Genomic DNA, 56160 nt, shown 5'->3' with positions numbered 1-56160 from the left:
CTTGATTTTGGGCTTTAAAGAAAAATATGCAAAGCATCGTAAATGGGGAAGAGTCACGTCAATTATTTGGTTCTTCACGGCAATTACGGGCGTAGCTGTGTATGTGCTGTTGTACGTACTCTATCCAGGTGGACATACGAAGCCGGTATGGGATATCCTGCTTGGCACATAAAGTAGTTGCAAGGATCTCTATCCATGAGCGAAGCCGCTCTGATAGAGGTCTTTTTTTTTGCCTAAAAAGGGATTGACGTATTGAAAGCTTCCGTGCATACTGTGTATAATGATATATACAGTAAGCACACATAACGATGAATGATTTACTACAGCGCAGAAAGGTTGAGCGGATTGAACAACACCTGGAAAGACGGATGGTTTATTTTCAAAAAGGATTTCATGCTGGATCGATGGTACTTCATTTGGAACGTCCTATTTATGCTTTATATCGCATTGATGATCAGCGCGATGGTTAATCCGCATGGCGAGGGAACGTCAATTCTAAATTCTATGGCGGATTTTATGTTCCTGACGTTAATTCCTACTATGGGTTTCTACTTTTCCAGAAGATCATTTAATTATATTAAGGAAGATTCGTACACACGCATGCTTCATTACTATCGGACATTCCCGATTCCTAACATAGCGATTATGAAGGGGCGGGTTATCCAACTGATCATCGCAATGATATTTAATGCCATCATATTCTATCCGGTTTTTTATCTTTTTTCGAGAAATGCAGGTGGAGCGCTGCATAATGCTGGACAGCTTGGTGCTTTTGCACTTACTTGGACTGGGTATGGACTATTAATTAATGGAGCATATATTTACTTGGAGTTTTTAAATAAAGGCCGGAAATATCTTTGGATTAGCTTTGTTTTATTGTTCTCCACCGGGTTTCTGGCATTCGTGGTTCGTTGGTTTGGCGGGAATTTGCTCTTATTCACCTTAGAGCAGTCTGTACGGTATTCACTGTTATCACCACTGATGTGGGGGGCGTTGATCGTGGGTGGTACGTGCCTCGCTTTATTCTGCAAAATAACTTTAAGCAAGCTGGGAAAGAGAGACTTGATATGATCATTGAAATGGTTTGGATATGGATTACCCGGAGGTGAGATGGAAAGGTGTGGATTCCCATTCAAATCAACGAGAATAGTGCTGAGCCTTTATATTTTCAAATTGAGACGCAGCTGCGCTCTTTAATTGTCAGTGGGCAAATTGAAGAGGGGACACTGCTTCCTTCTATCCGGGAATTTGCAAGCAGCTTAAAGTGCAGCGTAATTACAGTCCGCAGGGTGTATCAGGATTTAGAGAATGAGGGGCTACTGCTTACGAAACAAGGGACAGGCACCTTCGTAGCCCGGGTCGGACACAGCGAGAGGAGTGAATACCGCAAGATGGTCGTGCAAGAAGCCTTAGAAGCTGCAGTCGATGCGGGCTTATCCGTTCAATATAGCGAGGAAGAACTGAGGGCTCTTTTTCTGCAAATCATAAGAGACAAATACCGCTCAGAGGCTGGGGAGGAAACGTAGATATGACGGAAGCATTGGCGCTGGAGATGAATCATGTCGTAAAGAAACGTCGGCGAAGAACCATCGGGCCGATCAATCTCCAAATCCCGCAGGGGTACATCGTTGCGCTAGTCGGCTCTAACGGCTCAGGCAAAAGTACAATCCTTCATTTGCTGACGCAGAGCCTGATACCGGATGAAGGGGAAATCAAGTGGTTCGGGGAAAAGGGATCTGGCGGTTTACCGATAGAGATCAAAAGTAAAATAGCCTATGTGTCGGAGAATCCGGTCAATGAGGAAAACTATCAAACGGCGGAGCAGGCTGCTAGCTTTCGGGCTCACTGGTATCCGGCTTGGGATCAAAAGCGGTTTGACCGATTAATGACGCGCTTTGATGTGCCGAGGAAAGAACGATTAAATCGTATGTCCAAAGGCGAGCGCCGCAAATTCGAGGTTGCTGCCGCACTTGCTGCGAGCCCGAAGCTGCTTATTCTCGATGAACTTTCGTCCGGGCTCGATCCTTTTGCCTGGAAGGACATGATCGAGGAGCTCCAGGAATGCATGATCGGGGAGGATGTAACGATCATCATGGCAACTCATATTGTGGAGGAAGTAAAACGGCTTGCCGATTACATCGTACTGGTGCATCAGGGCGAAGTGCTGGGAATGGTGGAGAAAGACTTGCTCTATGGGAGCTGCTATGAGGTTTGGGTACGCGGCGATATTGCTGAGCTAAAAGCAAGCCCTGGCATTATTCAGTATGAAGAAGATGAACCAGCGATTCATAAATTGATCGTGCGGGACGAAGCTTTCATTGCCGATTTGCAGCAGTCTGCAGAGCTGCAAGTACTGCGAAGCCGGGCTCTTGAATTGGAAGAGGTTCTTGAATTATGGATTAAAGGGAATCGCCCCGAATATTAACGAGGATCGTGTTGATGTATTAGGTTAGGAGAATGGAAAAGGAAAAAGAAAAAGGAGGCTGGAAAGATGGCAAAACCACTAGTACTGGAACAGGTAACGAAGCAGTTTGGGGATAAAACGGCCGTGAATAGAATTTCTCTCCAAGTAGAGGAGGGAGAAATATACGGTCTGCTGGGGGGCAATGGAGCCGGCAAAACTACGACGATGCGGATGGTTCTTGGTTTGATCTATCCCGACGATGGACAAATTCTATATCACGGACAAGAGTACAACACCGAATTGCAGCATAAGATGGGCTATTTGCCTGAAGAGCGCGGCTTATATCCCAAAGTGAAGGTCAGCGACCAAATTATATATTTGGCTCGGCTAAAGGGAATGTCCGCTCAGGAGGCGGATAAGAGTCTGCGCTACTGGCTTGAACGCTTTGAGGTGCCGGATTATTACAATAAAAAAATTGAAGAGCTGTCCAAAGGGAATCAGCAAAAAATGGGTTTTATTGCGGCTGTCGTGCACAAACCTAAAATACTGATCCTGGATGAGGCCTTCAGCGGCCTTGATCCTGTCAACGTCGAGCTGCTCAAAGCGACGGTAAAGGAGCTGCGGAATGAAGGAACGAGCATCCTGTTCTCTACCCACCGTATGGAGCATGTAGAGGAGCTTTGCAATAATATCACGATTCTTCAGCGTTCCAATACGGTACTGCAAGGCAATATCCAGGAGATTAAGAAGCGGTATCCGCGGGAAGAGGTTCTGCTTCATACGACCGGGGCGGTCTCCGGCCTGGAGGCTATCCCTGGAGTAGAGCGTGCCGAACGCCGCGAGCGCGGATATTCCATCCGAATTTCCGATGTAGCGGCTGCTCAGGACATTTTACGTAGAGCGATGAGCGAAAGCATGGTAGAGCATTTTGAAATCAAGGAACCGACATTGAATCAAATCTTCATTAAAGAGGTAGGTGAGTCCCATGAATAAGATGCTGCCGATCATTAATTTCACGTTTTCCAATAAAGTCAGAACGAAATCATTCTTAGTCACTACGATTATATTTGCTGTATTGATATCTATCGGTATTCATGTGCCGTACCTGATTCAGCTGTTCTCCGGAAACGATAGCACGGGATCGCAAATCGGTCTCGTTTATGGCAGCCAGGCTGAGATTGCGGAGTCATTAGAAGCATATATCGACAAGCAGCCGGACGCCAAAATCACCTTCGTAAAATACGAGCAAGTCAATGAACAGGCACTCGTAAACGATTTTGAGAACGGAAGGATTAAAGGTTATCTGGAGTTCGGCGAGGCGGAAGGCTTACAATTTCCGAAGGTCATCTACACCTCCAAGAAAGAGAGCATGGCTTGGTCGCTTCAATCGGCGCTTCAGCCTGCCCTTGAAAATGTAAAAATGCAATATGTGACGCAAGGAAGCTCTTTAACGGATGAGCAAATTGCAGCGATTAGCACGCCTGTCGTCATTGAAGAACAGAAGGCGGGAAAGGCTGCCGAAGCTGATAACGCCGCTAGTTCTGAGGAAATTGCGGAGACTGCTGCCATCAATTATGTAATTGTATACGGGCTTATCGTTCTGTTCTTCATGACGAATATGATGACGGGCAACATGATCGCCGCAGAGGTAACTTCCGAGAAAAGCTCGCGGATCATGGAAATTCTAGTTACGAGCGTCTCGCCGCTGATTCAAATGTTCGGCAAAATCCTGGGCATGTTCCTGATCGGTCTGCTGCAAATCGTGATTTTTATCGCCGTGGTTGCCGTTAACCTTGCATTGCCGTATAATCAGGCATCCTTGGGGGAATTCGATTTGAATTTATCGCAAATTAACCTGGAAATTCTGATTGTCGGTCTAATCTTCTACATTTTAGGTTACTTCCTGTACGCTACTTTATATGCGGCAATAGGCTCCATCGTCAGCCGTACGGAGGATCTGGGCCAAGCGGTCATGCCGATTACGATGCTTTCCCTGGCGGCGTTCTATGTTGCCATGTTCAGCTTGTCGTCGCCGAACTCTCTGCTGCTCAAAGTGTGCTCCTATATTCCGTTTGTCTCTCCGGTGACGATCCTGCTTCGTTTTGGAGTGGGTGACGCTTCATTCCTGGAGGTCGGCTTATCCCTAGTCATTCTTCTCGCAGCTATTTTCTTCTTCAGCTGGCTGGCCGCGAAAATCTATCGTACCGGCGTCCTGCTGTATGGCAAGCGTCCGACGTTGAAGGAGCTGCGCAAAGCAATGAAGGCATACAAGATTTAGACTAAACTATAGTTAATACTTCATAACCATATACAAAGGAGAACATAGAACATGAAAAATTGGAAACGATCGCTCTTATCGCTCTTAATTTCTGCAGGTCTGCTCGCAACAGCAGTCCCGGCTATGGCTGCTCCACAGCAGCCGGCTGTGAAGATCAATAACCAAAACGTTGAATTTGCAATGAATGCACCTATTGTGGATCAGGGAACAACGATGGTTCCATTAAGAACGACGCTTCAGGCGATGAATGTTCAACTGAAAGATGTGCAGAATGGCAGTATTTATGTGGTGATTGACGGCAAGGAGATTACGCTCGAGAGCAAGACCAAGTTGATTGACGGCGTGACGTATGCTCCAATAAGAGTCGTTGGGGAAGCCGCAGGCTACGAAGTGCATTGGGTTCAGCAATCCCGTACAGTGCTTTTGGTCTCTAAAGCAACGGGGGAAGGTGCCCGTGGTTTCATGTGGGAAGTCGAGAATAACGGAAATACGGTGTATCTGGTAGGGTCGATTCATATTGCAGACGACAGCTTCTATCCACTGCGTTCGGAGTTCGAGGAAGCTTTTGCCGAAGCCGATTATCTGGGGGTTGAGATTGATATCAGCAAAGCAGCAGATGAAGAACAGCAGAAGCTGATCATGAATATGGGAATGTATCAGGACGGTACGACTCTGAAGGATCACGTTTCCAAGGAAACATATGCGAAGGTTGAAGAAATTCTGAAGCAAAACGGAATGGAGCCGAATGCTCTTGATGCCTTTAAGCCTTGGGTTGTAGAGACCACCATCAGCACGCTTAAATCGATGAATGCAGGATATGAAGCTGCTGCCGGAATCGATCTGTATTTCATCCAAAAAGCGATGGAACGCAAACTGCCGATTCTGGAGCTGGAATCCTACGAGTCCCAGTTGGGCATGTTCAATGGTTTCTCCAAGGAACTGCAGGAAAAGAATCTAAATGCTGCATTAGACAATTTCGATGTTCTTGATGATTACGTGGATGAGCTGGCCGACACGTGGAAAACAGGGGATGACCAAAAATTGCTGGAGTTCACCAACAGCATGGCTGACGATCCGGAGTTTAACAAAGCGATGCTGATTGATCGAAATATCGTGATGGCCGATCAAATCGATGGTTACCTGAAAAGCGAGAAGAAAGCCGAGTATTTCATCGTGGTTGGCGCAGGACATTTCCTGGGTAAGGATGGAGTTGTTCAGCTGCTCAAGGATAAAGGCTATTCAGTCGTTCGCAAATAATAGTAACTTAATCTGTACAACAGCCCTTTCGCTTCGGAGAATGAAGTTGAAAGGGCTTATTTCATTTAGATAAAATACAGATATCTCCATTTCAGCGATAGAAGGTATTATATACTTGTAAAACGCAAATAAATAAAGTATAACTATTAGGGAAAGAATGGGAGGTGAATCGATTGGAAAATTTGCGTGATATGTTTCAGGTTATGACTCGAAGGTTCGGCTTGCTCAATAAAGTATGCTGCACTGCGGGCGGGCTGGATATCTCGCTTATTCAAAGCCATATTCTATATGAGATAGATAAACAGCATAAACCCAACATGCAGCAAATAGCTGATACACTTGGAACTGACATCACTACATTTAGTCGTCAGATCCAGAACTTAGTTAAAATGAAGCTTGTCCAAAAGACGCCAGATCCTAATGATCGGCGCATCTATATCCTATCCCTCACGGCTGAGGGCAAGTTCATTGCCGAAACGATCGATCAACAAATGAATTCATTTTTAACTGAGGTATTCTCCCATATGAATGAGTTTGAACGCCAAACGGTGGTTCGTTCCATTCAATTACTAAATGACTCCATGGCAAAATCAAAAGCGTGCTGCTCACCATAATGCAGTGATCAATGTCATATAGTTGCAATTTGCAAGTTTTAATTCCTGCCTGGAAGTAAACAAGGAGATGCAATATATGAAGGGGACATATAATTTAACTGAAGGCCCAATTACACCTACGCTCATGAAATTAACATTACCGATCATTGCTACAAATTTCATCTCTACGACTTATGGTCTTGTGGACATGATATGGGTAGGAAGGCTGGGAAGTGATTCAGTAGCAGCGATAGGGACAGCTAGTTTTTTTGTGAACTTGGCTGTCGCTTTGTCCACGCTAGTATCCATAGGTACGGGGGTCAAAGTTGCACACAGCATGGGCGAAGGCAATACAGAGAAAGCTATGACGTATATAAAGAATGGATTTGTGATGTCCGCACTACTTGGCATATTATATATGTTATTTATTTTCATCACGAAAGATAAGCTCATAGATTTCTTTGTACTTGCAAATGCGGAAGTCGAGCTAATGGCTAAGCAGTTTTTAGTCATTTCTATGATCGGCCTCATTTTTTCGTTTATAAATACATTATTCAGCACAATCTTAAACTCCATGGGCAATAGCAGAAAACCATTTCAGATTTTCACTATCGGTTTCCTTGTTAATATCATTCTGGATCCCTTACTAATATTCGGATTTGGATCTATCAGAGGGCTCGGTGTGGCTGGGGCAGCCATTGCAACAGTAACAGCAAATCTCATAGTCACTTCTTTATTTCTGGTTTATACAAGAAGCTTGCATCTATTCCCCAAAGGAGTCTCTTTTCAAACAACTCAGATGAAAGAAGTTATTATGATGGGCATCCCTATTACCGTCCAGCGGGTTACTTTCACCATCATCTCTATTCTGATTGCCAAGATTATCGTGCAATGGGGATCGGACGCAATTGCAGTGCAAAAGGTCGGCATTCAGATTGAATCGATTTCCTATATGACCATAGGTGGGCTTCAAGGAGCTATTGCAGCTTTTTTTGGTCAGAATTACGGGGCAAGGAATCTGGGTCGGATTAAGCAGGGATATTATCAGGCCTTACTAATAACAATGATCTTCGGTATTTTGATATCCATTATATTTGTTTTATTCCCGAAACAGTTATTTTCGGTATTCCTGTCCGATGAGGCCAGCCTTGAGTTAGGCGCTAGTTATATGAGAATCATTGGCTTCTCGCAGCTATTTATGTGTATCGAATTGATGACGGTCGGCGCATTTAATGGATTAGGAAAGACACATATTCCACCAATATTTAGCATTGTTTTGACAGCTCTTCGCATACCGATGGCGATTGTACTATCGGTACCTTTTGGATTGAATGGCGTATGGCTTTCCATTGCGATCAGCAGTGTGCTTAAAGGAATTGTTCTCGTATGCTGGTTTATTGGATATCTCCGTAAAATGGATAGAACCTTAACTTATAAAGCCTAAATAATCATCGAAGGAAGGTACTTAGTATGGTTTTAATAAATCAAAATTTATTACAGCTTATTGTGGATAACAATCTGCGTGAGGAGATTCTGCAAGGCAAATTTGGGCTCGAGAAAGAGAATGTCCGAGTCGACAAGGAGGGAAAGCTTGCGCTCACTCCTCATCCTAAAGTGTTCGGCAGCAAAATCGACAATCCTTATATCAAAACCGATTTCTCGGAAAGCCAAATTGAAATGATTACTCCTGTGTTTCACTCCATCAAGGAGACTTATCGGTTCATGGAGGCACTTCATGATATCGTAACCGAGGAATTAACCGATGAGTATTTGTGGCCAAGCAGCAATCCACCTGCATTACCGATTGAGGACGAAATCCCCATAGCTATCATGAATGATTCGGATGAAGATGAGTATCGAGTTGAGTTGGCTCATAAGTATGGTCGAAAAAGGCAATTGTTAAGTGGGGTTCATTATAATTTTTCATTTGATGAGGAGTTCCTCAGAAAGCTTTATGAAGCTTTGAATAGTAAAGAAGACTACAAGGATTTCAAGGACTCATTGTATTTGAAAGCAGCCCGAAATATATTGAAATACCGTTGGCTGCTCATCTATTTAACAGGAGCCAGCCCTGTTTTTAATAAAACTTATGTCGATAAATGCGTCAGCTTAAGCAGTCATCTAGATGAAGAAAGCTATTACTTTCCAAACATGAATTCACTGCGAAATAGTGTGTGCGGCTATCGTAATGATAAACCATATTATGTGTCATTCAACTCGATGGAGGAGTACGTCCGTGACTTACAGAGCTTAGTCCAATCTAAGGAATTGTTGAGTGTAAAGGAATTTTACAGTCCAATTCGCGTGAAGCCTGCCAATGGAGATCATATGCTTCAGGAACTTACGCAAAATGGCGCTGCCTATTTGGAGTTACGGATGATTGATTTAAATCCGCTTTATAAAATTGGAATTAGTCAGCAAACCATGCAATTCATACATTTATTTATAATTTATATGTTATTAATACAGGATGAACCTTTTAATAAAGCCGAGCAACAAATTGCAAACTCTCATGTAGATACGCTTATGGAACAAGGGATTTATGGAAAGATGCTGGTAGACGGAAATGACGGAAATAGGATAACGATGCAGGAGGCAGCTGTTTTATTTATGGATGAGATGGAGAAAATGCTGCAAATTCTAAACCCAGAAGATGAGGAGTTAATAAATGTTCTTCGCGAGGGGAAAAATTGTGTTTTACATCCCGAACTTAGCTATGCATCGATGGTTAAATCTGAAATTCAAAGCTCTTCCTATTTGACATATCATCTAAATCAAGCGAAAAAATTTGCCGATAGCAGCCTAGAAGCCAATTATAAGTTTCCAGGTTATGAGGACTTGGAATTGTCCACACAACTATTATTAAAAGCTGCTGTGAAACGCGGAATTACGTTCGAACTTATTGACCGTGAAGAAAACTTTGTGGTTTTGAGTAAGGGTGGTCAAAGGGAGTATGTCAAACAAGCAACGAAAACATCCCTGGATTCCTATAGCACTGTTTTAATCATGGAGAACAAAATCGTAACAAAGGAAGTACTAAAAAAGCACGGAATTCGAGTTCCTGGCGGGCAAGCCTATCGAAGTCTTCAAGACGCTCTGGCCGATTATGCAGCAAATCGCGGCAAGCAAATTGTTATTAAGCCAAAGTCGACGAATTTTGGGCTGGGTATTACGATTTTTACAAGTGACTACTCCATGGAGGATTATAAACATGCTTTTGAAATAGCCTTTGAGCATGATCGCACTGTGCTGCTTGAAGAATTCATGACCGGCAAGGAGTACCGTTTCCTTGTCATGGGGGATGAAGTCGTAGGTATTCTACATCGTGTTCCCGCCAATGTGGTTGGAGACGGCGTACACACCATTGAGCAGCTTATCCATGAGAAGAATAAAGATCCTTTAAGAGGTAAGGGTTACCGAACGCCCCTTGAAAAGATTCAATTAGGCGAAGCTGAAAGAATGTTTTTGAAGAATCAAGCTAAAAAACCAAATGATATCCCTAATGCAGGTGAAGTCGTCTTTTTACGCGAGAATTCAAATATTAGTACGGGTGGGGATAGCATTGATTTCACCGATGAAATACCGGATTCCTACAAGCAGATTGCTATCCGATCAGCTAAGGCGGCTGGAGCAACGTTTTGCGGTGTCGATATGATGATTGATGATATGGAATGTGAAGCATCGGAACAGAACTATAGCATTATTGAGATCAATTTTAATCCTGCGATTCATATTCATTGCTATCCATACCGCGGGAAGAATCGCAAGGCAGATGAGAAGATTCTTGATTTGTTGTTTGGGAAATCCCCGAATGCTTTTTAAGCTGATATAAAAATCTATGCGTTGGAGCAGTGAAGAGGCCTTCAGTTGAACTGTAGGGTCTCTTTTTGCTCAGCTGCGGGTATAAGACGCATGCAGTAGTGGATTCTGATAAGAAATTTGGGGGAAGGCTCTTGAAATGAAGCGCACTTTAAATTAGTATATAAGCATATGGTTATATGGCGTATCGTTCTTCGTTCTTATTTACGAAAGAAAGGGATGAATCTAATTGGAGGAATTGATTGATATTGCCGAGAAGCTTAAATTGCTTGGTGATAAAACAAGGCTTACCATGTTGACACTCCTTAAAGATAGAGAATGGTGCGTTTGCGAGTTTGTCGATATTTTTGATATGTCCCAGCCTGCAATCAGCCAGCATTTAAGAAAACTAAAATCCCAAGGGATTGTTAATGAAGATCGACGTGGACAATGGGTCTATTATTCTTTGAATGTGGAAGATAAGCCGTATATCAAAACGGTGTTGGATGAGATGCCAAGCTCTCAATCGATACTGTCAGCATTAAATAAAGAGATCAATTGTGTTTGTGAATAAGAATATTTAGCGTGGGATGGAGGATGCTAGTCAGCATCTTTGATCGAAATATAAGGATATAATTATATAACGATATATTGGATTGTTGCTTAATTGGGGGGTTAAACATTGTTTTCCGTTGTCCTAGCTAGCTTAATTTTTATTGTTACATTAATTCTTGTCATTTGGCAGCCTAAAAAACTATCCATAGGATGGTCGGCTTGCGGAGGTGCGGTATTAGCGCTTCTTGTTGGAGTCGTTGACTTTCAGGATGTGTGGGATGTTACCCGGATCGTATGGAATGCTACGTTGGCCTTTGTGGCGATTATCATCATTTCATTGATTTTGGACAAAATCGGGTTCTTTGAATGGGCTGCACTACATATGGCTAGTGCGGCACAAGGAAACGGTATACGTATGTTTGTCTATGTATCTGTTCTTGGTGCTGTAGTTGCTGCATTCTTTGCGAATGATGGCGCTGCACTGATCCTGACGCCGATTGTACTTGCGATGGTTCGGGCAATTCAATTCGATGAGAAGAAGGTATTCCCTTTCATCATCGCGAGTGGCTTTATTGCCGATACGACTTCGCTTCCGCTTGTTGTTAGCAACCTGGTGAATATTGTATCAGCAGATTTCTTTGGGATTACCTTTATCGAATATGCTAGCCGTATGATTGTTCCCAATATATTTTCTTTATTGTCTAGCATTCTTGTGCTGTACTTGTTTTTTCGCAAAAGTATACCGAGGAAATTTGATGGCACACAGCTTAAACAACCGTCCACGGCGATCCAAGACCCTCAAATGTTTCGTGTTTCCTGGATTGTGCTAGGGGCTCTGCTTATCGGTTACTTTGTGTGTGAATTTATCGGGATTCCGGTATCAATTGTGGCTGGAGTTATAGCGATAATATTCCTACTGCTGGCAAGAAAAAGTCCTGTCGTACGAACAAAGGAAGTACTGAAAGGTGCTCCATGGGCGATCGTATTTTTCTCAATAGGCATGTATGTCGTAGTATATGGCCTGCGTAATGCGGGTCTCACTGATCTTCTTGCAAATGTTATTCAGGGTATTGCTGACCAAGGGATGTTTGCGGCAACCATGGGAATGGGATTTATAGCGGCGATGATTTCATCTATTATGAACAACATGCCGACAGTTATGATCGATGCATTAGCCATCGATGCTACAAATACATCAGCGGCTATTAGAGAGGCGTTAATTTATGCGAACGTCATTGGTTCCGATTTAGGCCCTAAAATAACGCCTATTGGTTCGCTAGCCACCCTGCTATGGCTGCATGTTCTTTCAACAAAAGGCGTGAAGATCAGTTGGGGTACGTACTTCAAGACGGGGATTATATTGACAATCCCAACGTTATTTATAACCCTCCTGGGGTTATTTGTTTGGTTGACCATACTTTAGTATTTGCGAATAAGGAGAGAATGAAGCATGGCAAAAAAGACACTTTATTTCTTATGCACAGGCAATTCCTGTCGTAGTCAAATGGCTGAAGGATGGGCGAAAAAACACCTTGGAGATGAATGGAATGTCTTCAGTGCAGGTATTGAAGCTCACGGTCTAAATCCCAATGCTGTCAAAGCTATGAATGAGATTGGTATTGATATTTCGAATCAGACCTCAGATATTATCGACCCTGAATTGTTAAATAAGTCGGACTTGGTGGTAACCTTGTGCGGAGATGCGGCAGATCGTTGTCCGATGACTCCTTCGCATGTTCGCCGCGAGCACTGGGGGTTTGATGATCCTGCAAAGGCTCAGGGAACGGCGGAGGAGAAGTGGGCTGTATTTCAACGCGTCCGTGACCAAATTGGTGAGCGCATCCGCAAGTTTGCTGAAACTGGGGAATAATATACAACTCATATAATCTTGCGAAGATAACTATGGTAAGTTATAGTGGGAATAGCTGAATATGGAGTGCGGGTGCTGGATGAAGTCCGGCTGAGATTGGAACCTGATGTTCCTGACCGTTAATCTGATCCAGGTAATGCTGGCGTAGAGAACATATCGAATTAAAGCCATTCGTTTATTCTCGAATGGCTTTTTTGTATGAAACGGCCGGCTTATATCAAGCGGGAGGTAGAGTTGGATGAGAGATTTTCGTTTGTATGCCATTACGGATGAAAGAAGCCATCCCGGCAGAGAGCTTGCCGATGTGATGGAGGAAGCGATTCTTGGCGGCGCCGATATCGTGCAGCTTCGGGACAAGCATAGCAACCGGGAGGCCGTGCTGGAGAAGGCGAAGAAGCTTCGCGAACTGACCTATCGATATAATGTCCCTTTTATTGTTAACGATTATATTGATATTGCGCTTGAGGTGAACGCCGACGGAATTCATTTGGGCCAGGGAGACGCGACGCTTCCCGCAGCCAGAAAGCTGGTGGGCGACAAAATTATCGGCATTTCCACGCATGCGATTGAAGAGGCTCTGTTGGCGGAGCAGCAGGGAGCGGACTATATCGGTGTCGGCCCGGTATACCGGACAGCCACGAAGGCGGATGTCGTAGAACCCGTAACGTTATCTTATGTTCGCGAGGTGGCCCGTAAGATAAAAATCCCCTTCGTGGCGATCGGCGGCATTAAGCTGCACAATGTAGATGAGGTCATTGCTGCGGGAGCGAAGCGGATATGTGCGGTGACTGAAATCGTAGGAAGTAAGGACGTTAGAGGGACATGCGAAGCTTTTATCCGCAAACTGGAGCAAGGGGGATCTGTTCATGAAACCTATTGAGAGCGTTGATCTGAAGGTGAATGGCATAAGTCATACATTGAAGGCAGCCACCATCCAGGATGTGATCGCCCATTTTGGATTGACGGGCAAGCCGGTTATCGTTGAAGCCGATGGAGTGATTTTAACACCGGAGCAATGGACCCGGACACGCACCGCCTCGGGTATGGTCATTGAATTGGTACATTTTGTGGGAGGAGGTTAAACGAATGCAAAAGGATTATCTGCGTATCGGCAATCTTACGCTGTCTTCGCGCTTTTTTATAGGCACGGGGCTGTTTCCCAATCCTTTCGTTCAGCAGGAAGCCATCAAAGCGTCCGGAGCAGAAGTGCTTACGTTTGCGATTCGGCGAATCAACTTAGATGCGGTAGAGGATGACTCCATTCTGCAGCATTTACAGGATGAGTCCTATCAATATTTACCGAACACATCCGGCGCGAAAACGGCAGAAGAGGCCATTCGCATCGCTCGCCTCGCAAGAGCTTCGGGCCTTAGCGACTGGATTAAGGTTGAGATTAGCGTGAATGCCAGGACGCTTCTGCCTGATCCGATCGAGACATTGAAAGCCACAGAAGTACTTGTCAAAGAAGGGTTTACTGTACTTCCTTACATTTCCGACGATCCGGTCATTTGCCGGCATCTTGAAGAGGCGGGAGCAGCAGCGATTATGCCGGGGGCTGCTCCGATCGGCACGGGGCTCGGCATATTAAATCCTTACAATCTGGGCCTCATTGTAGAGGAGGCGGGAGTGCCCGTTATTGTCGATGCCGGCCTTGGAACGGCCAGTGATGTAGCTAAAGCGATGGAGCTAGGCGTAGACGGAGTTCTTATGAATACTCCGGTAGCCAAGGCGAAGGATCCAGTGATGATGGCTGCGGCGATGAAGCATGCGATTGAAGCGGGGCGTCTTGCTTATTTATCCGGGCGAATTTCCCGCAAGAAATACGCTTCCGCCAGCAGCGGCCTGGAAGAGTTTATTTTGAAATAAGCAGATCACGCAGAAATACGGGAGCGATAGCATGAAGCAAAATGTAGTCATTATGGGGGGCGGCATTATCGGGTTATCCTGCGCTTTTGAATTGCAAAAGCGCGGGCATCGTGTAACCTTGCTGGAAATCGGCCGCTGCGGGGGCCAAGCCTCGGGGGCGGCTGCAGGGATGCTCGCTCCTTACTCGGAAAATTTGGAGGAGCCGGATCCGTTCTTCCAGTTGTGTCTGGACAGCCTGAGGCTTTATCCAGCATGGCAAGCAGAAGTGAAGCAGGCTTCGGGGCAATCCTTTGAATATAGCAACTCCGGCAGTCTATATGCGGTTTATCATGAGGCAGATATTCTTGCCCTGGAAGGCAGGCTGCTATGGCAGCGGGAATTCGGTTCTACCGGCTGTATCGTGGAAGGAACCACGCTTAGGCAGATTGAGCCGGGCATATCGGACGAGGTAAGAGCGGCATTGTATACGCCGGAGGAAAGTCATATTTATGCACCTCATTATGTCCAAGCATTAGAGCAGGCATGCCGGAACGCAGGCGTACGCATCTTTGAACATTTGGAGAGCGTGGATATCGTTGATTGGCACCAAGGTCAGCCGCAGGAGCTCAAGGGCGAGATTGTCGTTAAGTCCAAGGATGGACGAAAGTTTACGGCAGAGCGTTTAGTAATATGCTCCGGTGCCTGGGCCCGGGAACTGTCGGGCACGCTGGATCTCGCTATACCGATCTATCCGATCCGCGGGCAGATATGCGCCTATCACAACAGCTTGCATACGGTCAGGGGTATGGTGTTCAATAACCAAGGCTATGTAGTAGCCAAGGAAAATAGTACCATCGTCTGCGGCGCTTCTGAGGATATTGCCGGATTTGACACTTCGGTAACGGTAAAGGGCATTGAGCGGCTGCGCAAGTGGAATAAACGGCTCTTTCCCTTTTTGGAAGGGGAAAATCCCTTTCATCAATGGGCAGGTTTACGACCCTCAACTCAGGATGGTCGTCCTTTGCTCGGTACGGTTGAAGGATCAAACCGAATCGTCTTTGCGGCAGGGCATTATCGTAATGGGATTTTGCTTAGCCCGGTGACCGCTAGAATCGTAGCGGATGTTATCGAAGGCCATGAATTGCCCGGCTATTATTCGGCATTTGCACCGGCAAGGTTTCGGTAACAGATTATGAGATAATTACCGAGTATGTAGTATGGACTAATCAACCTCTTCTTGTGGGCTGCAAAGCCTCTTCACGAGAAGAGGTTTTTTTAATAATACGTCATAACAATAATCTCCAGCAAAAAGAAAATGTATCTCAACTGTTGACAACAATAAACTTCTGCTTTATGATTTATACCCATAGGGGTATATGTATAATATAAATATTTAATTGCTGTGTTGGGTTAGAAAGATATGAATCATTACGAAAACGGAGGAATCGAAATGTCCGCACCCCAAGAGCTACGAGTCGATCAAACCATCGACTGCAAAGGACTTTCGTGTCCTTTGCCCATAGTAAGAACAAAAAAGGCAATAGATAAGCTGCTCCCCGGTCAAGTGATTGAGGTTCAAGCTACAGATCGGGGTTCACTGGCTGACATTCAAGGCTGGGCCAAAAATACGGGCCATCAATATTTGGGAACGATTGATATGGATGGTGTGCTGAAGCATTATCTTCGCAAATCGAGACCGGATGAAACAAAGGAAGTACAGAAGTACCCCTATACAGCTTCCAATGAAGATTTACAAGCCAGAATTGCAGCGAATGAGGCTATTACGATCCTTGATGTTCGCGAGCCTGCAGAGTATGCCTTTGGCCGTATTCCCGGAGCGAAGTCCATTCCTCTTGGCGAGCTGGAGCAGCGGGTTAGCGAATTGAATGCGCATAAGGAAATATACGTAATTTGCCGCACCGGCAGCCGCAGCGATCTCGCTTGTCAGCTGCTTGCCGACAAAGGATTCAAGCAGGTGAAGAATGTGACACCCGGCATGTCCGGTTGGAGCGGGCCTGTAGATCAATAAAAAACAATATTTTGGAGGGATTACAATGTCAACAAAAGTAGCAATTATCGCAAGTAACGGTGGTTTATTCGACGCATACAAAGTATTCAATATCGCAACCGCATCGGCAGCCACCGAGGCTGAAGTAGCTATCTTTTTCACGTTTGAAGGACTGAACCTGATCCACAAGCAAGGACACCAGCAATTGCCGCTCCCGGTCGGGAAAGAACATTTCGCCGAAGGCTTCAAGAACGCGAACGTTCCTTCAATTCCGGAGTTGGTAAGCATGGCTCAGGAGCTGGGCGTGAAACTAATCGCGTGCCAAATGACGATGGATGTCATGAACCTGAAAAGAGAGGATTTTGTAGATGGCATTGAAGTAGGGGGAGCCGTGACCTTCCTTGATTTCGCGAAGGACGCGAACGTATCCTTGTCATTCTAAAAACGAACGCATGAACTTTTTATAAAAATATGTACTTATCGAAAGGGGTAACTCGAATGTCTACGACAACTTCACGATTACAATCGATGACGGCCGGCGAGTTGACCCGGCGGGTTCTGAACAAGGTACCTTTATTCATTCTCGATGTGCGCAATGGCAGCGATGCAGCGGATTGGCAAATTGAAGGAGAGAGTGTTGAACTGCTCAACATCCCTTATTTTGATTTATTGGAAGGCGTGGATGCTGCGTTGGAGCAATTGCCAGAAGACAGGGACGTTCTCGTTGTATGTGCCAAGGAAGGCTCCTCCAAGTTCGTGGCTGAGCAGCTTGGCGAAGCAGGAAGGAGCCGTGTGTATTATTTGGAAGGCGGCATGAAGGCTTGGAGCGAGCATTTGGAGCCTGTTCTTATCGGCCAATTGCAGGATGGCGGCTCGCTGTACCAATTCGTACGTATCGGCAAAGGCTGCCTGTCCTATATGGTTATTTCCGACGGAGAAGCCGCGGTCATTGATGCGGTAAGAATGACGGATGTGTTCAAGAATTTTGCTGCAGAACAAGGAGCAGCAATCAAGCACGCGCTCGATACGCACCTTCACGCCGATCATATATCAGGCGGGCGCAAGCTGGCAGAGCAATCGGGGGGAACATATTGGCTTCCGCCAAAGGATGCGGGAGAAGTAACCTTTGATTATGCGAAGCTGGAAGAAGGAAATATCATTACCGTGGGAAATACTAAGATTGAAATTCAGCCGGTATACTCGCCAGGCCATACGATTGGCAGTACATCTTTTATTATTGATAAACGATATTTGTTGACCGGCGATATTCTGTTCATCGAATCCATCGGTCGTCCAGATCTGGCTGGTAAGGCAGAGGATTGGGTTGGAGACCTGTATACGACCTTGTACAACCGCTACAAGGAATTGTCGGATGATTTGACTGTGCTTCCGGCCCACTTTGGCAATGTAACTGAATTAGGATCGGGCGGAGCCGTTTCTGCACGGCTTGGGGATCTTTACAAGAATAATCCTGGTCTGCAAATTACCGTGGAAACGGACTTTAGACGGATGGTGAGCGATCATTTGCCGCAGTATCCGAACTCCTATCAGGAAATCCGCCAGACGAACATGGGCAAAATAAATCCGGATGAAGAACAGCAGCGCGAGATGGAAATTGGACCGAACCGCTGTGCCGTGCATGATAAATAAGCGATAAATAAACAATAAATGAATGTATTTAGGAGGAAATGAACAAGTGGAAAGCAATAAGAAAGTCGATACCACAGGATTGATGTGTCCGATGCCGATCGTCAAAGCAAAAAAAGCATTAGATGAATTGCAGCCGGGTGAAATTATGGAGGTCGTTTCTACGGATAAAGGCTCTCTGAATGATTTTCAGGCCTGGGTCAAGCAAACGAACCATGAACTGCTTAAGCACTCGGAGAAGGACGACGTCTATACCTTTTTAGTCAAGAAAAATTAAACAATGAAATAAGCGAACACGGCTTCATTCGCTGTTCGCTTATTTCAAATCATAGACAATGCGCACGCCGAGACTGGCATAAGTCTCTTCTTTATAGTGTCCCTGGGGGCAGGACTTCAAAACGTGCAGATGATCTCGCCGAGCCTGCAGCAGCTCTTTGCATTGCGGGCAGCGATCAGCACACAGGCTGCGAAACATGTTAAGCATCACTTCGCCCCTTTTCTTATGTGTTTACTTGGTATTAGTATAGCCTTTTATTTTCAATTCGTACAGACAAAAATATTGGGATGACAGCTTCGTAAACGGTTGGAAAGGAGGGAGCTATGGATATTCTTTTATTTATCGTCATGATGCTGCTTGGATTAATCGGTTCCTTCTTTTCGGGCCTTCTTGGAATAGGTGGTGCAATCGTATCTTTTCCGTTGTTGCTCTTCGTCCCATCCGCGCTTGGCGTTGCTCATTTCACCGGGCAGGAAGTATCTTCGATTAGCATGTTCCAGGTGTTTTTTGCTTCACTCGCGGGCGTACTAGCGTATCTTCGGAATAAAAAACAGCCTGCTGTGATCCATAAGACGCTTGTTATATACATGGGAGCCGGAATTTTGTTCGGCAGCCTTGCCGGCGGCCTTGTCTCCGGGTACCTTGATGGTGAAATCATTAATATCATCTACGGGGTGCTGGCTATTATTGCAGTTATTCTCATGCTAATCCCAAGTAGAGGCAAAGAAGGGGAGCCGGCGGGGCAGGAAATCATTTTTAATCGAGCATTTGCCGTTATAATCTCTTTTCTTGTCGGTATTGTCTCCGGGATTGTCGGTGCTGGCGGCGCGTTTATTCTTATTCCAGTGATGTTAACGGTCATGAAGATTCCGACCCGAATTACGATTGCCTCTTCGTTGGCGATCGTGTTCATTTCCGCCATCGGCGGAGTGGCTGGCAAATTAACGACGGCGGAGATCCCGTGGGAGGCTACGTTGTTCACGGTCATCGGCAGTCTGCTCGGTGCACCGCTGGGTTCATGGCTTAGTGCGAAAATGAACGTTAAATATTTGCGTTATGGACTCATTATTCTGATCGCACTGACCGCAATTAAGGTTTGGATGTCGATTTTATAGGTGGAGTGTGAAGTAATCATTTCATTTCATAACTGTTCATGGGGTCACATGTCTTCTGCAAGCGGCGATTGAAGATTGCGTCAATCGATGTTTTCTAATAATATACCCTTAGGAGTATAGGTTAAGTGAAATGAAATGGAGTGATTTCAATTGGAATACAATTATAACGATGATTTAAAAAGACGCTTAAAAAGAATAGAAGGGCAAGTTCGGGGCGTTCTCCGTTTAATGGATGAAGGAAAATCCTGCAAGGAAGTGGTCAGCCAATTGTCGGCTGTCCGCAATGCATCTGACCGGGCAATTGCCCAGATTGTCGCCGAGAATCTGCAGCAATGCATCATGGAGGAGCAATCGACGGGTGGAGATACCCATAAAATGGTACAGGAAGCAATTGAGCTGCTGGTCAAAAGCCGTTAGATTGCACAGTACCATGACATAGTAAATCATCTAAGGGAGAGAGATAACAATGGCTGGACGAGTAAACAAAGAAATTACACCACCAGAGCTGTCTGAACGCCTGAAAAAAGGCGAGAAGATTATGATGCTGGATGTGCGTGAACCGGACGAATGGGCAGCGGGCCATGTACGCGGCGCAAAGCATATTCCGCTTGGACAAGTATTGGAAAGACTCAACGAATTGAATGCCGATGAAGAGCTGGTCGTTATTTGCCGCAGCGGCAACCGCAGCGGCCTAGCCTGTGAGCTGCTGCAGGAAAAAGGCTTCAATGTCGTGAATATGACAGGCGGACTGTTGGCCTGGGAGGACGAACTGGTCTAACGCAAAGCTCCGTGTGATGAATAGGTTGTAAAGCTAACTTTAAAGTCTTAAACCGTGTTTGGGAGGAAAACGAATGATCTGGCTCATTGTTCTATTATTAGCGGGCATAGGATACTTGACCATCCGTAATTTACTTCCTGTAAAAGGGCTGGCTTATGTCGATGCGAGTATTCTGAATGGTGCCTCGGGCTTGCCGCAGGAAACGAAGATGCTTGATGTCCGGGACGAGATATTCTACCGGGAGTGCCACGTGCAGGGGGCCATTAACATTTCGATCGGCCGTCTTCCTTTTGTATGGAGAAATGAACTGTCCCCGAGCGAGCCCGTTCTCATTCTCTCCGACAGCAAAATCAAGAGCAAGAGGGCGGCTCGCTTATTAAAAAGCCGTGGCTTCCGGCAAATTTACGCCATTCGTGGAGAGTACTGTGCTTAATAAGCAATGAAAGTGTGGTTAACCATCATGGAGACAAGTACACTTATTAATATATTATTCATAATATTGATCGGTTGGTTTGTATTTACTCGTTTGCGGCCAACACCGGGCTTGAAATCTCTTCGTGAGGAGCAGTTCAGAAATGAGATGCAGAGTTCCAAAGACCGGGTAGTGATCGATGTCCGGGAAACGGGGGAGTATAGCAGAGGGCATATTCCTGGCGCGAAGAATATTCCGCTTTCCCAGCTACAGGGCCGGCTTAGCGAGATTCCGCAGGATCAAGACCTGCTGCTCTACTGTCAAAGCGGAATGCGCAGCAAGAATGCGGCGCGTATCCTTAGCAAGAACGGCTACAGCAGATTGGCTCATCTTACGGGCGGAATCAGCGCTTGGAGAGGCAAGATCACAAAGTAATTAAAGTAAAAGCATAAATACGAAAAAACAGACTTGAATTCCTAGTCTGTTTTTATTTTGCGCTTCATTCTACTTAATAAACACGCCGCCGAACGGAATAGCCTCGCGCAAGAAGCGCTTCACAATTCCGTCATCGTTCTGCAAATCACGCTCCAGCTCCCGATTGCCGGAGCCGGCCTGGATGAGCACATGTCCGTGCCCGGTCATCTTCCATTGATAGCGCATATGCTGGCTGGCGAGATGATTGCCGTAGACGGACAACTCCAGCTTAGCGTTCTCGGGGTAGGCGATGACGCTTCCTGCCTCTACATAGATCGGCTCCTCGGGATCAAGCGGCAGCTCAAGCACCTGGCCTTGGGTCAAGATTCCGATACAGCCCTCTCCTGAGAACTTCATCTTGATCGCATCGCGCGTAATCATCATATTTTTCATGCTGAGAATTCGGGTCTCCATTTGCACGCCTTCGGTATAAAAGAACAAATGCTTGAAATCATATAATAAATCGCTACCGTCCGTAAGCATAATCGGCTTCATTGTAATAGACGGGGGGAGGGAGGCTACAAATTGGCAGGGACCCTGAATATCGGCGCGGATGAACTTGCGCTTCCGATATATTCCTTTAATATTCATCAGCTTGTCGCTTCGATGGCCGCCGGCTCCGCGGAAGGCGATGATCTGCCCGGGATGCAGCACATGGGTGATCTCCCCGGCATCCAGATTAAATGTAACGGCCTGTCCGCCCAGCAGGGCGGATTCGTTATTATACTCGATATTCAATGATACTCCCCCTATCCTAATCCGTATAAGTCCAGGAGAAAGCTTATTTGCGCAGCACGAAACGGATGACGCGAAGGAGGATGAAATAACCAGCGAGCAGCGCGGCGCCGGTGATAATCATAATCCGCGTTTTGCGGGCATTGGCTTCACGGATTTCCTGTGCTTCGGTTAAAGCCGATACGGTGGCGGCCAGCTCCTTATTGCTTGCCATAAGCTCCTCGTTTTGCTGGCGGTAGGCTTCCAGCGTTCCCTGCGCTTCCTCCAGCTTGTCCAAGGTGACCTGATAGTTCTCTTTAATCTCATTCACATCATTGGGAAGTTCAGACAACACCTTGACGCCTTTGAGAAAATCGTCGAAATATCCCGCGTTCGCGCGCGGGGCACCCATTAGTCCACTTATAAGCATAGCTGCAAAAAAGATGGAGACGATGCAAACCAGCCTTTGCTTCATTCTCTCTTCACCTCCGATGTCATGCATGAAATACGAGTTCCTTATTATGAGATATTACGTAGTATTTGCTCGAAAAGTTTCCATATGCAATGTCGACTCAGCACTTATCAAGTTCTATTTTAGCAAAAAGACCGCTTTTGCCGGAGTTATTAAGCCAAACCCGAGAAAAGAGCGGTCTATTCCAAATACCTTCAAGACTCCTTACCAAGCTTCCAATAAATATTAAGCCTGGGCAGCCTTGCGCATATACATGATGGCTACGGTACGCGGGCCGCAGTGGCAGGAGATCGCGCAGCCGCCTTCAATAATGGCTACTTCCTTGGCATCCGTCTGATCCAGCAGCGTCGTTCTAATATAATCCGCCGCTTTCTCAGCCAGCGTCTGAGCCACGATGACCAAATCACGATCAATCTTCTGGAAGTTGTCGATAAAATGCTGCAGCATCCGCTCGACAGCCTTCTCCGTTTTACCTCTATACTTATCGGCGGAAATGACGAGGCCGTCTTTGATTTTCAGCACGGGGCGAATTTTGAGCAGGCTGCCAATCATATGCTTGACACTGGATACGCGGCCGCCGCGATGCAAATAATCAAGACTGTCTACAAGCACTTCCATTTCGACGCGCTCTCGCCATTCCTCTACGAGTTCAACGACCTTTTGCGAGCTGGCGCCAGCTTCGGCCGCCAAGGCCGCTTTGAGGACAAGAAGGGCGATACAGCCGGACACATGCATGGAGTCGACGACTCGGACACGGCCTGCTGGGAACTCTTCCGCGGCAATGAGTGCGTTCTGATAGGTGGAAGAGAGCTTGGACGACATGCTGATGAACACAATGTCTTGTCCTTGTTCAATGCAGGGTGCGAAGGCTGCGGTAAAATCAGCCGGAGATGGCGCTGCCGTCCGAGGCAGCTCATCATACTCGTCCACCCTGCGGTAAATGTCGGTTGTGGAGATTTCGAGCTTGTCCTTATAAGCGGTCTCACCGAACACGACATACAGCGGAACGATACCGATATCATGCTGTTCAATCCAAGAGTCCGGTACGTCAGAAATACTGTCCGCGAATATTTTAACTTGTGTCAACGCATTTCCCCCAGTTAAAGGTTTTGGTCATGATAACGATAACAATAGACCTAATTAAATTATAGTAGAGTTAAGCGGCTATAGCAAAAGAATAGTGTCGACATTTGTCGCAAGCGACAATTAATGATTTATCCATGCAAAGCGCTGGCGATACTTCCTTGGAGACAGTCCTTCAATTTTAGTAAAGCTGGCGGTAAAGTAGGCGGGATGATTGAAGCCGACCTCCTCGGCAATCCGCTCTATCGTATAATTGCTTTGCAAGAGCAGCAGCTTGGATTGCTCAATCCGATAACGCTGCAAATAAGCGGCAGGCGAGCAACCGAATACCTTTTGCATGCAGCGGGCGATATAGACCGGATGGAAGTTGATGCTTTCGCCGAGTCTTTTTGCTGAAAATTGTTCCTTGTAATACTCTCTTAAGTAAGATGCCGCACGCTCCGCGCAGATCGATTGCGGGGAAGGCCCATTCATGCCCAGGGAAGCGGACAAGAGTGAGACCACTTCCTGGAACAACGTCTGCTGGCGCAGTTTAGCCCCCGATATATGCAGGCTGCGGTTAAGATCGGTCAATTCCATAAGGGTGTCATTCAGCTTTTGCGGCTGCCCCACCTTCGTAAACTGGGGAACGGGCACGCTGAACGTCCATGTCGAAAAGGCAGAGGCCGGCATATATCCCGGATGCTCGTCGCCCATGCAAAAATGCTCGTCGCATCTCTCCGTCGCGATCGACCAGCTTGAGGCCGTTTGAAAGTGAAGCCAGTGGTAGAGCGTATCTTCCTTGCAGTCGGCTTCGGCATAATGGTAGCTGTCCGGCCGCAAAATGAGTGCATGTCCCTCGCTGACCTCATAGCTTCGCCCTTCCTCGCCCATATACAGGCATCCCTTATTTACGACGAGCAGGTCGAATACATCGATATTTTGCCGGCTGGGATGCTTTTGACCAGCACTCAGCAGAGATAAGCCGCTGGCAATATAATGGGGCAGGGGAGGAACTGTAAATTGAATGACAGACATGCGAACTACCTCCTTCATACATATGCATTCAGGTTTGAATATTTAAAGATTCAGTTGGTTGAGTGATACATCCAATCCAATATAACATCTATAATGTGACTCATGCTAAAAGTTAGTTAAAAAGTATGAGCTTTTGGCATCTGCACCTTGGATTGCTTCTACAGAAACTATGCAAATTGGAAGGCTGCACCAATTTAAAGAGCAATTCAAGCGCAGATGGAAGATGGGACTTTTATAACGGCTTTTACAAGTTATCATGCGGATGGGTGATATCTTCTCCGTCATACTGGAGGTTGTAATAATGAAAAATATTCGGAGTGGAGAAAAAGATAAATTCGGGCTTTGGATATTAACCTGGCCCATTTTCATCGAAATGTTTCTGCAATTTCTGCTGGGGGCGGTCGACACGCTCATGGTGAGCCGCATCTCGGACGATGCCGTAGCAGTCGTGGGCTTCTCCAATCAGCTCTTCAATGCACTGACGACGCTGTTTGCCACGGTAGCGAGCGGTGCGGGGATCGTCATCGCCCAGAAGCTGGGCTCTCGGCGTGAGGAAGATGCGCGGACGGTCGCCGTCATTTCGGTGAAAGTGACCGCGTTGATTGGTCTTGGCCTCAGCCTGCTGCTAATTGCCGTTCCTGGGCAGATCGCCAGAATGCTTCAGCTGCCCGAGGAACTGATGCCGCTGGCCGTGTCGTATATTTCGATCGTCGGCGGAGGGATGATATTGACCGCGCTCATGTCTGCGCTCAGCACGGCGATCCGCAACACCGGCAATACGAAAGGGCCGATGTATATCGCGGTGGCGATGAATATCATCCATATTGTGATGAACTACGGTTTTATTTTTGGAGAGCTTGGATTTCCGCAGCTCGGCTTGACCGGGGTGGCGATTTCAACGGTGACCAGCCGTCTGCTGGCGACGATCATGCTGCTCCTTATGTTCCTCGGTGCCTTTGAACGCAGGATTGGCATCCGCGACATTTCTCTATTTGACCGCAAGCTGTTCAAGGAAATTCTGGTCATCGGCTGGCCGCTGGGGGTCAACTCGGGCAGCTGGGTATTCTCGCAGCTCGTCATTTACTCCTTCATCGCTACGCTCGGTTCGATGGAGCTGGCGGCCAGGACGTATATGAGCACGCTGGAAACCTTCTGCTTCCTGCTGGGGTTCTCGCTGGCGCTCGCCGTACAAATTCAAATTGCCCATTTGTTTGGCGCAGGGCGGACGAAGGAAGCCTACAAGGCGGTATACCGATCACTGGCAGCGGGACTGCCTTTGGTTATCATTAATACGTGGCTGCTGGTTCTGTTCGGCAAACAAATCTTAGGCTTGTTTACACAGGATGAGGGAATATTGCTCATTTGCGGATCGCTGCTGTGGCTTAATCTCGCGCTGCAGCCGGCCAAGGTGCTGAATATGACATTGGGAAACGCGCTGAATGCTGTAGGGGATACGAGATATACCATGTATGTTTCACTGACGGTAATGTGGATCGTAGCCACTGGCTGCTCCTATGTTTTGGGGATTTCGCTAGGCTGGGGGATAGCCGCCATTTATGGCTGTATGATAGCGGATGAATATATTCGCAGCATTTTCTGCTACATTCGCTGGCGAGATCGGAAATTTTTACGGAGAAAAGAGGCCGAGCTTCATGGCGGCCTGAATACGGGAGGAGCCATTCGGAATTCCTCTTCGTGTGTGGAAGCCTAGTTGATGCCAGTCTAATCGCCTCGCCTGTTCCGTTACACGGGATGGGGGGCTGTTTTTTTGCAAGTTTTATTTTTGGCTGCTTTGGATAACCTCTAAACGGCGTTTCTCCGTTTTGATTTTATGTTCTTTTTTGCTGCCGTCAGCTTCCACTGTAAATTCAGCCACCGCCGCCACCTCATAAATTCCTGGCTCATTTATTTTGTATGTATATTGCTCCGTAATTGCGGTGCTCCCTGAAAAAGTGCGATGAACGGCCATTTCTGGCAGCACAATTGTATTAATGAGCCTACTCTCGTGATCCTGGATCAAATAATAAAAAATATCTTTTCTGCTCTCCATAGCAAAAGCTTCATCCACATTGTTTATAAGCTGGGCTGTAATGGTAAACGGTTCATTTACTAGGATTTGTTGGGGAAGAGTGATCGTGACTGTAAAGGGAAGATCCTCTTGGGACTGTTCAATCTTCTCATGGGACTCAGCGGAGAATGTGCATCCAGCTAAGAAGAAAATTGCAGTAACCAGGATAAGCAGCTTATACCTCATACCAAACACCTCCTCCATAAATGACGAAAGAAGCGGTGGGATTGTTGCACCGCTTCTTTCATGTAAGTGAGGATATGGGCGAGGTATTACCCGCCCGAGATGCTATTATTCCAGGGGGATATCCGGAAGCTGACGCACGTAGCTGTCAGAGAGATGGAGAAGCTGCAGCGCACGGTCATACTCTTTTTTCGTAGATAGATTCTGCGTCGCGTTAGATTCATTAAATGGAAAATGAATTCCGTCCTGATACTCAACTCCGGGCAAGAACAATGCTTTATCATTCAAGAATGAGCCGGAAGGCAAATAGTATCGCTGCGGAAGCAGGTTATACGTTTGATTGAATAAGTCCTGACCGAAATGGATGTGCTGGTCAAGCGATATTCCTAACAGATTCGCGAGTGTAGGCAAAATGTCGATCTGGCCGCCAATCGTATCCAATACCGCAGGCTCGGACACATTTGGCGCCGAAACAATCAGCGGGATATTAATCATATCGATATAGCTGTATTCCTTGCCATAGATCTCCTTCATCAGCTCTAGGCCGTGTTTATCCAGGGAATACATTGGCAGGCCAAGATGGTCGCCGTAAATCATGATAATGCTGTCGTCCCAAATTCCTCTTTGCTTCAGCTCCTCGATGAACTCGCCCAGCGCGTGATCCGCATAATTTTGCGCCTGGATATAGTCGCCGACCATATTGTCCTGATAGCGCTCAGGCAATGGGAACAAACGCTTGTCATCCGGCAAAGTAAAAGGATGGTGCGCGGTCATGGAGAGCACGTGGGCGTAAAATGGACGATCCGCATCATGCATCTTTTGAATTTCGTCGATCGTTTTCGTGTACAGCACCTCGTCAGAAGGGCCGAAGAAGACGGTATCCTCGCTGCCGAAGTATGTTTTGTCATAAAAACGGTCGAATCCTAAGGCATCATATAAGGAACGGCGGTTCCAGAAGTCAACGACATTCGTATGGAAGGTTGCCGTATCGTAGCCCTGGGCCTGCAGCAGCTTAGGCAGGCTCGGAAGCTGCTTGGAGGCGTAGTTTTGCGTCGCCGCCTCGTTGTAAGGAATATAGAAAGAAGTGTTCACGACGAATTCGGCATCGGAAGTGTTGCCCTGCCCGACCATTTGATAAAAATGCTTGAAATAAATGTTATCACGGGCAATCTTGTTCATTGTCGGAGTTACTTCCTGCCCGTCGACTTTGAAATCAATCAGAAAATTTTGAAAGGATTCCATCTGGATGATGATGACGTTTTTGCCCTGGTCTGCTCCAAAATGGACAGGCTCAGCGACAGGAGCAATCCCCTTGATATCATTGATTTTGGCCTGCGTGATTTCTTTTTTGTCCGTCAGCTCGGATTCCTTGCTTTTGAAAATTACGAACGTCTCATAATTAAGAATCCCCATTTGCTCGGCTTGCTTGATTTCATTCATGCTGGCTCGGTTCGGCCAAATATTAAAAATGCAAAGAGCGAAAGAAATCGCGAAGATGACAGCGGCTACGCTTCCCCGAATTTGACTTAGGTTGAAGAAGCTTTTGAGCTTGTGCGCCCGTTTCTTGCGAATAAGCCAGAAGCCGAGCACAATGATGTCCAGGAAAATAAACAGATAATAAGGATCAAGCAAGGAAAAGACGCTGTTCTTGACCGCGGTGACCTGATTCACCTGCTGCAGCGCATGATAAGTAACCATAACACCGTAATATTTATAATACATAATGGCAGCGAACAGAACGGCTGTAATAATGAGATTCACAGCAAGGTAAATGCCGATTTTGCGTTTGGAGGAGAACCATTCGATCAGGCAGAACGTGACCCAGATAAACGGAATTTCCTTTAGCAGCGGCCCCCAGGGCTGAGCCCCATCGAAAATAGCGAGCCAGGCGATATAGATTTTCAAGACCATAATGATAGAGAAAAAGACAAACGGCTTCGTATTGGATTGGCGGATCCGATGTAGTAAGGACACCTTGTTCCCTTCCTTTCAAAATATAGCTGGAAGCGCAAGCGGCCGGAAGCTAACGCTCCGTTAACATAAGTATATAAATACTTTAATATAATACCTCATATTACAGGCAGATGAAAATATCTCTAAAGGTAGCTAATCATTGACTATGGGCCGTAAATGCTGTTAAATTAAACATAACCTCGTAAAAGGAGAGATTTTGATGTTGGTGGCCGTTCTTAACTAATTAATTCCATATGGACTGTCAACTCGTACAGAAGAAGTGCCGTTGTCATTACAACGTGCGCCTAGCTTTGCGTACCCGAATTGCAGTCTGCGAATTTAGTTAAGAACACGCGGGACATCATACAGCGCCTTTATTGCTGTTTGTATTTCGGAGATCAATCCGTGCTGTTGTTCAGCACGGTTTTTTTGATTTTTCGATCATACGGACAGAAGAGGATACAAGGGCTAAGGATGCGCTATGTGCATTCTTACGCCCTTTTTTTGTTGTACAAATTTTGAACTGGAAGAAATGGAGGCTTAAGATCATGGAACTATTTACACTCGGCATGTTGGAATACGACAGTATTAAAGAGGAACTGGCAAGCTATGCGGTATCCTATGAAGGACGATTGCGGGTTCAGAAGCTGGCCCCGATGGAACGGAGAACACAGATCGAGCAGGCGATGGACGAGACGGCGGATGCCAAGACACTGCTTGCGGCGGGATCGAGCATTCCATTGCCTTCGTTGGAAGGCATTGAAGGGGTTATGGCCCTGATGAGTACGGGATATCTGTTCACGGAGAAGGACTTTACCGCCATTCAGACGTTTCTGCAAAGCTGCGGCCAGCTCAAGAAATATATGGCGTCCAAGGGAGAGCTTGCGCCCCGAATCGGAATTTACGCAGCCTCGTTGTACGAATTGCCGAATTTGCAGCAGGAAATACTGCGCTGCATTCGCCATGGCGCCATTCTGGATGGAGCTAGCCGCGACCTGGATAAAATTCGTCGGAAAATGGCTATGCTGAAGGAGAAAATCCAGAAAAAATTGCAGGCGGTCATGTCCAGGCATGCATCCATCCTGCAAGAAAATTTGGTGAGCATGCGGGGCGGAAGATATGTGATTCCTGTGAAGAAGGATTACTACAAGCTGGTCAAAGGAAGAGCTCTGGATCATTCCACCAGCGGGCAGACGGTATTCGTGGAGCCGGACGAAGTCGCCTCGCTGCAAGCCGAGCTGGAAGCGTTGGCCGGGGATGAAGCGCGTGAGGAAGCAAAAATATTAGGGTATTTGACGGAACTGGTGGAAAAGGAAGCGTATGAGCTGTCGCAAAATATTGAGATCACGGGCACGTATGATTTTATATTCGCCAAAGCCAAATATGCGATAGCCATCGGAGGAGTGGCGGTTCGGATCAGTGAGGACGGCATCAGTAAAATTTCTGGAGCGCGTCATCCGCATTTACTAAAAACGATGGTGCCGCTGGATCTGGTCATCGGCTCCACCTACAAGACGCTTATCATTACAGGTCCAAACACAGGCGGCAAAACCGTCGTCCTGAAAACATTTGGCTTGCTCGCCTTAATGGTGCAATCGGGTCTGCTTGTCCCTGTACATCCTAGCAGCAGTTTCGCTATTTATAACCGGATTATGGCTGTGATAGGCGACGGTCAAAATCTGGAGCAATCGTTAAGCACCTTTTCCGCCCAAATCCAGAGCTTGGTTCACATGATTTCCGAGGCGGGCCCCAGAACGCTGCTTCTGATCGATGAACTGGCGGCAGGAACCGATCCGGGGGAAGGGATCGCCTTATCAATGGCAATTCTTGAAGAGCTGAACCGCCGAGGAGCCACGGTTTTGGTCACAACCCATTTTAATGAGCTCAAAACATTCGCCTCGCAGACTGAGGGCTTCCAGAACGCCCGAATGGAATTTGATCCGGAGACGTTAATGCCTCTATATCGCTTGACGATCGGTCAGGCTGGCAAGAGCTATGCCATCGAAATCGCGAGCAAGCTCGGGATATTCCCAGGCATCATAGAGCGCTCCAGGGAAGTGATAGACCGGCAAGCTGACAGCGGATCAAGTTTGGCAGCGCACATGCTGCCGGAACAATCCGAGCCGATATTTAAACCATCTGAAACCGAGGACGTGCTGACTGGGGTTTCCAAAGCCGTTCCCGATGAAGAGGCGAACCATCAAGGATTTGGCAAAGAAGCTGCTAGGAAACCGGGGAAAGAGTCTATAAAAGCGGATCCGGATTTTGCAGTGGGGGATGCGGTGTGGGTAACTTCTTACGGAAAGTTAGGCATCGTCTTCGCGGCCGAGGATAGCCGTGGCCAGGTTGGCGTTATGATTCAGAAGCAGATATGCAAAGTGAACAGAAAGCGTTTGAAGTCCTACATCAAGAAAGAGGAGCTTTATCCAGAAGATTATGATTTGGATATCGTATTTGAGACAAAGGAGAATCGAAAGAAGAGCAAGCAGATGAGGAAGCGGCATGTAGAAGGAATGGAGATCACTCGCAAGCCGGAGGATTATTAACGGAAGATCATTAGGAAGCCAGGGGAGTCAACTTATCCCCTGGCTTTATTATTTCATCTCCTAAAGATCGACAAATAATGTTAATATTTTTCTATTTTTCAAAATATGTTTTTTGTCATCATGGGTTATGATGGTGTAGAACAGTAGAGAGAAGGTGAACTTATGGCTTACAAGGCACTAGAGAGCATGGGCCGGTGCACCAATCGTCCCAAGGTTAGTGGGGAGCTGATGAACACCATCGAAAGCCTGCGATCCGAGCTGATGAATGCTGCGGAGAACAGTAACTTTAGTAGTGAGACGGTGCTGGAATTAAGTCAGCGTCTCGATAAATATATTGTACAAGCTCAGAATCAAATGCTTGGCAAACATGATTTTGCAGTTGGAGTAGCCAGAGCTTCCCGGATAAAGGAATGCACTTCCTCTGAATACCGTTTTGGGTCGACGCTGTAGGCGTCGGCATGTTCTGCTCCATTTATGAGCAGCAATTTTTTGGGTTCCGGCTTATGCTCATACAGATCTTTACTCATGTGAGTAGGTACATAATTGTCTTCCGTGCCATGCACAAACATAACGGGTAACGTACTTTGCTCCACGGCTTTAAGCGGACTTACCTGCTCTAGCCTGAACCCCGCCTTCCGTTCCAACCGCCTGTCAACCAGGGAGAGGAGCGGGAAGGCGGGGATTTTGTTTAGGACGCGGAGTTGATGTCGCATCAGCTCCGTCAAATCGGAGTAAGGGCAATCCGCGATGACGAACTTGACATTCGGATGGGCGATGGCGAGATATTCCAGAACCGTTCCCCCGCCAAAGGATTGGCCGTGCAGACCTATCGTGAGATCACTGCCGTAATTGTCCAGCAGCCAGGCTACCCATGTTTGTAAGTCGTATTTTTCATGATAGCCATAGGTCGTATATACGCCCTCGCTGTTGCCGTGCCGGCGCTGATCAACGAGCAGAACGTTGAATCCTTCCTCTTGAAACAAGTCCACATACTGTGCAGATACATGCAATGATACGGTGTAGCCATGCACGATAATAACCCATTGCTTAGAATCAGGATGGGTATCCAGAACGTACCCGCTTAGAGAAAGTCCGTCTTGGGAGGTTACTTTCACTTCCTTCTTATCCAGCATTTCAAAGCGATCCCGGGAATAGATCCCGGTCTTCTCCAGGTAGTCAAATATATTCTCATAAGTCTGTAATTTCATCTGGGTAATCTGGCGAAAAGCAAAACGCGTCAAGAGACTGACAGCCAGCACAACCACCAGTACAATAATAACTAAAATGCTGTAAACCATGGGTAGGGATCCTCCTATATTCCTTCCAGTTTTGTCTCTTTGTAACTATAGTATCACCGAAATGATGGCAAGAAAATCGAAGAAGCTCTAAATTATTTAAAACGATAATCATGCATTTTATCTTTGACTCGTCCTCCCTGTTTGTGATTAGCTATATACGGGTCACGAAAGGAGTAGTGCAAATGTACAGATGCGGAGGTTACATACCGATTATTGAAAGCGAGAGACTGCGTCTAAGAAAAATGGAGCGTTCGGACGCGCAGCGGATGTTTCAATTTTGGAGCGACCTGGAGGTCGTTAAATATATGAATATCCCGCCTTTTGCCTCGGTAGAGGATATGCTGGATATGATTCAGCTTCTAAACGGACTATCGGAAAGCGAAGATGTCCTGCGTTGGGGGATCGAGCTAAAGGAAGAGGGGCAATTGATAGGGAGCTGCGGCTTCAACGTCTGGGAGCTGTCGGGGGCTTACCGCGGTGAAATCGGGTATGATTTAGGCCGGGAATATTGGGGATACGGATACATGTCCGAAGCGATGCGCATGGTGCTGTCCTACGGATATCAAACGATGGGCTTGAATCGGATCGAGGCTCTTGTGCATCCTCGTAATGCAGCTTCCCAAAAGCTGCTAAAGGCTTTTGAATTCACCGAGGAAGGTTTGCTTCGGCAGTATCAGAAAACCGAGGACGGGTATGTCGATTTGCTAATGTTCTCGCTATTGAGACAAGAATATTACTCGGGGGGGAAAGCCTGGTGATGCAGAAAAGCTTAGAAAAACGATTCCCACTGCAGCGTCTGGACCCGCTCAGCAAGCTGATCGCTCTGTTCTGCCTGGCTATTCTAACGATGAGCACGGAGCATCCGCTGCCTCAAGCCGTGATGCTATTGTTCGTCTTGGCTGCGGCTTTAGGCGGAGCGGGAATGAGCGCAGGGCGGCTCGGCAGACGCACCTTATTCATCGCGGGCTTCGGATTGCCATTATTGATTTTGACCTCAATCTCAGCCGCCGAAGGGCAGGCGTATTTTGCCGTTGGGCCGATTTCGGTTACGGAAGGCGGGCTGCTTTACGGGGCGGCGGTTACTTTGCGGATGGTAGTTTTGTTCCTTTCCTCGCTGATCTATATTGAATCTACGGATCCAAAGGACTTCATCGTCATTATGGCTCAGCGCCTGAAATTGCCTTATCGCTTCCTGTTCGGAGTGTCCATGGCACTGACCTTCCTCCCCTTGCTGGAGTCAGAGGCTAAAGTTTCCCGCGCTGCCCGCCAAATTCGCGGTGGACGGGCTCCTCGCGGCATCAAAGAACGTATAACCATGTGGCGGAGCCAATTGTTCGCGATCTTTGCCGGCGCGATTCGCCGTGTCCAGCAAACGGCCGGGGCGATGGATGCCAAAGGCTTCGGAGCTTATGAGAACCGTACTTATCTCCGTGAAGTAAGAATACGGACTAGCGGGTATGTCGTCTCTGTTACTAGCGTATCAGCTCTCGCAATATTGCTGCTTTTATAGCTGCTTCTATAAAAAAAGTCTTGACGAATTCTAATTGTTAACCTAAATTCATGTATGTGGTTAACAATATGGACGAGAGGAAGATTTAGTGTGAAGAAAGAGAATGCAGCAAGAACAGCTTTTGCCGCTTTTACCACGATGGATATCGTGCTGATGGCGATGCTTGCCGCGGCAAATGCGGTAATGACGGTCTATATATCTCCCGTCAACCAAGCGTTGAACAGCATAGGAGGGCCAATCTTAACCTCAACGATCACTGGACTATATATGATTTACGGGCTTCTCGCTTACTATATCATTCGCAAACCGGGAACCGCGGTCATTACTTACAGCATCGGGGCGATTGTCCAATCCTTTATGGGAACCGCCTATGGAATTCCTTCGAGCTTTGCCGCAGCCGCATGTTATATGGTTATCGCAGAATTAGTATTTGCTATTTTCAAGTATCGCAATTGGAGCTGGTCGGTGCTATTACTGGCAGGAGGCGCTATGGTACCTATTTGGTTCTTTGTGGCAGCTCAAATGTTCGGTTACATGAAATGGGGAATGAATATTCTGCTTATTGCTCTTGTCGTACGGACGATTAGCGGGATGGTGTTGTGCGGACTTTTGACGAAGCTGCTGGGCGACGCCTTGGCCCGAAGCGGCCTGCTCCGTCGCTTTGCCGTCAGTACTAAGGGCTGATATGGCCCTGTCAGTAATGATGAATCAACCGGCATTAAAGCTGCGGAATGTAACCTTTCGGTATGACGTGGATGAAGCACCCGTCATCGTGGATGTATCCCTAACTGTTCACCCTGGAGAGTGGATTGCTATAACCGGGCATAGCGGGAGCGGGAAATCGACGATAGCGCAGCTTCTTAGCGGGTATTTGCCCCGTGCCGGGGGTGGTATTCGCGACGGGGTGCTGCTCGTAGGCGGGATTGATCCGGCTGAAGCTGGCATCGCTGAGGTGGTGCAGCGTATCGGCATTGTATTTCAGGATCCTGATGCACAGCTTGTACAGGGCCGGGTAGAGGACGAGGTAGCCTTCGGCCCCGAGAATTTGTGCTTTGACGTGCCCGCGATTGAGCAGCGGGTAACGGACGCGCTTGCCGCGGTGGAGCTAGCTGAGCGGCGGTCTGACAGCGTCCATGCGCTGTCAGGCGGGCAGCGGCAGCGGACGGCCATCGCGGCAGTGCTGGCGCTGGCGCCGCCGGTGCTCGTGTTTGACGAGCCCGTGGCGAGTCTGGACGCGAACTCGCGGCGGCGATTTCTTGCCCTGCTGCGCCAGCTGCATGGCGAAGGCCGGACCATTGTCACGGTGTCCGGCCGGCTTGATGAGCTGGCTCAGGCAGCGCCGCGGCTCATCGTGATGGGCGGCGGCAAGGTGATGATGGACGGGCCGGCGTCCGAGCTGGTGAGCCAGGAGCGCGTACGCTTGGCCGAGCTGGGCGTGCTGCCGGCGATGAATATGAACCGGGCAGATTTAAGCGCCCCGTTTGATCTTGGTGAACAGCCGCAGGTACCAGCAGCCCCTGACTTGCCGTCGCTGTCCCAGACTAAGCTCGGCATGCAGCCGCTGTCTCCAACAGACCCCGGTATGCCGTCGCTGGCGCCCCCTTTTGTGGAGATGCGCTCTAAAGGACAGACGCAGCAAAATGGGAGCCAGGCATCTGGCGGAGCAACCTCACCCTTGAACCAGGCGGGAGCTAGCAGCCAGTTGGGCAGATGGACGCATTCCCCGCTGCTTCAAATTCAAGACTTATCCTTTGCCTATGGCAAATCCGGCCCGGCCGTGCTGCATGATGTGAATCTGACTTTGGGTGCCGGGGAATGGCGCTTGCTTTGCGGGGACAACGGTTCAGGCAAGACTACGCTGTCCCGTCTGCTCATGGGCTTGTTGACCCCGCCATGCGGCACGATATGGTGGCAAGGAAAAGATGCCGCAAAGCTGACATTGTATGACCTCGCAGAGGATATAGGTTATGTCTTCCAACAGCCTGAGCATCAGTTCGTGGCCGCCACCGTGATGGAGGAGCTTCTCTATGGCCCGCGTTTCCAGATGGGCCTGAAGGCGGGCCAAGCGCTGCCTAAGGAAATTAGCGAGCGCGCCGAAGAGCTGCTGCGTAGCATCGGACTTGCTGGACGAGGCCAAGTTTCTCCTTATCTGCTTAGCGGTGGAGAGAAGCGGTTGCTTAGCGCGGCCGCTGCCATGATGCTGCCGAGGAAGCTCTATATTCTGGACGAGCCTACTGCGGGGGCGGATTATGGTGGAATAAGAGCTCTTGCTGCCTTATGCCGCCGTGCAGTGGGGGAGGGAGCGTCCGTGATTCTCATTACCCATGAGCCAGAATGCTTTGCGGGGGAACAATTATCGATTTGGACGATGAATCGGGGCAGGCTGCAGTTGTAGTCTGCTTCTTCCTTTTTATATGAGCTTCCTTTATACTATTAGCTTACGGACTTTCATTTGAGGGGTCGTTTAAAAAGACGGATTTAGTGACGATCCATACTCAGAGCAAGCTGTTGATCGTACCGCAAACAAGCTGGTTATAGAAAGGAAGTCATTCGTTTGTACACGCCATTGAAGCGAAATTATATTTTGGCCGGCTTAATGCTGTCTACTTTTCTTGCGGCCATCGAAGGCACGGTCATTGGCCCCGCAGGCCCGCGAATCGTCGGGGACTTGGGCGGGGTAGCTCTGCTGAGCTGGGTATTTACTGCCTATCTTCTAACGATGGCTGTCTCAACTCCAATCTTTGGAAAAATGAGCGATCTTTATGGCAGGAAGCCCGTATTTATTATCGGGTCTTTGTTATTTTTGGCGGGATCATTGCTATCCGGGCTCTCGCAGAGTATGGAACAGCTGATTGTGTTCCGTGCGCTGCAGGGGATCGGAGCCGGTGCGCTGATTCCGGTTACGTTTACGATCATCGGCGATATTTATTCGATCGAGGAAAGAGCGAAGGTTCAGGCCTTGATCAGCTCCGTATGGGGAGTTTCCTCTCTTGTGGGACCGCTGCTCGGCGGTTATGTCGTCGACGCCTTCAATTGGCGGTGGATTTTCGGCTTTAACGTGCCATTCGGCCTGTTGTCGTTGTTATTTATAATGAAGTATCTGCATGAAAACATTGAGAAGCGCAAGGTAAAAATTGATATTGCCGGCGCGATAACCTTTACCATCGGCGTGACGGCGCTGCTTTTCGGGCTCGCTACGGGCGGGCAGCAGTTCGCCTGGACGTCTCCGTGGTTGATAGCAATTTTTGCGGTCGCCGTGCTATCGCTCATCCTGTTCCTTTTCATAGAGAACCGGGCGGATGAACCGCTTGTACCTTTAAAGCTGTTCAAGGTACGGGACATTGCCTACTCTAACATAGCAAGTCTATTGGCCAGTGGGCTGCTGATCGGTCTTACCTCCTATTTGCCGCTTTGGATACAAGGAGTGCGGGGGGAGAACGCCACGATGTCCGGACTCATTCTGGCGCCGATGTCGATCGGCTGGCTGTTTGGCTCCGTATACGGGGCGCGCTGGATTATTAGCAAGGGCTCCCGCTACACGTCCTTGATCGGAATGGTCATCATCGCAATCGGGGCGCTGGGTATCGCCTTTGTTACCGAGAATACGCCGCTGTATCTGCTGCTGTTCTTCAACGCGATGTACGGGATCGGCTTTGGCTTCTCTTTTACGGTATTTACAATTATTGCGCAATCCTCGGTCGGCTATAGCCTGCGGGGAGCCTCGAATGCCTTGAATACCTTTACGAAATCGATCGGACAGACGATCGGGGTTGCCGTATTCGGCACGCTGATTAATTTGCGGATCGTTGCTCAGACGGCGGCCGGCACGCCTTCCGGGTTTCAGGTATCTCAGGAAGACATCAACAATTTGCTATCCCCGGAAAAAGTGCATAAGCTGTCCCCTGAACTATGGAGCGAGCTGAAGCATGTTTTGCAGAATAGCCTGCATACGCTGTTTATCGTGATGGCTGTAATTGCGATCATCGGCGTGCTCTCGGTATTCGGCCTGCGGAACCGTGCGCCTGAAGCCGAAGAAGAAAATGCGGATGTATAAAAGCGGCATCATCTCCGTACCTTAACAGGAAAGGGGAGGTGTTACGATGAATGAGGATTGGAACGTGGATCAAGCCACTCTGGCTAACGCTTGGCAGGAGCACTTGCCTGAATATCTCAATCCTGGCGATACGACCATAGTTCAGGCTGATCTTGCTGACCCCTACGGCTTGCGGATACATATCGATGCGGAGGGGCGCCAGGATTACTCGTTTGACTTTCAATGCTCATATCAGGATCGGCGGGAAGTCAAGGTAGAGCTGGTGGACGTTGAGCGGGAAGGCTTGACGGTAAATGAGCAGTCCGAGCAGATCCAGAATCTGACCGAGGATTATGTGCGGCATATTCATGAGTGCGCGCAGGCGCTTCACCGAATTACCAATCCATCTTAAGGAACAACACCATAGCATAAAAAAGGCTGCTCCTTCTAACCGGAAGGATGCAGCCTTTTTGCGTATAATTATGAACGCTACATAAGCTATTTGCGTGCGAGCGGTGCCAGTTTTTCGGCTTCCCGTCCCATTTTTTTAAGCAGTGTAATCATCAATTGCTTCTCATCGTTATCTAGTCCGCTCAGAGCATAGTCAATCCGCTCCGAAAATTCCGGGTACAGCTTGTTCATCAGCTCTTTGCCCTTAGGCGTCAGTTCGGCAAATATGACCCGCCGATCCCTTGGACAAGGCTGCCGCTGCAGGAAGCCTGCCGCCTCCAGCTTGTCGATCACATAAGTGACGTTGCCGCTCTGCAGCAGCAGCTTGGCTCCGATTTGCTGAATGGGCTGGGGCCCTTTGTAGTAGAGCACCTCCATAACGGCAAAGGCTGTCGGATTGAAGCCCTGAATTTTGCTTCCCGTTACGGCATGCTCATTGACACTTTTAAAAGACTTGGAAAATACCCGGTACAAGTGCAGTGATAAATCGGTTCCGCGTTCCTCGGTCTTCAACATCATCATCCCGCCTTAATCTATATTTTACATGCTGCCATAGTAAGTAGAATCACATTGCGATTGCCCCACACTTATCATGTTAGGAGATCGCAGATTTTTTAAAAATATAATTTATCACAATTTACGGTTTTCATATTTAAAACTTGAATAAAATCCGAAAAGTTCATCTAATATCCAAAATTCGGGACGTAATATGTCCTGCCTTCAGAGTCGTGTCCCATTATCAAAGTGCTATTATACGGAACAGGCTAGCCGTTTATTACGTATATACTTCTAGACTAAGAGATAACGGAAAGGGCTGGGGCTGTATGGAAACCTTGCTTGAAGTGGATATAAGCGAAGCGGGATACGAGGTCGGAGATCCTAAGGTCAAGGACGTTTCCCTGGCGATCCGTCCAGGCAAGCTTACGGGATTAATAGGAGCGAACGGGGCAGGGAAAAGCACGGTACTGAAGGCCATTTTAGGCATCGTCCCCTATGCGGAAGCATCTGTTCGCTTCAAGGAGGGCTGCGAGCAATATGCTTATATTCCTGAACACCCGGTATTTTACGAAAATCTGACCTTGTGGGAGCATCTGGATTTGGCAGCTGCAGTTTACGGAATGGGGCAGCAGGAGCTAAAGCTGGAAGGTGAGCGTTTGCTGCAAAGGTTTAGGATGACTGAGGTACGGCATCATTTGCCAGGGGGATTCTCCAAAGGCATGCGGCAGAAAATGATGCTGATGATCGGCTTCCTGAACCGTCCTGATATTTATATTGTAGACGAGCCATTTATTGGCCTTGACCCACGTGCAATCAAGGATTTCCTGGGCCTGCTGGAGGAGGAACGGCAGCGTGGAGCCGGAATTCTCATGTCGACGCATGTGCTTGATACGGCGGAGCGGATCTGCGATGACTTTGTTCTAATCTCGCAGGGAAGCATCGCTGCACGGGGAACATTGGGAGAAATTCGCGCTGCAGCAGGAATGTCAGAGGCTTCATTGTTTGATTGCTTTGATGTTTTAGCTGAATAATGCAAGGGGAGAGGAGAGTGACATGTCAGGAAAAAGTGGACTTGGGAGTCAAATCAACGGCTATTTCAAGAGACGCTGGAAGGATCACTTCAGCAAACAATACGGCGTCATTCGTTCGGTAGTGGATTCAGTAGTGCTGCTCTATATTGGTGTTCCGGCCATGCTGATATTTGGGCGAAGCTACTATGTCTTGTGGGAGAATGAACTGCCCGATTGGCTGCAGCAGCTTCCCTATGCGGTCATCCCGATATTGTTATATTTCCTTATCTATATCGGGGGCGGTTTAATGACCTATCAGGAGAACGCTGACGTTCTGTTTCTACGGCAGAACGGGCAATGGAACAAGGGGCTCGTATTGCGAGGCATCGTGGCAAGCATAGTAACCCAAGCGCTGATATTGGGACTCGTTGTCATCGTTCTCCTTCCGGTTCTCCTCCGGGGATATGCCATGGATGGAGCCGAAATATGGCTCCTATACGCGATGATCACAGGAATCAAGGCGGTTGCGATGCTTTCCGAGAATTTGATAGGCATATTCACCACACGTTGGAGAACGGCGCTATTCCAATCGCTGACTCAGCTGGCCCTCGGAGGCCTGTTCGTTACTTGGTCGCTAATGCTGCATGAGAGCTCGGTTGCTTCTCTCCTAATCATATTGATCTTACTAATAACTGCAGTCTGGCTGGGTCGAATCAGAACGCATACAGCTGGACGATTTGAGGCAGAGATTCGTTTGGAGGAATCTCAGAAGACAAGGCTTACGGGGATGATTCTTTCGGGAGCTGTAAGCAGTCCCCGAAAGGCAAGGACGCGTCCGTGGATCTTCCGCCGTTCAAACCCGGTGCTCAAATCCCGCAGGCCCGAGAATAGAGTTGCCGAAGCGACCCTGAAATCATTCTATCGCGGAAGAGAGCTTGTCGTGTATATACAATTTATAGGGGTTGGAATAACCGCTGTGGCAGCTCCGCCCTTCCCGGCGAATATTATAGTATTCATTTTACTGATGTTTTTGCTGCATTACTGGTTAAACGGATATCGGATGTACTTCATGGAAAGGGATCTCATAGCCATGCTGCCGATGAGTCCTGAGCTGAAGCTCCGCTCGGCAGCACCTTCAAATCGGCTGTTATTGCTGCCCGGGGTCGTATTAATTAGCGCCGGACTGGGCGTTTCCCTGTTTGATGCAGTTTGGGGTATAGCGTTGGCAGTTCCTGCAGCCTTTGTGTTATTCATGCCATATCTCGGGAAAGTGCTTCAACGCTAGAAACGGGAGCGAGCCTGGCTCACTTCCCTTGTCCTGCATGGTGGCCTGCAGTGTAGCCGGTTGCGAAGGCTGCCGTAATGTTGTAGCCTCCGGTATACCCATGCACATCCAGTATCTCTCCGCAAAAGTACAGCCCGGGCATGATTTTGGAGCCCATCGTTTTCGGGTTGATCTCCTTCAAATGCACGCCGCCCCCCGTAACAAAAGCTTCCTCAAAAGGACGCGTCCCACTGGCCTGAAGCGTAAAGTTTTTGAGCAATTGAATCCAGGCCAGCCAAGCCTCCTTCGGCAAGTGTTCATAGGTTGTCTCCCCCGGAAGGCTAGCTCGTTCGAACAGCAGGGGAAGCAGCCGCTCGGGAACGGTGCCTTTAAAAACATTTTTAAGCGCTTTTTTCGGCTCGGACGCAGCAAGCTGGCGCAAATCATGTTCTAATGCGTTTCCCTTCTTGTCAGGGAACAGGTCGATGGACATGGCGACCTGGGATACATTGTGCTTCTTCTTGACGCCCCGGATAAATCCGCTGCACCGAAGTGCAATCGGCCCGGATAAGCCAAAATGAGTGAAAATCATATCTCCTTGGTGGGCTACGACGGTCTTTCCCTTCGGATCTAGAAGGGAAAGCTTCACATTTCGCAGAGAGAGACCCTGGAGCTCTCGGTTCGTAATGAAGGGCTCCTTGGAAACAATCGGCGTCTCCGTCGGATACAGCTCCGTAATCGTATGGCCTGCTGCTTCAGCCCATGGGTAGCCGTCGCCGGTAGAGCCGGTATGCGGCACTGATTTGCCGCCGGTGGCTACAATGACCGCAGAGGCTTTGTATAGATCACCGGAAGTCAGCTTCACGCCCTCAACTCCCTCCTGGCCATACATTATTTCCTGAACCGGATGATTCACGAGAAGGTTAACGCCAAGCGATTTGGCCTTGCCGATTAGAGCATTGACCACGGTTTTGGCCTTGTCGGACACGGGAAACATTCTTCCGTTATCCTCTTCCTTGAGGGCAATGCCGAGTCCTTCAAAAAAAGCGATAATGTCGCGATTGCTGAAAAGAGAGAAGGCGCTGTGAAGAAATCGCCCTCCTCCGGGAATATACGTAATTAACTCGTCGATTTCCTTCGCGTTCGTAACATTACAGCGTCCGCCGCCGGAAATTCCGAGCTTGCGCCCCAGCTTGTCCCCCTTGTCTAGAAGCGCTACGGCTGCACCTTGCTCTGCCGCGGCTATGGAGGCCATTAACCCCGAGGGGCCTCCTCCTATTACGATCACATCGTATTTCTTCATAATTATGTTCCTTTCATTTGCACTTTTCATCCTATTTTTCAGACAGATACGCAGAAATTTATTTCTTTAAACATGAAATATTGTAAAACTTTGTCGGCTGTGCTTTAATCGAAATGAGTATTGTATTCTTCCGCCTGAGGAGGGAGAACTTGGATGCTGTAAAAGAGATTGTAACGCAGATTTTAGTTGCTAGTTTGCCAGCATTTCTATTTCCGTTATTATACGAGAAATGCAGCGGCTTTAAGCGGATGTCGGGCAATTCTGCCGCGAAATCAACCTATTCTTTGGGACTGGCGGTGATTTGTGCCGCTAGCATACTGCTTTGCGCCTTGTTCTCCCGAACGTACCCGGATATGATTCCGCTGGAATTCGGGAGCATGCCCTTATTTGCATTATTGCTATACGGCAGATTGCGGGAGGGGATAGCTATAGGCATCTTTCGTGCTGCCTTATTTCCCCTGTATGCCGTAAATTACACCCTTACTGGATGGCTGATCGAAACTGGATTCCTATTGGTTCCGTTCATCCTGATGTCTGCCGGGCGATTCAAGGAGATGCAGCGTCAAGACAAAGCGGTAAACCTGTTTCTCTGGTTTGCGGCCGGGCAAATGTTGATTTTGGCCTCCCCGTTGTTGTCTGGAAGCATTCAGCAGGCCCAAGTGCTTTCTCTCATCTTGGCTGTCATCATTCATTTGGCTGCTGCAGCTATCGTGAGCAGCCTATTCAGCCATTATATGGCAAGCTCCATCGAGAAAGGGCAGCTGCATGGTCAGGTAGCGGAGCTTTCGAACAAATATTTTGGGGAAGCGGATAAATTGCAGCAAATTATGGATGCCGCTCCGTTGAATATCATTTTAATCGATCGACAGGGCTGCCTTTTGTCGGTGAACGACACATTTCTTCAATTATACCGAAATGACAAACCTTCTGCGACCAGGGAGGAGCTGATTGGCCGGAAGCTGGGCGGAGAGTGCGGCGGATTTGATTTGGGAATGATCGCTATGCGCGTCGGGAAGACATTGGAGGGGGGCGCCAAGACGACCGAGCTGCTGCAAAGAGAGGATAAAGTATTTTTTACAAGCACATCCCCGATCATTAAGGGCTATACGAATGAAGTGATCGGAGCCGTCATTATCGTGCAGGACATTACCGAGCTGGAGACCCTGCGAATGGAACTGAACCATGTAGAACGGCTTAGTCTTGTCGGCCAGATGGCTGCAGGAATAACGCATGAAATCCGCAATCCGATGGCGGTGGTCAGAGGCTTCCTGCAGCTGATGCGCGAGAAGAGCGCGAACGACCTCGATCATTATTACCGGATTGTGATGGAGGAGCTTGATCGCGCCAACAGCATTATCAATGATTTTCTGGCTCTGGCGCAAAATCGGCTCGTGACGAAGGAGCTCTGCAGCTTGCATCATATTATCGAGGAGCTTAAGCCTTTACTTTGGGCAGATGCCAATTTGCGTGGTCAGAGCATTGAGGTCAAGTTGGACGAGCGTGTTCCTTTGCTATATCTTAACGCGAAGGAAATTAAGCAGTTGATTCTTAATTTGGCGAGAAACGGCATGGAGGCGATGGGAGAGAAGGGGCTTCTTACGCTAATAACCAGTCTGGACGGGGACGGTGTCAAGCTGTACGTTATCGATACGGGGGCCGGCATTTCCGCCGCTCAGCAGCAGAAGCTTTTCGCTCCTTTTTACACGACGAAGGTAAAGGGCACGGGTCTGGGGCTCCCGTTATGCCTTAGCATTATGGAACGCCATGGTGGTAAAATCACTGTAAGATCCAAGGAAGGGATCGGCACGACGTTTATTTCCGTTTTTCCGGTCGATCCAAGCTTTTCGCAAGCAAACAGCTGATGAATTGCTCGACTAAAAGTTGCTTTCCTCCCTTATGAATGTATAATTAAATATAGCCGAACACAGATGAGAGAAAAGTCACAATCTGTGTCAATTAGTTGTTTAAGGAGTGAAAGCACATGTCTATGTCATTTGACCAATATATGCGCGATATGGTTCAGCCCATGAGAGATGAACTGACTTCATTGGGAGTTCAGGAGTTGAGAACGCCGGAGGATGTTGAAGCTAAGCTGCCGACGGCGAAAGGAACGGCACTCGTTGTCGTGAATTCGGTGTGCGGTTGTGCCGCGGGACAATGCCGTCCAGGTGTTGCCAGAGCGCTGGAGCACGATTTGACACCGGATCATCTGTACACGGTGTTTGCTGGACAGGATAAGGAAGCGACGGCTAAGGCCCGCGAATATTTTGCGCCGTACCCGCCTTCATCCCCTTCGATCGCTTTGTTGAAGGACGGTGAGCTTGTTCACTTTATCGAGCGCCATCAAATTGAAGATCGTTCGGCGGAGGACATTGCGGCTGACTTAACCAGTGCATTCGACCGTTTCTGCCGATAAGGTAAACGAAGCACCCCGCTAATATTGGCAATTGCCGATTAGCGGTTTTTTTTTGGAATTTATGGCTCGGAAATGAATGTACGTTTTATACTAACTGTATTTGTTGTATTTAAATGATCGACTTTATTGCTGCATGTCCAAATAGTTGGAATTAATGTAGTTAGAATGAAGATGAAGGTTTATAAAGCGGAAAAAGGGTGATTTAGATACATGAAATGCTATTACTTCACGAAACCACCCTGCCGAGCTAAAAATAGATGCATGAAATCCATCTAACTGCGCCAGAAGATGTCATCATTAATATCATGAAGAAAAGAGGGATGAGGCCATGAGCTTGCAGCAGGAGATCATTGAACGGCTGGGGGTAAAGCCGAGTATTAATGTGGATGAGGAGATTGCGACGCGCGTCCAATTTTTAAAGGATTACGTGAAGAGCGCACGAGCCACGGGGCTCTTAATTGCTATCAGCGGGGGCTTGGACAGTGCTGTAGCCGCAGGACTATGCAAACGGGCGACGGATGAACTGACCCAGGAAACGGGCATGGAATATATGACATTAGGTGTATTTCAGCCCTACGGGGAGCAAGAGGATATTGACCATAGCTATGAGACAGCTAAGGCGTTCGGACTGACTCACACGGTGGAGACGAATATCGAGGATACGGTAGATGAGATTGCCCTGGAAGTGGAGCACGGAATGAAAAGCATTGGCCAGTTCAGGCATTTGAGCATACCTGGCAAGGGGAATGTGAAGGCTCGTACGAGAATGGTCATGCAATATGCTTTGGCCTTCGAACTTAATCTCCTTGTCGTTGGAACCGACCATGCCTCGGAATCTATTGCTGGATTTTATACTAAATGGGGCGATGGAGCTGTGGATGTCATGCCGCTCAGTTCATTGAATAAGCGCCAAATTCGTCAAATTGCAGCGTCTATTGGGGTACCGGAGGGCATTATTAAGAAAGCACCAACCGCCGGCTTATGGGCGGGACAGAACGATGAGCAGGAAATGGGCGTCAGCTATGAAGATAATAGCGATTATTTGGAGGGGAAGACCGTTGATCCGGCCAGCCAGAAGCGTCTGGAGTCCCATTTTAAGAAAACAGAACATAAACGCAGTCCGATTCCGCGCATCTAGGCGGCGGTTCGCGGTGTTGCCCTGCTTGTCGGCGGTAGGCCGATAATGCGGCAAGCGGCAGAAGCCCTGCTTCCTTATAAAGGAATATAGGGCTTTTGCCATATTTTGCGTCAGGTTAGCGCATATGAAAATTTATTGAATCTTTCTTTTACACTAAGTCGTATATATAGCTAGAGTGTTCGATAATATTATGGTATATTTTAACAGAAAATTTTTGTTTTAAAGAAAAGGAGGAGTAGGGTTGAAAAATTTACTAACAATATTTACTTCGCCAGGGGAGACCTTCGAGAGAATAAGGGACAAAAAGATGGCCTGGATTTTACCTACGATTACAGCGCTTATCCTTGGTCTTGTTTCCATTTCCCTGCAAATGCCTTACTTGAAAGAAGTGTCGAAACAGTCGATGATGGCAACCGGGAATATCGATGCTGCCCAAGCTGAACAAATGGCGGGCTTTACCGTTACCATTAGCTATGTCATCGCTATTATCGGCCCGCTTATCATGATTTTCCTTGTTGCACTTTTACTGGTATTACTAAACTTGGTCGTGCGCGGTGAAGGCAAATACCTCCAGTTCGTTAATGTGGCCGCTTTTGCGAATCTGCCGACCGTGGTCGGAGCATTATTGACAGCCGTGCTGTTGGTCATGATGGACGCTCAATCCTTAAGCGATGTTAACCTCAGCCTCGGAGCGCTAGTAGCGGATAAGACCGGAACAATGTATCGCGTTCTCTCGTTAATTAATCCATTTACGATATGGGGCTTGTATCTGTATATAGTTGGAACGGCAACGATGATGAAACGCTCCCGAAAGAAGATCGCGATTTGGATTGTGATAGTTTGGCTAATTTACTCATTTATTACAGTTTTTACCGCTCCAACAGTCTGATTACATAGGATAGGGTGATTAATTTGTTTAAGAAAAAGTGGTTTTGGGGAGCCATACTGGGCTTAGTGATCATTGCTTTGATTCTCGCCAATATGGCGAATATGAACCGGGCCGTAGCCGTGAAGACGACCGAGGTTTTTGAGGGGCTAATCACAGAACAAATCTATACTAGCGGTAAATTGGAAGCGGGAAAAAGCACGGATATTTACTCGCCTACCAACGGGGTCATTGAGACGGTTGAAGTGAAGCAGGGAGATACGATCCAAAAAGGACAGGTTTTGATGACTCTGCAGATCGATGACGTCAACGAGCAAATTGCCAAAGAACGTTTAAACCTCGAGATGATTGAATCCGAACGACAGACTGCCAAAAAGCAGCATTTCGATATGTTCAAGCAGCAGATGACCGAGGATCCTTCGGCGGAAATCGAGGATCTCGATTTAACGTCCTTTGATCTCCGGATTCAAAGCAGTAAGCTGACGATTGCTTCGCTGGAAAAAAGATTGAACAACCGCGTTGTACATGCCCAGGAAGAAGGCGTGTTGACTCAGGTTTCCGTAGATCCAGGTCAGATGATTGCGGAAGGCAGTCCCATCGCTACCGTTGTGGATTTGTCTTCTTATAAGGTGAAATCCAACCTTAACGAACTGGATTCGGGTAAAGTGTTTGTGGGCATGCAGGCGGTAATTACCGGCGAGTCCATTGCCGAGAGTTATGAAGGCGAGGTTACGTACATGTCGCCGATCGCCATCCTGGCGGATCAAACCTCTAAAGATGCTTCCGTCGAAATGACGGTGGAGTTAAGTCGCATAACTCCGGAGCTTCGTCCCGGATATAATGTCACGATTGAGCTGGAAATACCGGACAAGGAGCGGCTGCTCCTTCCGTTGGACGCAGTTCAATATGAAGGTGATAAAGCCCATGTATTTAAAATTGAGGATGGAATCGCGGTAAAAACCGAAGTGGAAACGGGCAAAGAGAACGAAGAGTATATCGAGATCGTGTCCGGCGCCGCAAAGGGGGAAAGAGTCGTAACGGAAGGGGCAAAGCTGCTCAGTGACGGAGACAAGGTGAAGCTGCAATGATTACCCTAACGAACATTTCGAAAATCTACAAGAACGGGGAGCTGGAGGTACAGGCTTTGCAGCCGCTTAATTTGAAGGTGGAGCAGGGGGAGTTCGTTGCGATTATGGGCTCTTCGGGATCCGGTAAATCTACGCTGATGAATATTATAGGATGCCTTGATGTGCCCTCTTCGGGGGAATATGTGCTGGATGGCGAAGAGGTTCATACGCTGAATGAAGAGGATCTGGCGCGGGTGCGCAATCGTAAAATCGGCTTCGTCTTTCAGAGCTTTAACCTGCTCGGCAGACAGACCGTACTGCAAAATGTGACTCTCCCCATGATGTATGCGGGAATTGGCCGCGAGCAGCGGAATGAGCGGGCGCTTGAGCTGCTTAAGAAGGTTGGACTGGAAGGACGCGTAAAGCACCGTCCTACGGAGCTGTCCGGCGGACAGCGGCAGCGCGTAGCGATCGCCAGGGCTTTGACGATGAATGCCCCGATTCTGCTGGCGGATGAGCCTACCGGGAACCTGGATACGAAATCATCCCATGAAATTATGCAGCTTTTTAAAGAGATTCATCAAGAAGGAACGACCATCGTGCTGGTTACCCACGAGCCTGATATTGCGGAGCATGCGGACAGAATCCTGCTCTTTGGCGACGGTCAGATGCTCAAAGATACGCGTAAAGGAAGTGTGAGGACATGAGCATATGGGAGAGTATATGGGTCGCGCTGGACAATCTGCGGCTGAACAAGCTCCGTTCATTCCTCACGATGATCGGCATCGTGTTCGGTGTAGCTGCGGTGGTTACCGTCGTATCGATCGGCCAGGCCGGCCAGAGCTCGATTTTGTCTATCGTGTCTGTTTATGAAGACGGCTATTTCGTCATTTACGAGAACCCGATGGAGAGTAAAGGCGACGGAAAAACCGATTTCCGTATGCGCGACTTAATGGAGATACGAAAGCTGAATGGCGTGCGGTATGCTTCTTCATCCCTGCCATTTTCCATGACGATGAAATATAAGAAAGAGACGCTGCGTTTTTCTGTTACGGCCACGACCTCCGATTCGTATAAAATGCAGAAGATCGATGTCGTTGCCGGGCGCTTTTTCACCTCCCAGGAGGAGCGGGGAAGGCAAAAGGTGATCGTGGTGGATAAGAAATTTGCCGACAAGGTATACGGCTCTGAAAGGGCAGCCGTTGGACGCAAGCTGGTGCTTTCCGAAGGCACGTTCCGCATCATCGGTGTCTATAAGCCGCAGGAATCCATTCTGAGCGGGTTTGAAGGACAGCAATACACGGGCTTCGCTCCGATAACTGCCATGCCTGCAGGGAAGAATGGAGAGAACGAGCGGTTCCAGGCGTTGGAGGCCGTTGCCTCGTCCCCAGAAAACATAGATGAGACCGTCAAGATGGTGAAAAAGTGGATGGCTGATTTGAACAACGTGGATCAAAGCGCTTATTCGTCTCAGACCGGGAAGGAAGCGGAGCAGATGGTATCGAGCACCTTCTCTATTCTACAGACGATCATAGGTTCCATTGCCGGTATTTCCTTGCTGGTCGGCGGGATCGGGGTTATGAACATCATGCTCGTATCGGTTACGGAGCGTACCCGTGAAATTGGTATTCGCAAAGCGATTGGAGCCACGCCGGGGACGATCATGCTGCAATTTATGATTGAAGCGGTTGTGCTTTGCTTTATCGGAGGAACCGCTGGAGCATTATTGGGATTAGGGGCAGCTTATGCATTCTCCGCGATTTCTGGCTGGCCGTTCGTTGTATCTCTATGGGCTATTCTGCTAGCATTCGGATTTTCGGCGGCTGTGGGTATTTTCTTCGGATTGTACCCGGCCAACAAGGCGTCCAAGCTGCATCCGATTGAGGCATTGCGTTACGAGTAGAGTAGTATGGATATAACGGGTTAAATAGCATTGTATAATTATTGAATTTGTGTATGTAGAGAAGCTGGGCTATCCGCTGGAGTGGATATTGCCCGGCTTCTTTGTTGTTTATTTGGTTGCGGATAAGGTCTGAGTAATAAACAGCAAGCTTGCTTTGAGTGCTTCCTCCAATGGCGCAGTCGTTCCTTGGAAGGGGTGGACGGCATTAAATGTATGATTGCCTCCCGGAATATGAATCCAGGGAATGTCCGGCCGGATGGATACTAATTGACTAGAGCCATGCCGCAGATGCGCTCCGTCGTCCAAGCCTTGAATGAGGGCGATCTTGAAGGTGGCCGAGGAGATGCGGCCGAGTATATTATAACGTTCGTGCTGACGATCCATATCCTCCAGGATGGCAACGTCCAGCGGCATTTGCTGTCCAGTCCGCCCGTTCATGACGTAGCTCCGTCCGTTCTCGCGCATTTCCCGCTTTTGAGAATCGCTGAATACATCTAGATTCGTAACTCCGTTCCAGGAGAGAACCCCGGTTACGGCATCCGAATGATCCAAAGCGTACACGAGGCTGACGCCAGCGCCCCGGCTGTGTCCGAGCAAAAACAGCGGGAGGGAACGCAGCTTCTCCTCCTGGCGTAGATGAGCAATCAGCGAGTCAATATCATTAAGCTCCCGTTCATATGTATTTACCGCGAATCGTTCGAGCTCTGTGAATTCGAGGGGGTCATCGCCGACGCCATTGTGGGAAAAGTTGAACGTAACCACCTCATGATGCTTGCTAAGCTGTTCAGCGACGTAAGGAAACATGCCCCAGTCTTTAAAGCCTTTGTACCCGTGGGCGATAACGATAAGGCTGGCTGCTTCCCCTTGGGCCGGGAATCGGGAACAGCGCAGCATATGACCGCCTTCCAGCGGAATATTGAAGTCCATCGGCATTTTCAAACGCATCCTTTCGTGACAGGTTTGAGAAGGTTAATCTTTATTTTGTGTTATTATACCATAATGAATCAGATTCATTGTGAGTCCAAAACAGCTTGAATTTGAGTTGATGGCAGAGGAGGATTTTGGCCCCTTGCTGAAGCTCGCTTCACCGCACATACCCTGATACAATGTGAATGTGCTATGTTAGCTGGCTTGGCAGGAAAGTGAAACAGTCCTCTCGAAGGAAGTGGTGTCGTTGATATATGGCATAGGTCATGATGTAGTTGAAATAGAGCGGATTCGAAAAATGCTGGATGGAGCTGTCGGCGACAGGCTGATGAAGCGTGTGCTGACGCCAGCCGAGCGTGAGCTGCCTGGCAGTACGGCACGTCCCGCTGAATTTCTGGCCGGAAGATTCGCGGCAAAAGAGGCGCTCAGCAAAGCCTTCGGCTGCGGGATCGGGAAGAAGCTCAGCTTTGCGGATATGTCGATCCTGCCGGATGATTCCGGCAAGCCTCATGTTATTTTGAAGCCGGAAGCATGGCAGCGTTTAGGTTTGGCGGGTGGGCCGGCAGGCTATGCCGTGCATCTTAGCATTACGCATGAGCGTCATCTTGCTTCGGCGTTCGTCGTCGTGGAGAAAGTGTAATAAAGGGGAGCAGCAGTGATCATGGAAGAGAAATGGAGCAAGGAAAGCAGGGAGTATTTCAGTACGGAGCTGTTGTCCTGGTATGAGCGGTCAAAGAGGGATTTACCGTGGCGCAGGCATCGTGATCCTTATTATATTTGGATATCGGAAATCATGCTGCAGCAGACCCGCGTGGATACGGTGATTCCATATTTCCACCGGTTTATTGAGCGTTTTCCGACGATATCACGTCTGGCAGAAGCGCCGGAGGAGGACGTGCTGAAATGCTGGGAGGGGCTCGGCTACTATTCCCGGGCCCGGAATTTGCAGGCTGCTGCCCGCCAGGTGATGGAGCGGCACGGAGGGCAGGTGCCAAACGACAAGGCTTCGGTCTCAGCGCTGAAGGGCGTAGGCCCCTATACGACAGGGGCGATTCTAAGCATTGCTTTTAACCAGCCGGAGCCGGCTGTAGATGGCAATGTGATGCGCGTCCTGTCCCGGTATTTCTTCATCGAGGAAGATATAATGAAGACGGGGACGCGCGCGCTGATGGAAGGGCTCGCGGGGTCGCTGATTCCGGCAGGCCGGGCAGCGGATTTCAATCAGGCGTTAATGGAGCTGGGGGCACTGGTGTGCTCCCCTAAGGCTCCGCAATGCCTGACTTGCCCGGTCATGGCGCATTGCGCGGCGCGCCTGGAGGGCGCCGAGCTTCGCCTGCCGGTGAAGAGCAAGGCGAAGCCGCCGCGTCCCGAATATCGGATCGTCGCCCTCGTGGAGGGCGAAGGAGAGAGGGAGGGACGCGTGCTCGTACGCCGGCGGCCGGACACGGGGCTGCTCGCACGGATGTGGGAGCTGCCCCATGTTCCGGCGGCGGCCCAGCTCGGCGAGGGCGCCGGGCTGCCGGACGGTACGGCGATGAGCCGTCTGGCGGGAGCGCTGGCCGCCGAGGGGACGTACGTCCGGCCGGAGGGGCCGTTCATGATGGCCGAGCATATTTTCAGCCACATTCATTGGTATTTGCGTGTGTTTCGTTTCCAGGAAGCCGCAGCTCTGAGTGCATTGGCAGGCTTTGCGGAGACAGCGGTTGCCGAGGAACAGGCCGCATATGATGAGGGGGAGCGGGCTGAGGAATATCGCTGGATTACGGCCGAGGATATGAACGATTTGGCGTTCCCTAACGTTTTTTTGAAAATTCTTCATCAATACTTTGGGGAGAAGCATGCAGGATAGCCATAAAAGCAGACCAGGAATTGTTCTTGGTCTGCTTATTTCGTGTTTCACTGAATTTTGTTGAATTCTGTCGACTCCATTTATTCGAGCATCCGGTTCTCTACGTCCTTCATGTTATTCTGTTGATCGGTTTCCCGGTGCTGCGGCTCAACGACTTGTCCCTTCTCCGCTGGAGCATCTCCGCTCACGCTGCGAACGAAGCTGCTGAACTGCGCTTTTTGCTTGTCAACCTCCTGCTTGGCCGTCAAAAGCTCCTCTGGGTCATTAGTCAATTGCTTTGACGTGTCGTCGGTCAAGGTAGTCCCTCCTTTCAAGGTCATTTATTTTAAGATTACCCGAAGCAGTCATTTTCAATCGAAGGAAAAAGGCCGGAGGAATCCCCCACAGTGGCCGGCAGAGTATGTTATAATATGTGACAGGCCTTTTTACCATGAATTACGTTGATAACTTCGCTTTTAATTCTCGTTTTAAACTCTCTTCATAAAAATGGCAACAATTGACGCGCATTTAACCTCACATTAACAATTCCTAATTTTGGTAGACTCCATTATATTATGCACTTACATTTCCAGTACTAGAATAAATTTTATCAATAAATAATGTAAACGCTTAATATAAAGCGCTTTCAGAAGAAAAATGGTGTATTTCCATGTTTATTATGGTTTAATGGACAAGTAAGGAGTTTTTCCTCGTTTTTTGTCTAGATTTAATTATTCGTTGGATGTAAAAATGGACCGTGTGTTTTACATGAATCTATCAAGCAAAGGAAAAGGGAGATCATAGCATGCGTATTCGTTCCTTCCAGTTGAGTGATGCCAATCAAGTGATGGAGCTTTTGCAGGTTGCCTTATCAGAACAATGCTACGAAGACACTAAGCGGGCTTTTGCCAGACAATTGTCCTGGGATTCGGAGTTGATTATGATTGCAGAAGCCGATGAAGAAGTTGTAGGGGTATTGATCGGAACGATCGATCAAAATCTCGGTTGCATTTATCGAACTGCAGTTCATCCCGAATATCGTCGTCAAGGGTATGGCAAAAATCTGGTTAACGCTATGGAACAACGGTTCCAGCAGCGCAACATCCGCCGAATCGTTGTAGCTGGCGATGAGCATAACAAGGCCCTCATGCCGCTCTATGAAGCGATGGGATACGGAGCAAGCAAGTTCCTGGAGGCGTTCCAGAAATTGGGTATCGCAGCAGTCCGTTCGCTGTAAGGTTCTATAAATAAATCCAATGCCGTATGACGGATAAATTGGATAATGATCTCAGGTGATGAAGAAGCATATCTTCCGTCCGTTGCATTTGGGCGATAGATATGCTTTTCTATTATTATGTCCATTGCCAGGGCGTGCTCGCCTAAATGCATGGATTCAATCGGATTACGCTATAAAAGAGGTGCAACATGAAGCCTGTCATTCCATCAGAACAACAGAATCAGGAGTATGTTCGCAAGCGAAATGAGGTAGAGAAGGATAACATGGAAGCTGAGAAACGTACTGCCGAAGAGGCTGAGCAGAGCTTTTTCCAGAAAAGATGGGTTCGCGAGCTGTGGGATTTAGGAAAGACGGCCGCGATTGCGTTTTTGATTATGCTGCTGCTGAATATGTTTGTGTTTAATTTGTCGATGGTGAAGGGTGAATCGATGCAGCCGACGCTTGAAGAGCGGGAGCGGCTTTTCGTGGATAAAATCGTATATTATTTCGCATCGCCCCAGAGCGGAGAAGTCGTAGTGCTTAAAGATCCCAGCACAGGCCCTGATAAGAAGCATTACCTCGTTAAACGGGTCGTCGCTGTACCTGGAGACACGATAGAGGTTCAGAATCATGTATTATATGTAAACGGGGAAGCCCAGAACGAGCCTTATACCGATGTCCAAATCGAAGATCGGGATTTTGCCGAGATCCAGCTTGGGGATGACGAATACTTCGTTATGGGCGACAACCGCCACTATGGCCGCAGTAAGGATAGCCGCAGCTTTGGAAGCGTGCATAAGAAGGATATCGTGGGACGTGCAGAGTTCGTGTTCTGGCCCATCACCAAAATAAGAGGGTTGTAAAATAAGCAGCATGGAGGATATTTCGTGAAGGAAATTACGATTTATACCGATGGAGCCTGCTCCGGAAATCCCGGTCCTGGAGGATGGGGGGCCGTTCTATTGTATAATGGCCACCGTAAGGAATTATCGGGCGGCGAGCCGCTAACGACGAATAACCGCATGGAAATCCAGGCGGTCATTTCTGCTTTAGAGCAGCTCAAGGAACCGTGCCGCGTAAAAGTATATAGCGACTCCGCTTATGTCGTTAACTGCTTTAAGCAGGGCTGGATTCGCAACTGGTTGAAAAATGGCTGGAAGAACAGCAAAAATCAGCCGGTCGAGAATCAGGAGCTGTGGCAGGAATTATGGCGCCTGATGCAGATTCATCAGGTGGAATATATTAAGGTCAAGGGGCACAGCGATAATGAGTTGAATAATCACTGTGACTTTTTGGCCAGGGAAGCGATCAAACGCTTGTCTCGGTAAAGGTCTGGACAACCTGCTGAGCAGCAAGCATATTACATTTAAGGAGGGATCGGAGATGACGGAAGTGAGGCCAAGGGCTGAAGGCGGCCAGGGCAAAGCGAAGGATTGGGCTGGGCTGAAGCAGGAAATTAAGGATGCCGCATATTCCATGGGGATCGATGATATCGGATTCGCTTCTGCCGATCCGTTCCTGTCGTTAAAGAATGTGCTCCTGGATCGTCGGTCTAAAGGCTATGAATCCGGGTTTGAAGAACCGGATATCGATAAACGGATATATCCTGAATTGTCATTGGAAAGACCGGCTTCTTTAATTTCTATTGCGGTAGCCTACCCCTCAAAGCTGAATAACCCGCCAAAATCGGAGCCAGGCTTGCGCCGGGGGATTCTGGCCAGATCGGCTTGGGGCCAAGATTATCATGCCGTGCTACGGGAAGCGATGGCCCGGTTAGAGGAATTCATCGTGCAGCGAGTAGAGGGAGCACGGATTGAAAGCATGGTAGACACGGGCGCATTAGTAGACCGTGCTGTGGCAGAACGGGCCGGAATCGGCTTTAAGGCGAAAAACTGCATGGTGATTTCGCCGAAGTGGGGATCGTGGATTTACCTTGGAGAGCTGATAACGAATATTCCGTTTGAACCGGATACGCCGGTCACGGAAGATTGCGGCGAATGCACGAAATGTATCGATTCCTGTCCGACAGGTGCTTTGGTCGGCCCCGGGGAGCTGAACGCGCAGCG

The 56160-nt window shown here is 48.2% G+C and carries 62 protein-coding genes and 1 riboswitch (2 of these 63 running past the window's edge); of the genes, 50 read left to right on the top strand and 12 right to left on the bottom strand.

What is annotated here, in order from left to right; all coding sequences use genetic code 11:
- From ACE3MQ_RS22840 to ACE3MQ_RS22740, 21 genes are all read left to right on the top strand, one after another.
- Positions 1 to 172, top strand: partial view of a DUF420 domain-containing protein gene (locus ACE3MQ_RS22840; protein WP_379397068.1) — the 3' portion only. The gene continues 293 nt to the left of window position 1, outside the view; only the last 172 of its 465 coding nucleotides appear in the window; its start codon lies beyond the left edge, outside the window; it ends in the stop codon at positions 170 to 172.
- Positions 173 to 345: 173 nt separating this feature from the next.
- On the top strand, positions 346 to 1071 hold the full coding sequence (locus ACE3MQ_RS22835; protein WP_379397066.1) for a hypothetical protein: 726 nt from the start codon (positions 346 to 348) through the stop codon (positions 1069 to 1071).
- Positions 1072 to 1118: 47 nt separating this feature from the next.
- Positions 1119 to 1526 (top strand): GntR family transcriptional regulator, encoded by a 408-nt coding sequence (locus tag ACE3MQ_RS22830; protein WP_379397064.1) that lies wholly within the window; start codon positions 1119 to 1121, stop codon positions 1524 to 1526.
- A 2-nt stretch (positions 1527 to 1528) separates the two neighbouring features.
- A complete protein-coding gene (locus tag ACE3MQ_RS22825) occupies positions 1529 to 2425 on the top strand; it encodes an ATP-binding cassette domain-containing protein (protein WP_379397062.1) in 897 nt (298 codons plus the stop codon).
- A gap of 66 nt (positions 2426 to 2491) precedes the next feature.
- Positions 2492 to 3397, top strand: coding sequence for an ABC transporter ATP-binding protein (locus tag ACE3MQ_RS22820; protein WP_379397060.1), 906 nt, complete (start codon positions 2492 to 2494; stop codon positions 3395 to 3397).
- Positions 3390 to 4682: an ABC transporter permease gene (locus tag ACE3MQ_RS22815; RefSeq protein ID WP_379397058.1), complete on the top strand. Its 1293-nt coding sequence runs from the start codon at positions 3390 to 3392 to the stop codon at positions 4680 to 4682. Before ACE3MQ_RS22820 ends, ACE3MQ_RS22815 begins: the two co-directional genes overlap by 8 nt.
- A gap of 51 nt (positions 4683 to 4733) precedes the next feature.
- Complete coding sequence (locus ACE3MQ_RS22810) at positions 4734 to 5939, top strand: TraB/GumN family protein (RefSeq protein WP_379397055.1); 1206 nt, start codon at positions 4734 to 4736, stop codon at positions 5937 to 5939.
- Between the two features lie 173 nt (positions 5940 to 6112).
- Complete coding sequence (locus ACE3MQ_RS22805) at positions 6113 to 6553, top strand: MarR family winged helix-turn-helix transcriptional regulator (protein WP_379397053.1); 441 nt, start codon at positions 6113 to 6115, stop codon at positions 6551 to 6553.
- A gap of 76 nt (positions 6554 to 6629) precedes the next feature.
- Positions 6630 to 7976 carry an MATE family efflux transporter gene (locus ACE3MQ_RS22800; protein ID WP_379397051.1) on the top strand — a complete coding sequence of 449 codons (1347 nt, stop codon included), beginning with the start codon at positions 6630 to 6632 and terminating at the stop codon, positions 7974 to 7976.
- A gap of 26 nt (positions 7977 to 8002) precedes the next feature.
- The gene (gene gshAB, locus ACE3MQ_RS22795; protein WP_379397049.1) at positions 8003 to 10354 is read left to right on the top strand and encodes a bifunctional glutamate--cysteine ligase GshA/glutathione synthetase GshB; all 2352 of its coding nucleotides are present in this window, start codon (positions 8003 to 8005) and stop codon (positions 10352 to 10354) included.
- 226 nt (positions 10355 to 10580) lie between these two features.
- A complete protein-coding gene (locus ACE3MQ_RS22790; RefSeq protein ID WP_379397047.1) occupies positions 10581 to 10904 on the top strand; it encodes an ArsR/SmtB family transcription factor in 324 nt (107 codons plus the stop codon).
- A gap of 108 nt (positions 10905 to 11012) precedes the next feature.
- On the top strand, positions 11013 to 12308 hold the full coding sequence (locus ACE3MQ_RS22785; protein ID WP_379397045.1) for an arsenic transporter: 1296 nt from the start codon (positions 11013 to 11015) through the stop codon (positions 12306 to 12308).
- 27 nt (positions 12309 to 12335) lie between these two features.
- Positions 12336 to 12755, top strand: a complete 420-nt coding sequence (arsC, locus tag ACE3MQ_RS22780) for an arsenate reductase (thioredoxin) (RefSeq protein WP_379397043.1) — start codon at positions 12336 to 12338, stop codon at positions 12753 to 12755.
- A 58-nt stretch (positions 12756 to 12813) separates the two neighbouring features.
- A riboswitch (TPP riboswitch) is annotated at positions 12814 to 12923 on the top strand.
- A 70-nt stretch (positions 12924 to 12993) separates the two neighbouring features.
- Positions 12994 to 13635: a thiamine phosphate synthase gene (gene thiE, locus ACE3MQ_RS22775; protein WP_379397041.1), complete on the top strand. Its 642-nt coding sequence runs from the start codon at positions 12994 to 12996 to the stop codon at positions 13633 to 13635.
- On the top strand, positions 13622 to 13837 hold the full coding sequence (gene thiS, locus ACE3MQ_RS22770; protein ID WP_379397039.1) for a sulfur carrier protein ThiS: 216 nt from the start codon (positions 13622 to 13624) through the stop codon (positions 13835 to 13837). The genes thiE and thiS overlap by 14 nt, the downstream gene beginning before the upstream one ends.
- A gap of 4 nt (positions 13838 to 13841) precedes the next feature.
- A complete protein-coding gene (locus ACE3MQ_RS22765) occupies positions 13842 to 14621 on the top strand; it encodes a thiazole synthase (protein ID WP_379397037.1) in 780 nt (259 codons plus the stop codon).
- A gap of 31 nt (positions 14622 to 14652) precedes the next feature.
- Positions 14653 to 15786 carry a glycine oxidase ThiO gene (gene thiO / locus ACE3MQ_RS22760; protein WP_379397035.1) on the top strand — a complete coding sequence of 378 codons (1134 nt, stop codon included), beginning with the start codon at positions 14653 to 14655 and terminating at the stop codon, positions 15784 to 15786.
- Between the two features lie 264 nt (positions 15787 to 16050).
- Positions 16051 to 16629, top strand: coding sequence for a sulfurtransferase TusA family protein (locus ACE3MQ_RS22755; protein ID WP_379397033.1), 579 nt, complete (start codon positions 16051 to 16053; stop codon positions 16627 to 16629).
- 25 nt (positions 16630 to 16654) lie between these two features.
- Positions 16655 to 17050, top strand: coding sequence for a DsrE/DsrF/DrsH-like family protein (locus ACE3MQ_RS22750; protein WP_379397031.1), 396 nt, complete (start codon positions 16655 to 16657; stop codon positions 17048 to 17050).
- Between the two features lie 56 nt (positions 17051 to 17106).
- Positions 17107 to 18258: an MBL fold metallo-hydrolase gene (locus tag ACE3MQ_RS22745; RefSeq protein ID WP_379397029.1), complete on the top strand. Its 1152-nt coding sequence runs from the start codon at positions 17107 to 17109 to the stop codon at positions 18256 to 18258.
- A gap of 22 nt (positions 18259 to 18280) precedes the next feature.
- On the top strand, positions 18281 to 18532 hold the full coding sequence (locus ACE3MQ_RS22740; RefSeq protein WP_379397027.1) for a sulfurtransferase TusA family protein: 252 nt from the start codon (positions 18281 to 18283) through the stop codon (positions 18530 to 18532).
- A gap of 39 nt (positions 18533 to 18571) precedes the next feature.
- On the opposite strand, the gene ACE3MQ_RS22735 is transcribed toward ACE3MQ_RS22740, so the two are convergent.
- On the bottom strand, positions 18572 to 18739 hold the full coding sequence (locus ACE3MQ_RS22735) for a hypothetical protein (protein ID WP_379397025.1): 168 nt from the start codon (positions 18737 to 18739) through the stop codon (positions 18572 to 18574).
- Between the two features lie 116 nt (positions 18740 to 18855).
- On the opposite strand from ACE3MQ_RS22735, the gene ACE3MQ_RS22730 reads away from it, so the two are divergent.
- The 5 genes from ACE3MQ_RS22730 (at position 18856) to ACE3MQ_RS22710 (ending at position 21272) form a co-directional block, all read left to right on the top strand.
- Positions 18856 to 19647, top strand: a complete 792-nt coding sequence (locus ACE3MQ_RS22730; protein WP_379397023.1) for a sulfite exporter TauE/SafE family protein — start codon at positions 18856 to 18858, stop codon at positions 19645 to 19647.
- 150 nt (positions 19648 to 19797) lie between these two features.
- Positions 19798 to 20064, top strand: coding sequence for a metal-sensitive transcriptional regulator (locus ACE3MQ_RS22725; RefSeq protein WP_379397021.1), 267 nt, complete (start codon positions 19798 to 19800; stop codon positions 20062 to 20064).
- A gap of 49 nt (positions 20065 to 20113) precedes the next feature.
- Positions 20114 to 20425, top strand: coding sequence for a rhodanese-like domain-containing protein (locus tag ACE3MQ_RS22720; RefSeq protein WP_379397019.1), 312 nt, complete (start codon positions 20114 to 20116; stop codon positions 20423 to 20425).
- Between the two features lie 73 nt (positions 20426 to 20498).
- On the top strand, positions 20499 to 20858 hold the full coding sequence (locus ACE3MQ_RS22715; protein WP_379397017.1) for a rhodanese-like domain-containing protein: 360 nt from the start codon (positions 20499 to 20501) through the stop codon (positions 20856 to 20858).
- 27 nt (positions 20859 to 20885) lie between these two features.
- Complete coding sequence (locus ACE3MQ_RS22710) at positions 20886 to 21272, top strand: rhodanese-like domain-containing protein (protein WP_379397015.1); 387 nt, start codon at positions 20886 to 20888, stop codon at positions 21270 to 21272.
- Between the two features lie 69 nt (positions 21273 to 21341).
- On the opposite strand, the gene ACE3MQ_RS22705 is transcribed toward ACE3MQ_RS22710, so the two are convergent.
- From ACE3MQ_RS22705 to ACE3MQ_RS22690, 4 genes are all read right to left on the bottom strand, one after another.
- Positions 21342 to 22049: an AIM24 family protein gene (locus ACE3MQ_RS22705; RefSeq protein WP_379397013.1), complete on the bottom strand. Its 708-nt coding sequence runs from the start codon at positions 22047 to 22049 to the stop codon at positions 21342 to 21344.
- A 43-nt stretch (positions 22050 to 22092) separates the two neighbouring features.
- Positions 22093 to 22500: a hypothetical protein gene (locus ACE3MQ_RS22700; RefSeq protein WP_379397011.1), complete on the bottom strand. Its 408-nt coding sequence runs from the start codon at positions 22498 to 22500 to the stop codon at positions 22093 to 22095.
- A gap of 222 nt (positions 22501 to 22722) precedes the next feature.
- Positions 22723 to 23583, bottom strand: a complete 861-nt coding sequence (locus tag ACE3MQ_RS22695) for a DegV family protein (RefSeq protein ID WP_379397009.1) — start codon at positions 23581 to 23583, stop codon at positions 22723 to 22725.
- A 120-nt stretch (positions 23584 to 23703) separates the two neighbouring features.
- The gene (locus ACE3MQ_RS22690) at positions 23704 to 24597 is read right to left on the bottom strand and encodes an AraC family transcriptional regulator (RefSeq protein WP_379397007.1); all 894 of its coding nucleotides are present in this window, start codon (positions 24595 to 24597) and stop codon (positions 23704 to 23706) included.
- 301 nt (positions 24598 to 24898) lie between these two features.
- Between ACE3MQ_RS22690 and ACE3MQ_RS22685 the strand changes: the two genes are divergently transcribed.
- Positions 24899 to 26308, top strand: a complete 1410-nt coding sequence (locus ACE3MQ_RS22685; protein ID WP_379397005.1) for an MATE family efflux transporter — start codon at positions 24899 to 24901, stop codon at positions 26306 to 26308.
- 66 nt (positions 26309 to 26374) lie between these two features.
- Here the strand turns inward: ACE3MQ_RS22685 and ACE3MQ_RS22680 are convergent, their stop codons facing one another.
- Together ACE3MQ_RS22680 and ACE3MQ_RS22675 are read right to left on the bottom strand one after the other, a co-directional pair.
- Complete coding sequence (locus tag ACE3MQ_RS22680; protein ID WP_379397003.1) at positions 26375 to 26851, bottom strand: hypothetical protein; 477 nt, start codon at positions 26849 to 26851, stop codon at positions 26375 to 26377.
- Between the two features lie 105 nt (positions 26852 to 26956).
- Positions 26957 to 28822, bottom strand: a complete 1866-nt coding sequence (locus tag ACE3MQ_RS22675) for an LTA synthase family protein (RefSeq protein ID WP_379397001.1) — start codon at positions 28820 to 28822, stop codon at positions 26957 to 26959.
- Between the two features lie 527 nt (positions 28823 to 29349).
- On the opposite strand from ACE3MQ_RS22675, the gene ACE3MQ_RS22670 reads away from it, so the two are divergent.
- Positions 29350 to 31347, top strand: coding sequence for an endonuclease MutS2 (locus ACE3MQ_RS22670; RefSeq protein WP_379396999.1), 1998 nt, complete (start codon positions 29350 to 29352; stop codon positions 31345 to 31347).
- Positions 31348 to 31509: 162 nt separating this feature from the next.
- Positions 31510 to 31797: an aspartyl-phosphate phosphatase Spo0E family protein gene (locus tag ACE3MQ_RS22665; RefSeq protein ID WP_379396997.1), complete on the top strand. Its 288-nt coding sequence runs from the start codon at positions 31510 to 31512 to the stop codon at positions 31795 to 31797.
- On the opposite strand, the gene ACE3MQ_RS22660 is transcribed toward ACE3MQ_RS22665, so the two are convergent.
- Positions 31698 to 32645, bottom strand: a complete 948-nt coding sequence (locus tag ACE3MQ_RS22660) for an alpha/beta hydrolase (RefSeq protein ID WP_379396995.1) — start codon at positions 32643 to 32645, stop codon at positions 31698 to 31700. The two genes, ACE3MQ_RS22665 and ACE3MQ_RS22660, sit on opposite strands and share 100 nt — an antisense overlap.
- 182 nt (positions 32646 to 32827) lie before the next feature.
- On the opposite strand from ACE3MQ_RS22660, the gene ACE3MQ_RS22655 reads away from it, so the two are divergent.
- The 6 genes from ACE3MQ_RS22655 to ACE3MQ_RS22630 all read left to right on the top strand — a co-directional run bounded on the left by ACE3MQ_RS22655 (position 32828) and on the right by ACE3MQ_RS22630 (position 38600).
- On the top strand, positions 32828 to 33403 hold the full coding sequence (locus tag ACE3MQ_RS22655) for a GNAT family N-acetyltransferase (protein WP_379396993.1): 576 nt from the start codon (positions 32828 to 32830) through the stop codon (positions 33401 to 33403).
- Positions 33403 to 34155: an energy-coupling factor transporter transmembrane component T family protein gene (locus ACE3MQ_RS22650; RefSeq protein ID WP_379397118.1), complete on the top strand. Its 753-nt coding sequence runs from the start codon at positions 33403 to 33405 to the stop codon at positions 34153 to 34155. The genes ACE3MQ_RS22655 and ACE3MQ_RS22650 overlap by 1 nt, the downstream gene beginning before the upstream one ends.
- A 138-nt stretch (positions 34156 to 34293) precedes the next feature.
- Positions 34294 to 34839: an ECF transporter S component gene (locus ACE3MQ_RS22645; RefSeq protein ID WP_379397116.1), complete on the top strand. Its 546-nt coding sequence runs from the start codon at positions 34294 to 34296 to the stop codon at positions 34837 to 34839.
- 1 nt (position 34840) lies between these two features.
- On the top strand, positions 34841 to 36550 hold the full coding sequence (locus ACE3MQ_RS22640; RefSeq protein ID WP_379396991.1) for an ABC transporter ATP-binding protein: 1710 nt from the start codon (positions 34841 to 34843) through the stop codon (positions 36548 to 36550).
- Positions 36551 to 36751: 201 nt separating this feature from the next.
- Positions 36752 to 38209: an MDR family MFS transporter gene (locus ACE3MQ_RS22635; RefSeq protein WP_379397112.1), complete on the top strand. Its 1458-nt coding sequence runs from the start codon at positions 36752 to 36754 to the stop codon at positions 38207 to 38209.
- Positions 38210 to 38255: 46 nt separating this feature from the next.
- Positions 38256 to 38600: a hypothetical protein gene (locus tag ACE3MQ_RS22630; protein WP_379396989.1), complete on the top strand. Its 345-nt coding sequence runs from the start codon at positions 38256 to 38258 to the stop codon at positions 38598 to 38600.
- Positions 38601 to 38686: 86 nt separating this feature from the next.
- Here the strand turns inward: ACE3MQ_RS22630 and ACE3MQ_RS22625 are convergent, their stop codons facing one another.
- Positions 38687 to 39154 carry a MarR family winged helix-turn-helix transcriptional regulator gene (locus tag ACE3MQ_RS22625; protein WP_110930362.1) on the bottom strand — a complete coding sequence of 156 codons (468 nt, stop codon included), beginning with the start codon at positions 39152 to 39154 and terminating at the stop codon, positions 38687 to 38689.
- Between the two features lie 308 nt (positions 39155 to 39462).
- Here ACE3MQ_RS22625 and ACE3MQ_RS22620 point away from each other — a divergent pair, with 308 nt between their 5' ends.
- Together ACE3MQ_RS22620 and ACE3MQ_RS22615 are read left to right on the top strand one after the other, a co-directional pair.
- Positions 39463 to 40167: an ABC transporter ATP-binding protein gene (locus ACE3MQ_RS22620; RefSeq protein WP_379396986.1), complete on the top strand. Its 705-nt coding sequence runs from the start codon at positions 39463 to 39465 to the stop codon at positions 40165 to 40167.
- A gap of 22 nt (positions 40168 to 40189) precedes the next feature.
- On the top strand, positions 40190 to 41431 hold the full coding sequence (locus tag ACE3MQ_RS22615; RefSeq protein ID WP_379396984.1) for an ABC transporter permease: 1242 nt from the start codon (positions 40190 to 40192) through the stop codon (positions 41429 to 41431).
- A gap of 19 nt (positions 41432 to 41450) precedes the next feature.
- Here ACE3MQ_RS22615 and ACE3MQ_RS22610 read toward each other — a convergent pair whose 3' ends face one another.
- Positions 41451 to 42713 carry a BaiN/RdsA family NAD(P)/FAD-dependent oxidoreductase gene (locus ACE3MQ_RS22610; protein WP_379396982.1) on the bottom strand — a complete coding sequence of 421 codons (1263 nt, stop codon included), beginning with the start codon at positions 42711 to 42713 and terminating at the stop codon, positions 41451 to 41453.
- A 149-nt stretch (positions 42714 to 42862) separates the two neighbouring features.
- On the opposite strand from ACE3MQ_RS22610, the gene ACE3MQ_RS22605 reads away from it, so the two are divergent.
- The 7 genes from ACE3MQ_RS22605 to ACE3MQ_RS22575 all read left to right on the top strand — a co-directional run bounded on the left by ACE3MQ_RS22605 (position 42863) and on the right by ACE3MQ_RS22575 (position 50123).
- The gene (locus ACE3MQ_RS22605; RefSeq protein WP_379396980.1) at positions 42863 to 44575 is read left to right on the top strand and encodes an ATP-binding protein; all 1713 of its coding nucleotides are present in this window, start codon (positions 42863 to 42865) and stop codon (positions 44573 to 44575) included.
- Between the two features lie 119 nt (positions 44576 to 44694).
- The gene (locus ACE3MQ_RS22600; protein WP_379396978.1) at positions 44695 to 45129 is read left to right on the top strand and encodes a BrxA/BrxB family bacilliredoxin; all 435 of its coding nucleotides are present in this window, start codon (positions 44695 to 44697) and stop codon (positions 45127 to 45129) included.
- A gap of 328 nt (positions 45130 to 45457) precedes the next feature.
- Entirely contained in the window at positions 45458 to 46267 is an 810-nt protein-coding gene (gene nadE / locus ACE3MQ_RS22595) for an ammonia-dependent NAD(+) synthetase (protein ID WP_379396976.1), read from the top strand.
- 241 nt (positions 46268 to 46508) lie between these two features.
- Positions 46509 to 47156, top strand: coding sequence for a Yip1 family protein (locus ACE3MQ_RS22590; protein ID WP_379396973.1), 648 nt, complete (start codon positions 46509 to 46511; stop codon positions 47154 to 47156).
- Positions 47157 to 47170: 14 nt separating this feature from the next.
- The gene (locus tag ACE3MQ_RS22585; RefSeq protein ID WP_379396971.1) at positions 47171 to 48241 is read left to right on the top strand and encodes an efflux RND transporter periplasmic adaptor subunit; all 1071 of its coding nucleotides are present in this window, start codon (positions 47171 to 47173) and stop codon (positions 48239 to 48241) included.
- Entirely contained in the window at positions 48238 to 48927 is a 690-nt protein-coding gene (locus tag ACE3MQ_RS22580; RefSeq protein ID WP_379396969.1) for an ABC transporter ATP-binding protein, read from the top strand. The genes ACE3MQ_RS22585 and ACE3MQ_RS22580 overlap by 4 nt, the downstream gene beginning before the upstream one ends.
- The gene (locus tag ACE3MQ_RS22575) at positions 48924 to 50123 is read left to right on the top strand and encodes an ABC transporter permease (RefSeq protein ID WP_379396966.1); all 1200 of its coding nucleotides are present in this window, start codon (positions 48924 to 48926) and stop codon (positions 50121 to 50123) included. Before ACE3MQ_RS22580 ends, ACE3MQ_RS22575 begins: the two co-directional genes overlap by 4 nt.
- Before the next feature lie 108 nt (positions 50124 to 50231).
- Here the strand turns inward: ACE3MQ_RS22575 and ACE3MQ_RS22570 are convergent, their stop codons facing one another.
- The gene (locus ACE3MQ_RS22570) at positions 50232 to 51056 is read right to left on the bottom strand and encodes an alpha/beta hydrolase (RefSeq protein ID WP_379396964.1); all 825 of its coding nucleotides are present in this window, start codon (positions 51054 to 51056) and stop codon (positions 50232 to 50234) included.
- A gap of 241 nt (positions 51057 to 51297) precedes the next feature.
- Between ACE3MQ_RS22570 and acpS the strand changes: the two genes are divergently transcribed.
- Together acpS and mutY are read left to right on the top strand one after the other, a co-directional pair.
- A complete protein-coding gene (gene acpS / locus ACE3MQ_RS22565; RefSeq protein WP_379396962.1) occupies positions 51298 to 51690 on the top strand; it encodes a holo-ACP synthase in 393 nt (130 codons plus the stop codon).
- 21 nt (positions 51691 to 51711) lie between these two features.
- Positions 51712 to 52899, top strand: a complete 1188-nt coding sequence (mutY, locus tag ACE3MQ_RS22560) for an A/G-specific adenine glycosylase (RefSeq protein ID WP_379396960.1) — start codon at positions 51712 to 51714, stop codon at positions 52897 to 52899.
- A gap of 80 nt (positions 52900 to 52979) precedes the next feature.
- On the opposite strand, the gene ACE3MQ_RS22555 is transcribed toward mutY, so the two are convergent.
- Positions 52980 to 53195, bottom strand: a complete 216-nt coding sequence (locus ACE3MQ_RS22555; RefSeq protein ID WP_379396958.1) for a hypothetical protein — start codon at positions 53193 to 53195, stop codon at positions 52980 to 52982.
- Between the two features lie 488 nt (positions 53196 to 53683).
- Between ACE3MQ_RS22555 and ACE3MQ_RS22550 the strand changes: the two genes are divergently transcribed.
- The 4 genes from ACE3MQ_RS22550 to queG all read left to right on the top strand — a co-directional run.
- The gene (locus ACE3MQ_RS22550; protein ID WP_379396956.1) at positions 53684 to 54115 is read left to right on the top strand and encodes a GNAT family N-acetyltransferase; all 432 of its coding nucleotides are present in this window, start codon (positions 53684 to 53686) and stop codon (positions 54113 to 54115) included.
- A gap of 188 nt (positions 54116 to 54303) precedes the next feature.
- Positions 54304 to 54957, top strand: a complete 654-nt coding sequence (gene lepB / locus ACE3MQ_RS22545) for a signal peptidase I (RefSeq protein WP_379396954.1) — start codon at positions 54304 to 54306, stop codon at positions 54955 to 54957.
- Positions 54958 to 54981: 24 nt separating this feature from the next.
- Positions 54982 to 55422 carry a ribonuclease HI gene (gene rnhA / locus ACE3MQ_RS22540; RefSeq protein WP_379396952.1) on the top strand — a complete coding sequence of 147 codons (441 nt, stop codon included), beginning with the start codon at positions 54982 to 54984 and terminating at the stop codon, positions 55420 to 55422.
- A 55-nt stretch (positions 55423 to 55477) separates the two neighbouring features.
- Positions 55478 to 56160: the beginning of a tRNA epoxyqueuosine(34) reductase QueG gene (gene queG, locus ACE3MQ_RS22535; RefSeq protein ID WP_379396950.1), read on the top strand. 1153 nt of this gene lie beyond the right edge of the window; the window shows 683 of its 1836 coding nt (coding positions 1-683); its start codon is at positions 55478 to 55480; its stop codon lies off the right edge, out of view.

The organism is Paenibacillus lentus, from assembly GCF_042714055.1.
In the GTDB taxonomy this organism is placed as follows: domain Bacteria; phylum Bacillota; class Bacilli; order Paenibacillales; family Paenibacillaceae; genus Fontibacillus; species Fontibacillus lentus_A.
This window is presented reverse-complemented; position numbering and strand designations above follow the sequence as displayed.

Bases quoted from the DNA above. Each gene is read 5' to 3' on its own strand.
- ACE3MQ_RS22800 (WP_379397051.1), top strand. From the start codon at position 6,630: ATGAAGGGGACATATAATTTAACTGAAGGCCCAATTACACCTACGCTC.
- ACE3MQ_RS22640 (WP_379396991.1), top strand. From the start codon at position 34,841: ATGGCCCTGTCAGTAATGATGAATCAACCGGCATTAAAGCTGCGGAAT.
- ACE3MQ_RS22755 (WP_379397033.1), top strand. From the start codon at position 16,051: ATGTCCGCACCCCAAGAGCTACGAGTCGATCAAACCATCGACTGCAAA.
- ACE3MQ_RS22810 (WP_379397055.1), top strand. From the start codon at position 4,734: ATGAAAAATTGGAAACGATCGCTCTTATCGCTCTTAATTTCTGCAGGT.
- ACE3MQ_RS22610 (WP_379396982.1), bottom strand. From the start codon at position 42,713: ATGAAGAAATACGATGTGATCGTAATAGGAGGAGGCCCCTCGGGGTTA.
- ACE3MQ_RS22650 (WP_379397118.1), top strand. From the start codon at position 33,403: ATGCAGAAAAGCTTAGAAAAACGATTCCCACTGCAGCGTCTGGACCCG.
- ACE3MQ_RS22700 (WP_379397011.1), bottom strand. From the start codon at position 22,500: ATGAAGCAAAGGCTGGTTTGCATCGTCTCCATCTTTTTTGCAGCTATG.
- ACE3MQ_RS22765 (WP_379397037.1), top strand. From the start codon at position 13,842: ATGCAAAAGGATTATCTGCGTATCGGCAATCTTACGCTGTCTTCGCGC.
- ACE3MQ_RS22660 (WP_379396995.1), bottom strand. From the start codon at position 32,645: ATGGTTTACAGCATTTTAGTTATTATTGTACTGGTGGTTGTGCTGGCT.
- ACE3MQ_RS22715 (WP_379397017.1), top strand. From the start codon at position 20,499: ATGATCTGGCTCATTGTTCTATTATTAGCGGGCATAGGATACTTGACC.
- ACE3MQ_RS22665 (WP_379396997.1), top strand. From the start codon at position 31,510: ATGGCTTACAAGGCACTAGAGAGCATGGGCCGGTGCACCAATCGTCCC.
- ACE3MQ_RS22685 (WP_379397005.1), top strand. From the start codon at position 24,899: ATGAAAAATATTCGGAGTGGAGAAAAAGATAAATTCGGGCTTTGGATA.
- ACE3MQ_RS22690 (WP_379397007.1), bottom strand. From the start codon at position 24,597: ATGTCTGTCATTCAATTTACAGTTCCTCCCCTGCCCCATTATATTGCC.
- ACE3MQ_RS22600 (WP_379396978.1), top strand. From the start codon at position 44,695: ATGTCTATGTCATTTGACCAATATATGCGCGATATGGTTCAGCCCATG.
- ACE3MQ_RS22635 (WP_379397112.1), top strand. From the start codon at position 36,752: ATGCTGTCTACTTTTCTTGCGGCCATCGAAGGCACGGTCATTGGCCCC.
- ACE3MQ_RS22730 (WP_379397023.1), top strand. From the start codon at position 18,856: ATGGATATTCTTTTATTTATCGTCATGATGCTGCTTGGATTAATCGGT.
- ACE3MQ_RS22645 (WP_379397116.1), top strand. From the start codon at position 34,294: ATGGATATCGTGCTGATGGCGATGCTTGCCGCGGCAAATGCGGTAATG.
- ACE3MQ_RS22750 (WP_379397031.1), top strand. From the start codon at position 16,655: ATGTCAACAAAAGTAGCAATTATCGCAAGTAACGGTGGTTTATTCGAC.
- ACE3MQ_RS22740 (WP_379397027.1), top strand. From the start codon at position 18,281: ATGTATTTAGGAGGAAATGAACAAGTGGAAAGCAATAAGAAAGTCGAT.
- ACE3MQ_RS22825 (WP_379397062.1), top strand. From the start codon at position 1,529: ATGACGGAAGCATTGGCGCTGGAGATGAATCATGTCGTAAAGAAACGT.
- ACE3MQ_RS22615 (WP_379396984.1), top strand. From the start codon at position 40,190: ATGTCAGGAAAAAGTGGACTTGGGAGTCAAATCAACGGCTATTTCAAG.
- ACE3MQ_RS22820 (WP_379397060.1), top strand. From the start codon at position 2,492: ATGGCAAAACCACTAGTACTGGAACAGGTAACGAAGCAGTTTGGGGAT.
- ACE3MQ_RS22620 (WP_379396986.1), top strand. From the start codon at position 39,463: ATGGAAACCTTGCTTGAAGTGGATATAAGCGAAGCGGGATACGAGGTC.
- ACE3MQ_RS22745 (WP_379397029.1), top strand. From the start codon at position 17,107: ATGTCTACGACAACTTCACGATTACAATCGATGACGGCCGGCGAGTTG.
- ACE3MQ_RS22670 (WP_379396999.1), top strand. From the start codon at position 29,350: ATGGAACTATTTACACTCGGCATGTTGGAATACGACAGTATTAAAGAG.
- ACE3MQ_RS22625 (WP_110930362.1), bottom strand. From the start codon at position 39,154: ATGTTGAAGACCGAGGAACGCGGAACCGATTTATCACTGCACTTGTAC.
- lepB (WP_379396954.1), top strand. From the start codon at position 54,304: ATGAAGCCTGTCATTCCATCAGAACAACAGAATCAGGAGTATGTTCGC.
- ACE3MQ_RS22720 (WP_379397019.1), top strand. From the start codon at position 20,114: ATGGCTGGACGAGTAAACAAAGAAATTACACCACCAGAGCTGTCTGAA.
- ACE3MQ_RS22580 (WP_379396969.1), top strand. From the start codon at position 48,238: ATGATTACCCTAACGAACATTTCGAAAATCTACAAGAACGGGGAGCTG.
- mutY (WP_379396960.1), top strand. From the start codon at position 51,712: ATGGAAGAGAAATGGAGCAAGGAAAGCAGGGAGTATTTCAGTACGGAG.
- nadE (WP_379396976.1), top strand. From the start codon at position 45,458: ATGAGCTTGCAGCAGGAGATCATTGAACGGCTGGGGGTAAAGCCGAGT.
- ACE3MQ_RS22815 (WP_379397058.1), top strand. From the start codon at position 3,390: ATGAATAAGATGCTGCCGATCATTAATTTCACGTTTTCCAATAAAGTC.
- ACE3MQ_RS22680 (WP_379397003.1), bottom strand. From the start codon at position 26,851: ATGAGGTATAAGCTGCTTATCCTGGTTACTGCAATTTTCTTCTTAGCT.
- thiO (WP_379397035.1), top strand. From the start codon at position 14,653: ATGAAGCAAAATGTAGTCATTATGGGGGGCGGCATTATCGGGTTATCC.
- ACE3MQ_RS22655 (WP_379396993.1), top strand. From the start codon at position 32,828: ATGTACAGATGCGGAGGTTACATACCGATTATTGAAAGCGAGAGACTG.
- ACE3MQ_RS22570 (WP_379396964.1), bottom strand. From the start codon at position 51,056: ATGCCGATGGACTTCAATATTCCGCTGGAAGGCGGTCATATGCTGCGC.
- ACE3MQ_RS22710 (WP_379397015.1), top strand. From the start codon at position 20,886: ATGGAGACAAGTACACTTATTAATATATTATTCATAATATTGATCGGT.
- thiS (WP_379397039.1), top strand. From the start codon at position 13,622: ATGAAACCTATTGAGAGCGTTGATCTGAAGGTGAATGGCATAAGTCAT.
- ACE3MQ_RS22735 (WP_379397025.1), bottom strand. From the start codon at position 18,739: ATGCTTAACATGTTTCGCAGCCTGTGTGCTGATCGCTGCCCGCAATGC.
- ACE3MQ_RS22630 (WP_379396989.1), top strand. From the start codon at position 38,256: ATGAATGAGGATTGGAACGTGGATCAAGCCACTCTGGCTAACGCTTGG.
- arsC (WP_379397043.1), top strand. From the start codon at position 12,336: ATGGCAAAAAAGACACTTTATTTCTTATGCACAGGCAATTCCTGTCGT.
- ACE3MQ_RS22550 (WP_379396956.1), top strand. From the start codon at position 53,684: ATGCGTATTCGTTCCTTCCAGTTGAGTGATGCCAATCAAGTGATGGAG.
- thiE (WP_379397041.1), top strand. From the start codon at position 12,994: ATGAGAGATTTTCGTTTGTATGCCATTACGGATGAAAGAAGCCATCCC.
- gshAB (WP_379397049.1), top strand. From the start codon at position 8,003: ATGGTTTTAATAAATCAAAATTTATTACAGCTTATTGTGGATAACAAT.
- ACE3MQ_RS22575 (WP_379396966.1), top strand. From the start codon at position 48,924: ATGAGCATATGGGAGAGTATATGGGTCGCGCTGGACAATCTGCGGCTG.